General features: G+C 69.7%; 52 protein-coding genes, 1 tRNA gene, 1 other RNA gene, 1 pseudogene and 1 riboswitch (2 of these 56 running past the window's edge). Of the genes and pseudogenes, 25 read left to right on the forward strand and 30 right to left on the reverse strand.

What is annotated here, in order from left to right; genetic code table 11:
- From AU195_RS23110 to AU195_RS23120, 3 genes are all read right to left on the reverse strand, one after another.
- Positions 1-711, reverse strand: partial view of a class I SAM-dependent methyltransferase gene (locus tag AU195_RS23110; RefSeq protein ID WP_059161410.1) — the 5' portion only. 378 nt of this gene lie to the left of the window's left edge; the window shows 711 of its 1089 coding nt (coding positions 1-711); it begins with the start codon at positions 709-711; its stop codon lies off the left edge, out of view.
- Between the two features lie 137 nt (positions 712-848).
- Positions 849-1463 carry an MBL fold metallo-hydrolase gene (locus AU195_RS23115; RefSeq protein WP_172800694.1) on the reverse strand — a complete coding sequence of 205 codons (615 nt, stop codon included), beginning with the start codon at positions 1461-1463 and terminating at the stop codon, positions 849-851.
- Positions 1464-1474: 11 nt separating this feature from the next.
- Positions 1475-2563, reverse strand: coding sequence for an S-(hydroxymethyl)mycothiol dehydrogenase (locus AU195_RS23120; protein WP_059161343.1), 1089 nt, complete (start codon positions 2561-2563; stop codon positions 1475-1477).
- Positions 2564-2664: 101 nt separating this feature from the next.
- Between AU195_RS23120 and AU195_RS23125 the strand changes: the two genes are divergently transcribed.
- From AU195_RS23125 to AU195_RS23140, 4 genes are all read left to right on the forward strand, one after another.
- Positions 2665-4281, forward strand: a complete 1617-nt coding sequence (locus tag AU195_RS23125) for a LuxR C-terminal-related transcriptional regulator (protein ID WP_059161344.1) — start codon at positions 2665-2667, stop codon at positions 4279-4281.
- Positions 4282-4349: 68 nt separating this feature from the next.
- Positions 4350-5420, forward strand: a complete 1071-nt coding sequence (locus AU195_RS23130; RefSeq protein ID WP_059161345.1) for a class I SAM-dependent methyltransferase — start codon at positions 4350-4352, stop codon at positions 5418-5420.
- A 10-nt stretch (positions 5421-5430) separates the two neighbouring features.
- On the forward strand, positions 5431-6255 hold the full coding sequence (locus AU195_RS23135) for a serine hydrolase domain-containing protein (protein WP_059161346.1): 825 nt from the start codon (positions 5431-5433) through the stop codon (positions 6253-6255).
- Between the two features lie 107 nt (positions 6256-6362).
- On the forward strand, positions 6363-6875 hold the full coding sequence (locus tag AU195_RS23140) for a DUF3145 domain-containing protein (protein WP_059161347.1): 513 nt from the start codon (positions 6363-6365) through the stop codon (positions 6873-6875).
- A 73-nt stretch (positions 6876-6948) separates the two neighbouring features.
- Here the strand turns inward: AU195_RS23140 and AU195_RS23145 are convergent, their stop codons facing one another.
- Entirely contained in the window at positions 6949-7851 is a 903-nt protein-coding gene (locus AU195_RS23145; protein WP_059161348.1) for a diacylglycerol kinase, read from the reverse strand.
- A gap of 19 nt (positions 7852-7870) precedes the next feature.
- Positions 7871-9448 carry an FAD-binding oxidoreductase gene (locus AU195_RS23150; protein WP_059161349.1) on the reverse strand — a complete coding sequence of 526 codons (1578 nt, stop codon included), beginning with the start codon at positions 9446-9448 and terminating at the stop codon, positions 7871-7873.
- 59 nt (positions 9449-9507) lie between these two features.
- On the opposite strand from AU195_RS23150, the gene AU195_RS23155 reads away from it, so the two are divergent.
- Genes AU195_RS23155 through AU195_RS23170 form a run of 4 tightly spaced genes read left to right on the forward strand, consistent with a single transcriptional unit; the run spans position 9508 to position 14358 of the window.
- Positions 9508-10089 (forward strand): TetR/AcrR family transcriptional regulator, encoded by a 582-nt coding sequence (locus AU195_RS23155; RefSeq protein WP_059161350.1) that lies wholly within the window; start codon positions 9508-9510, stop codon positions 10087-10089.
- Positions 10086-11633: a glycerol-3-phosphate dehydrogenase/oxidase gene (locus AU195_RS23160; protein ID WP_059161351.1), complete on the forward strand. Its 1548-nt coding sequence runs from the start codon at positions 10086-10088 to the stop codon at positions 11631-11633. The genes AU195_RS23155 and AU195_RS23160 overlap by 4 nt, the downstream gene beginning before the upstream one ends.
- Before the next feature lie 29 nt (positions 11634-11662).
- The gene (locus AU195_RS23165) at positions 11663-13483 is read left to right on the forward strand and encodes an amino acid permease (protein ID WP_059161352.1); all 1821 of its coding nucleotides are present in this window, start codon (positions 11663-11665) and stop codon (positions 13481-13483) included.
- Positions 13480-14358: a universal stress protein gene (locus AU195_RS23170; protein WP_059161353.1), complete on the forward strand. Its 879-nt coding sequence runs from the start codon at positions 13480-13482 to the stop codon at positions 14356-14358. The genes AU195_RS23165 and AU195_RS23170 overlap by 4 nt, the downstream gene beginning before the upstream one ends.
- 13 nt (positions 14359-14371) lie before the next feature.
- Here AU195_RS23170 and AU195_RS23175 read toward each other — a convergent pair whose 3' ends face one another.
- From AU195_RS23175 to aceE, 8 genes are all read right to left on the reverse strand, one after another.
- Complete coding sequence (locus tag AU195_RS23175; RefSeq protein ID WP_286149462.1) at positions 14372-14716, reverse strand: heme-binding protein; 345 nt, start codon at positions 14714-14716, stop codon at positions 14372-14374.
- A 194-nt stretch (positions 14717-14910) separates the two neighbouring features.
- Positions 14911-16332 (reverse strand): acyl-CoA carboxylase subunit beta, encoded by a 1422-nt coding sequence (locus tag AU195_RS23180; RefSeq protein WP_059161355.1) that lies wholly within the window; start codon positions 16330-16332, stop codon positions 14911-14913.
- Between the two features lie 56 nt (positions 16333-16388).
- Entirely contained in the window at positions 16389-17642 is a 1254-nt protein-coding gene (kasB, locus tag AU195_RS23185; RefSeq protein ID WP_059161356.1) for a 3-oxoacyl-ACP synthase KasB, read from the reverse strand.
- A 37-nt stretch (positions 17643-17679) separates the two neighbouring features.
- Entirely contained in the window at positions 17680-18930 is a 1251-nt protein-coding gene (gene kasA / locus AU195_RS23190) for a 3-oxoacyl-ACP synthase KasA (RefSeq protein ID WP_059161357.1), read from the reverse strand.
- Entirely contained in the window at positions 18927-19220 is a 294-nt protein-coding gene (acpM, locus tag AU195_RS23195) for a meromycolate extension acyl carrier protein AcpM (protein WP_011560748.1), read from the reverse strand. The genes kasA and acpM overlap by 4 nt, the downstream gene beginning before the upstream one ends.
- 88 nt (positions 19221-19308) lie before the next feature.
- Entirely contained in the window at positions 19309-20244 is a 936-nt protein-coding gene (locus tag AU195_RS23200) for an ACP S-malonyltransferase (protein WP_286149464.1), read from the reverse strand.
- A gap of 147 nt (positions 20245-20391) precedes the next feature.
- Positions 20392-21678, reverse strand: a complete 1287-nt coding sequence (locus AU195_RS23205) for a PucR family transcriptional regulator (RefSeq protein ID WP_059161359.1) — start codon at positions 21676-21678, stop codon at positions 20392-20394.
- 65 nt (positions 21679-21743) lie between these two features.
- The gene (aceE, locus tag AU195_RS23210; RefSeq protein WP_059161360.1) at positions 21744-24533 is read right to left on the reverse strand and encodes a pyruvate dehydrogenase (acetyl-transferring), homodimeric type; all 2790 of its coding nucleotides are present in this window, start codon (positions 24531-24533) and stop codon (positions 21744-21746) included.
- Positions 24534-24782: 249 nt separating this feature from the next.
- Here aceE and AU195_RS23215 point away from each other — a divergent pair, with 249 nt between their 5' ends.
- The 4 genes from AU195_RS23215 (at position 24783) to AU195_RS23230 (ending at position 26410) form a co-directional block, all read left to right on the forward strand.
- Positions 24783-25283 (forward strand): Rv2240c family protein, encoded by a 501-nt coding sequence (locus AU195_RS23215; protein ID WP_059161361.1) that lies wholly within the window; start codon positions 24783-24785, stop codon positions 25281-25283.
- Between the two features lie 90 nt (positions 25284-25373).
- Positions 25374-25796, forward strand: a complete 423-nt coding sequence (locus tag AU195_RS23220) for a DUF3052 domain-containing protein (RefSeq protein WP_059161362.1) — start codon at positions 25374-25376, stop codon at positions 25794-25796.
- Entirely contained in the window at positions 25797-26267 is a 471-nt protein-coding gene (locus AU195_RS23225) for a peroxiredoxin (RefSeq protein WP_059161363.1), read from the forward strand.
- Positions 26268-26338: 71 nt separating this feature from the next.
- Positions 26339-26410 (forward strand) — tRNA-Val (locus AU195_RS23230).
- Between the two features lie 15 nt (positions 26411-26425).
- Here the strand turns inward: AU195_RS23230 and AU195_RS23235 are convergent.
- The 3 genes from AU195_RS23235 to AU195_RS23245 all read right to left on the reverse strand — a co-directional run bounded on the left by AU195_RS23235 (position 26426) and on the right by AU195_RS23245 (position 29108).
- Positions 26426-27808, reverse strand: coding sequence for an L-serine ammonia-lyase (locus AU195_RS23235; protein ID WP_059161364.1), 1383 nt, complete (start codon positions 27806-27808; stop codon positions 26426-26428).
- A 149-nt stretch (positions 27809-27957) separates the two neighbouring features.
- Positions 27958-28047: riboswitch (glycine riboswitch) on the reverse strand.
- Between the two features lie 75 nt (positions 28048-28122).
- A complete protein-coding gene (locus AU195_RS23240) occupies positions 28123-28518 on the reverse strand; it encodes a nuclear transport factor 2 family protein (RefSeq protein ID WP_059161411.1) in 396 nt (131 codons plus the stop codon).
- 191 nt (positions 28519-28709) lie between these two features.
- Positions 28710-29108, reverse strand: a complete 399-nt coding sequence (locus AU195_RS23245) for a VOC family protein (RefSeq protein ID WP_059161365.1) — start codon at positions 29106-29108, stop codon at positions 28710-28712.
- 196 nt (positions 29109-29304) lie between these two features.
- On the opposite strand from AU195_RS23245, the gene AU195_RS23250 reads away from it, so the two are divergent.
- Positions 29305-30018: a chitinase gene (locus AU195_RS23250; protein WP_082703174.1), complete on the forward strand. Its 714-nt coding sequence runs from the start codon at positions 29305-29307 to the stop codon at positions 30016-30018.
- Here the strand turns inward: AU195_RS23250 and AU195_RS23255 are convergent.
- The 5 genes and pseudogenes from AU195_RS23255 to AU195_RS23275 all read right to left on the reverse strand — a co-directional run bounded on the left by AU195_RS23255 (position 30009) and on the right by AU195_RS23275 (position 36924).
- Positions 30009-32369, reverse strand: coding sequence for a bifunctional polysaccharide deacetylase/glycosyltransferase family 2 protein (locus AU195_RS23255; RefSeq protein ID WP_059161366.1), 2361 nt, complete (start codon positions 32367-32369; stop codon positions 30009-30011). The genes AU195_RS23250 and AU195_RS23255 overlap by 10 nt on opposite strands.
- 115 nt (positions 32370-32484) lie before the next feature.
- A pseudogene (locus AU195_RS23260) lies at positions 32485-32976 on the reverse strand (NAD-dependent epimerase/dehydratase family protein); the annotation flags it as partial.
- Positions 32977-32992: 16 nt separating this feature from the next.
- Positions 32993-34777: a glutamine--fructose-6-phosphate transaminase (isomerizing) gene (gene glmS / locus AU195_RS23265; protein WP_059161368.1), complete on the reverse strand. Its 1785-nt coding sequence runs from the start codon at positions 34775-34777 to the stop codon at positions 32993-32995.
- 88 nt (positions 34778-34865) lie between these two features.
- Complete coding sequence (locus AU195_RS23270; protein WP_059161369.1) at positions 34866-35903, reverse strand: hypothetical protein; 1038 nt, start codon at positions 35901-35903, stop codon at positions 34866-34868.
- A gap of 337 nt (positions 35904-36240) precedes the next feature.
- Positions 36241-36924, reverse strand: coding sequence for a response regulator transcription factor (locus AU195_RS23275; protein WP_059161370.1), 684 nt, complete (start codon positions 36922-36924; stop codon positions 36241-36243).
- Between the two features lie 355 nt (positions 36925-37279).
- Here AU195_RS23275 and AU195_RS23280 point away from each other — a divergent pair, with 355 nt between their 5' ends.
- On the forward strand, positions 37280-38230 hold the full coding sequence (locus AU195_RS23280; RefSeq protein WP_502687375.1) for a cobalamin biosynthesis protein: 951 nt from the start codon (positions 37280-37282) through the stop codon (positions 38228-38230).
- Here the strand turns inward: AU195_RS23280 and AU195_RS23285 are convergent.
- The 3 genes from AU195_RS23285 to AU195_RS23295 are packed head-to-tail and all read right to left on the reverse strand — an operon-like array spanning position 38212 to position 40206.
- The gene (locus AU195_RS23285; protein ID WP_059161371.1) at positions 38212-39036 is read right to left on the reverse strand and encodes an SURF1 family cytochrome oxidase biogenesis protein; all 825 of its coding nucleotides are present in this window, start codon (positions 39034-39036) and stop codon (positions 38212-38214) included. The genes AU195_RS23280 and AU195_RS23285 overlap by 19 nt on opposite strands.
- Entirely contained in the window at positions 39036-39536 is a 501-nt protein-coding gene (locus tag AU195_RS23290) for a low molecular weight protein-tyrosine-phosphatase (RefSeq protein WP_059161372.1), read from the reverse strand. Before AU195_RS23290 ends, AU195_RS23285 begins: the two co-directional genes overlap by 1 nt.
- Positions 39529-40206, reverse strand: a complete 678-nt coding sequence (locus AU195_RS23295) for an HAD-IA family hydrolase (RefSeq protein ID WP_059161373.1) — start codon at positions 40204-40206, stop codon at positions 39529-39531. The genes AU195_RS23290 and AU195_RS23295 overlap by 8 nt, the downstream gene beginning before the upstream one ends.
- 82 nt (positions 40207-40288) lie before the next feature.
- Here AU195_RS23295 and cobC point away from each other — a divergent pair, with 82 nt between their 5' ends.
- The 4 genes from cobC to AU195_RS23315 are packed head-to-tail and all read left to right on the forward strand — an operon-like array spanning position 40289 to position 44263.
- Positions 40289-41311 carry an Rv2231c family histidinol phosphate aminotransferase CobC gene (gene cobC, locus AU195_RS23300; protein ID WP_059161374.1) on the forward strand — a complete coding sequence of 341 codons (1023 nt, stop codon included), beginning with the start codon at positions 40289-40291 and terminating at the stop codon, positions 41309-41311.
- Positions 41308-42435, forward strand: a complete 1128-nt coding sequence (locus AU195_RS23305) for a Nif3-like dinuclear metal center hexameric protein (RefSeq protein WP_059161375.1) — start codon at positions 41308-41310, stop codon at positions 42433-42435. Before cobC ends, AU195_RS23305 begins: the two co-directional genes overlap by 4 nt.
- On the forward strand, positions 42432-43169 hold the full coding sequence (locus AU195_RS23310; protein WP_059161376.1) for a zinc ribbon domain-containing protein: 738 nt from the start codon (positions 42432-42434) through the stop codon (positions 43167-43169). The genes AU195_RS23305 and AU195_RS23310 overlap by 4 nt, the downstream gene beginning before the upstream one ends.
- Complete coding sequence (locus tag AU195_RS23315) at positions 43166-44263, forward strand: bifunctional RNase H/acid phosphatase (RefSeq protein WP_059161377.1); 1098 nt, start codon at positions 43166-43168, stop codon at positions 44261-44263. The genes AU195_RS23310 and AU195_RS23315 overlap by 4 nt, the downstream gene beginning before the upstream one ends.
- Here AU195_RS23315 and AU195_RS23320 read toward each other — a convergent pair.
- Positions 44260-44841, reverse strand: a complete 582-nt coding sequence (locus AU195_RS23320; protein WP_059161378.1) for a helix-turn-helix domain-containing protein — start codon at positions 44839-44841, stop codon at positions 44260-44262. The genes AU195_RS23315 and AU195_RS23320 overlap by 4 nt on opposite strands.
- A gap of 47 nt (positions 44842-44888) precedes the next feature.
- Here AU195_RS23320 and AU195_RS23325 point away from each other — a divergent pair, with 47 nt between their 5' ends.
- Both AU195_RS23325 and AU195_RS23330 read left to right on the forward strand, forming a co-directional pair.
- Positions 44889-45827, forward strand: coding sequence for an NAD(P)/FAD-dependent oxidoreductase (locus AU195_RS23325; RefSeq protein ID WP_059161379.1), 939 nt, complete (start codon positions 44889-44891; stop codon positions 45825-45827).
- Positions 45820-46437, forward strand: coding sequence for a class I SAM-dependent methyltransferase (locus AU195_RS23330; RefSeq protein ID WP_059161380.1), 618 nt, complete (start codon positions 45820-45822; stop codon positions 46435-46437). The genes AU195_RS23325 and AU195_RS23330 overlap by 8 nt, the downstream gene beginning before the upstream one ends.
- Here the strand turns inward: AU195_RS23330 and AU195_RS23335 are convergent.
- The 3 genes from AU195_RS23335 to AU195_RS23345 all read right to left on the reverse strand — a co-directional run bounded on the left by AU195_RS23335 (position 46415) and on the right by AU195_RS23345 (position 48093).
- Positions 46415-47080, reverse strand: a complete 666-nt coding sequence (locus AU195_RS23335) for a dihydrofolate reductase family protein (RefSeq protein WP_172800691.1) — start codon at positions 47078-47080, stop codon at positions 46415-46417. The two genes, AU195_RS23330 and AU195_RS23335, sit on opposite strands and share 23 nt — an antisense overlap.
- A gap of 121 nt (positions 47081-47201) precedes the next feature.
- Positions 47202-47630: a VOC family protein gene (locus tag AU195_RS23340; protein WP_082703175.1), complete on the reverse strand. Its 429-nt coding sequence runs from the start codon at positions 47628-47630 to the stop codon at positions 47202-47204.
- Positions 47631-47640: 10 nt separating this feature from the next.
- Positions 47641-48093: a helix-turn-helix domain-containing protein gene (locus tag AU195_RS23345; protein ID WP_059161382.1), complete on the reverse strand. Its 453-nt coding sequence runs from the start codon at positions 48091-48093 to the stop codon at positions 47641-47643.
- Between the two features lie 29 nt (positions 48094-48122).
- On the opposite strand from AU195_RS23345, the gene rnpB reads away from it, so the two are divergent.
- Positions 48123-48512: RNase P RNA component class A (gene rnpB, locus AU195_RS23435), an RNA gene on the forward strand.
- 4 nt (positions 48513-48516) lie between these two features.
- Here the strand turns inward: rnpB and AU195_RS23350 are convergent.
- The gene (locus AU195_RS23350) at positions 48517-50013 is read right to left on the reverse strand and encodes a CYTH and CHAD domain-containing protein (protein ID WP_059161414.1); all 1497 of its coding nucleotides are present in this window, start codon (positions 50011-50013) and stop codon (positions 48517-48519) included.
- An 85-nt stretch (positions 50014-50098) separates the two neighbouring features.
- On the opposite strand from AU195_RS23350, the gene AU195_RS23355 reads away from it, so the two are divergent.
- The gene (locus AU195_RS23355; protein WP_059161415.1) at positions 50099-50878 is read left to right on the forward strand and encodes an enoyl-CoA hydratase/isomerase family protein; all 780 of its coding nucleotides are present in this window, start codon (positions 50099-50101) and stop codon (positions 50876-50878) included.
- A 4-nt stretch (positions 50879-50882) separates the two neighbouring features.
- Here AU195_RS23355 and panB read toward each other — a convergent pair whose 3' ends face one another.
- Positions 50883-51731 carry a 3-methyl-2-oxobutanoate hydroxymethyltransferase gene (gene panB, locus AU195_RS23360; RefSeq protein ID WP_059161383.1) on the reverse strand — a complete coding sequence of 283 codons (849 nt, stop codon included), beginning with the start codon at positions 51729-51731 and terminating at the stop codon, positions 50883-50885.
- A gap of 154 nt (positions 51732-51885) precedes the next feature.
- On the opposite strand from panB, the gene AU195_RS23365 reads away from it, so the two are divergent.
- From AU195_RS23365 to AU195_RS23375, 3 genes are all read left to right on the forward strand, one after another.
- A complete protein-coding gene (locus tag AU195_RS23365) occupies positions 51886-53277 on the forward strand; it encodes a WS/DGAT/MGAT family O-acyltransferase (protein ID WP_059161384.1) in 1392 nt (463 codons plus the stop codon).
- Between the two features lie 49 nt (positions 53278-53326).
- On the forward strand, positions 53327-54844 hold the full coding sequence (locus tag AU195_RS23370; RefSeq protein WP_216636408.1) for an alpha/beta hydrolase: 1518 nt from the start codon (positions 53327-53329) through the stop codon (positions 54842-54844).
- A 65-nt stretch (positions 54845-54909) separates the two neighbouring features.
- Positions 54910-56294 carry the 5' portion of an alpha/beta hydrolase gene (locus AU195_RS23375; protein ID WP_059161416.1) on the forward strand. The gene runs 142 nt beyond the window's last position, so only the first 1385 of its 1527 coding nucleotides appear in the window; it begins with the start codon at positions 54910-54912; the stop codon falls past the right edge of the window.

The following is a 56294-nucleotide window of genomic DNA, read 5'->3' on the forward strand; positions in this document are numbered from 1 at the left end:
CTCGCGGACCAACCCCGTCCCGGCCAGCTCGCTCAGCGCGTCGTTCAACGCCGCCAGCAGCGGCCGGTACCCGTACTCGCCGTCCTCGCCGATGCCCATGGTCATCACCACCAGACGCCCACCCGGACACAGTTCGCGGCCGCGAAACGCGATGAACTCGTGCCAGTCGTGGGCGGCCTGGCGCGCGTACGCGGTGCGCAGCGACTCCTCGGCCGAGTGGGCGACCTGCAGGTGGTCCGGCACCGGGGCGGGCACCCGGCTCAACCACTGGATCGCATACGAGCTCCAGCCCAGGGTCACGCTGTTGGACGGCAGGATCTGCGAGTAGAACGAGCGGCCGACCGCCGACGCGAACGACGCCGCATCCTTGAGCAGATACGAATCGGGGTCGTCGGTCAACGTCCGGAACATCGCGGTGAAGTCGTTGTCGGGCACGTCGGTGTGCGCCACCAGCACCGAATGTTCGGCGGTGGTCCTGGTGCGCAGCACCGCGATCGCCGCGCAGATCGGCAACAGGGAGTTGTGCCCCGTCGCGGCGCCGTAGTCGGCGATCGCGATGGGCTGCGGCGGTGCGGGCAGGGGCACCACCCTGGCGGCCTGCTCGAACAGGGCGATCGCCGGGCGCAGGCCGGCCGCCTGCAGCCGCGACCCGGCGGTGTAATAGGCGCTGTCCATCGGCTGCGGACGGACCACGACGCTGGACTCGGGCACGAGCGGACTTCCTTCGAACGCGGACGACACCGTCGACGGTAGTCGTCGCGCGCCGGGTTCGGTGGGTAAGTGTCCTGTCGTCCTGGTGGTCTCTGGCGACCACAGTCATCCAGTGGCCTCTGGCCACCACAGTCGGCTTAGTGGCCTCTGGCCACCCAGTCGTCGTAGTGGACGATCTCGTCGCCGACGGTGGTGGTGTCGCCGTGGCCGGTGTAGACGACGGTGTTGCCGGGCAGGGCGCCCAGCCGTCCCGAGATCGATTCCAGGATGGTCGGGAAATCCGAGAACGAGCGGCCGGTGGCGCCGGGCCCGCCCTGGAACAGGGTGTCGCCGGAGAACACCGCGCCCAGCTCCGGGGCGTACCAGCACACCGAGCCGGGGGAGTGGCCGGGGGTGTGCAGCGCGCGCACCTCGATCCCGCCCGCGCGCAGCGTCGCGCCGTCCTCGACCGAGCGGAACGTCGAGTCGGGGTGGGTCATCTGCCAGAGCATCTCGTCGGCGGGGTGCAGCAGCACCGGGGCGTCGAGGGCTTCGCCGAGTTCGGGGGCGACGGTGATGTGGTCGTTGTGGCCGTGGGTGCAGATCACCGCGACGACGTTGCGGCCGCCGACGGCCATCACGATCGGGGCGGCGTCGTCGGCGGCGTCGAAGACGATCACGTCGTTGTCGTCGCCGACGATCCAGATGTTGTTGTCGACCTCCCAGGAGCCGCCGTCGAGTTCGAAGGTGCCGTGCGTGACCACCCGGGCGATGTTGGTGTCGGTCACAGGGTCACCACCGAGCGCAGCACCTGTCCGTGGTGCATCTTGTCGAACGCGTCCTCGATGCCCTCGAGGCCGATGCGTTCGGAGACGAACTTGTCCAACGGCAACCGGCCCTGCAGATACAGCGAGATGAGGGTCGGGAAGTCGCGTTCGGGCAGACAGTCGCCGTACCAACTGGATTTCAGCGATCCGCCGCGGGAGAAGAAGTCCACCAGCGGCATCTCCAGCCGCATATCGGGGGTCGGAACCCCCACCAGCACAACGGTTCCGGCCAGGTCGCGGGCGTAGAACGCCTGACGCCAGGTCTCCGGGCGGCCGACCGCGTCGATCACCACGTCGGTGCCGAACCCATCGGTCAGATCCTGGATGGCCTCCACCACGTCGGTGACGGTGCGGGCGTTGATGGTGTGGGTGGCGCCGAACTCGCGCGCCCACTGCAGTTTCTGGTCGTCGGTGTCCACCGCGATGATGGTCTTGGCGCCCACCAGCTCGGCCTCGGCGATCGCGGCGTCCCCGACCCCGCCGCAGCCGATCACCGCGACGGTGTCGTCGCGGGTCACCGCGCCCGTGTTGATCGCCGCGCCGATCCCGGCCATCACCCCGCACCCCAACAACCCGGCCACCGCCGGATCGGCGGCCGAATCGACCTTCGTGCACTGCCCCTCGTGGACCAGGGTCTTGTCGGCGAACGCCCCGATGCCCAACGCGGGGGTCAACTCGGTCCCGTCGGTCAGCGTCATCTTCTGCGCGGCGTTGTGGGTGTCGAAACACAGATGCGGCCGGCCCCGCTTACAGGCCCGGCACTGCCCACACACCGCCCGCCAGTTCAGGATCACGAAATCTCCCGGAACGACGTTGGTGACCCCTTCGCCGACCGATTCCACCGTCCCGGCCGCCTCATGGCCCAACAGGAACGGGTACTCGTCGTTGATCCCACCCTCGCGGTAGGTCAGATCCGTATGGCACACCCCGCAGGCGATGACATCGACCACCACCTCGCCCGGACCGGGATCCGGAACCACGATGTCAACCACTTCCACGGGCTGCTGCTTGGACCGGGAGATCACCCCGCGCACTGTCTGACTCATGCCTGACAACCTAGTGCCTCGGGCGTGGGAACGAATCCTGTCGGGCTCGGCCAAACGCATGGTTGAACCGGTGTGTCCGCTCTACCGTTGAACCGAGCGAGATGAACACCACGACCACCGACCTCCACACCGAACTGGTGACCACGGCCCGCGCGGCCCATGCCCGCCGCGACTGGCACGGTTCCTACTCTGATTTCTCCCGGGCCAACGCCGTCGCGAGGCTGAGCACGGACGACCTCGACGCGTTGTCGGTTGCGGCCTGGCGCATCGGCGAGGCGAAGGAAGCGGTGCGCATCGCCGAGCGGGTCTTCGCCCAGCTGGTGCGCAGCGATCCGAACGCGGCGGCGCGCAAGGCCGTCGAGCTGGCGCTGGCGTGGCTCACCCGGGGCGACCTCAACATCGCCGCCGGCTGGATGAACCGGGCCCGCCGACTGCTCGACGGCGTTCCGGAGAGCCCGACGCACGGGTATCTCGCCTACCTCGACGCGGTGGTCGCCGTGCTCGGCGACGACTTCGAGAACCTGACCCGGTCGGTGACGGACCTGCGGGCGGTGAGCGGCCGGCTCGACGTGCCCGCGCTGACCGCGCTCGCGATGGTCGCCGAGGCGATCGATGCGGTCTACGCCGGGCGGATGGCGCACGCCGCCGGGCTTCTCGACGAGGTGATGCTGCCGCTGCTGGCCGACGACGTGCCGATCGACTGGGCCGGCGACATCTACTGCGTCGTGCTGCACATCTGCCACAAGGTCGCCGACCTGCCGCGGATGCGGGCCTGGGTGCACTCCATGGAACGGTGGTGTGCGGTGGCGGGCTCGGACACCTACGGCGGGGTGTGCGACGTGCACCGGCTGCAGGTGCGTGCCGCGACCGACGACTACGAGAGCCTCGAGACCCAGTTGGCCGGCGCCAGTCAGACGCTCGAGAGCGTCAACTCCTGGGCGGCGGGCGAGGGTTTCTATCAACTGGGGGAGGTGCGCCGGCTGCGGGGCGACGCGGACGGCGCGTTCGCCGCGTACGCGAGGGCCCGCGCCCTGGGCGTCGACCCGCAGCCGGGCGAGGCGCTGCTGCGCTGCCGGCAGGGCCAGAGTCAGGCCGCGTGGGCCGATCTGCGGGTGGCCCTGACCTCCGCGGCCCGGCTCGACCGGATGCGTCTCCTGCGGGCCGCGGTCGAGATCGCCCTGGCGCGTGGGCAATTCGAGGAGGCCGACTCGTACTGTCGCGAACTCGAGGATGGTGCGGCACAATTCGGCACCGCCGGCTTCCGCGGGTGGGCGGCCCACGCGCGCGGCGCGGTCCACGTCCAGGCCGGGCGGCACGCCGAGGCGCTCGACAGCCTGGGCGTCGCGCTGCGCGAATACCGCACCCAGCAGTCGCGTTACGAGACGGCCGAGGTGTACGAGTGGATGGCGGTGGCGCACCGCGCGCTCGGCGACCACACCACCGCGGACGCCGACGCCGCCACCGCGGAGAGCATCTACGCCCATCTCGGCGTCGAGCCGGCGGCGATCTGCGGCCGGCCGCCCGGTGGTCTCACCAAACGCGAGATCGACATCCTGCGCCGGATCGCCGCCGACGGTGCGAGTAACCGCCAGTTGGCGCAGCAGATGTTCATCAGCGAGAAGACCGTCGGCCGGCACCTGGCGAACATCTACCTCAAGCTGCAGGTGTCCTCGCGCGCGGCGGCCGTGGCGTGGGCGCACCAGCACAACATCGTGTAGTCCGGACGGGCGGAAATGCATCATTCACCCGATCCGCCCGCCCCGCCCCGGCGCCTAGCGTCTCGGATATGACCACACTCGACGACACCACCTCCTCCACCGAACAGTTCGCCGAACGCATCGTCGGCGCCATCGACAGCGCGAGCCTGGCGATCCTGCTGTCCATCGGACACCAGACCGGCCTGCTCGACACCCTGGCCGAACTGCCTCCGGCCAGCAGCACCCAGATCGCCGACGCGGCGGGACTCGACGAACGCTACGTGCGGGAATGGCTCGGCGGCGCCGTCGTCTCCCGCGTGGTGGACTACGACGCCGCGGCGCAGACCTATTCGCTGCCGCGGACGCACGCCGCCGTCCTCACCCGCGCGGCAGGCCCGGACAACCTGGCCAGGGTTGCGCAGTTCATCCCGCTGCTCGGCGAGGTCGAGCAGCAGATCATCGAATGCTTCCGCCGCGGCGGGGGACTGCCGTACAGCGCCTATCCGCGGTTCCACACCCTGATGGCCGAGGAGAGCGGCGAGGTGTTCGACGCCGCGCTCGTCGACGTGATCCTGCCGATGGCGGACGGTCTGCCTGCGCGGCTGGCCGCCGGTGTCGACGTCGCCGACATCGGCTGCGGCAGCGGCCACGCGATCAACGTGATGGCACAGGCGTTCCCGGCCAGCCGGTTCACCGGTATCGACTTCTCCGACGAGGGGCTCGGCGTCGGGCGTGCCGAGGCGCAGCGCCTCGGGCTGCAGAACGCGCAGTTCGTCGCCGCCGACGTCGCGACGCTCGACGTCGCCGAGGCCTACGACGTCATCACCGTGTTCGACGCGATCCACGACCAGGCGCAGCCCGCGCAGGTGCTGGCCAACATCCAGCGCGCCCTGCGGCCGGGCGGCGTGTTCCTGATGGTCGACATCAAGGCGTCCAGCCATCTCGAGGACAACGTCGGGGTCCCGCTGGCGTCGTACCTCTACACCGTGTCGACGATGCACTGCATGAGCGTCTCGCTCGGCCTCGACGGCGCCGGGCTCGGCACCTGCTGGGGTCGCCAGCTCGCCACGTCGATGCTCGCCGACGCCGGCTTCACCGACGTCGACGTGCGCGAGATCGACACCGATCCGTTGAACTTCTACTACATCTGCCGCAAGTAACATCTGCCCGATGGGCGTGCTGGACGTGATCGCGGACTGGCCGGTTCGCACCGCCGCCGCGGCGGTGGTGGGACCGGCCGGTGTGCTGGCCGAGTACGGCGACCTCGGGCACCGGTTCCGGCTGGCGTCGGTGACCAAACCGCTCTCGGCGCGTGCCGCGCAGGTCGCGGTCGAGGAAGGCGTCGTCGACCTCGACACCGAGGCGGGCCCGCCCGGCTCCACCGTCCGGCACCTGCTCGCCCACACCTCCGGACTGGCCATGCACTCCGACGAGACGATGGGCGAACCCGGCGACCGGCGGGTCTACTCCAACTACGGCTTCGGGGTGCTGGCCGCCATGATCGAGAAGGCCGCCGACATCGAATTCGGCCGCTACCTCGCCGAGGCGGTCTTCGAACCGCTCGGCATGTCCGACAGCACGCTCGACGGCGGGGCGGAGGCCGCCGGCTACGGCGCCTACTCCACGGTCGCCGATGTCGCGGCCTTCGCAGGCGACCTACTGCGGCCGCGGCTGGTGTCCCAACAGATGCACGACGAGGCGACCAGCGTGCAGTTCCCGGGGCTCGACGGCGTGTTGCCCGGCTTCGGCGTGCAGCGCCCGAACGACTGGGGCCTGGGCTTCGAGATTCGCGACGACAAGTCGCCGCACTGGACCGGATCGACCAACTCGAAGCGGACGTACGGCCATTTCGGCCAGTCAGGGACGTTTCTGTGGGTGGACCCGGGGGCGGACCTGGCGTTCGTCGCGTTTGCCGACCGGGACTTCGGGGACTGGGCGTACGAGCGCTGGCCGACGATCTCTGATGGAGTCCTGAGAGAATTCGGGCCACACTAGCGCAACACCCGCCTCACAAGGCACAATAAACACGCGCGACACAGTTGTAATTCGGTTTCAAGAGGCCGCTTGGGGAAGACGTCCCTCGTGGAGCCGAAGGAGCAACTATGCGTGCGTCGAACCAGTTCGCCGACGCGACGACAGGCGTGGTGTACGTGCACGCCTCACCCGCGGCGGTGTGCCCACATGTGGAGTGGGCGTTGTCGTCGACCCTGTCGGCGCGCGCCAACCTGAAGTGGACCCCACAACCCGCCATGCCCGGACAGCTGCGGGCGGTCACCAACTGGGTGGGCCCGGTCGGCACCGGGGCGCAGTTGGCCAACGCCCTGCGGTCCTGGTCGGTGCTGCGTTTCGAGGTCACCGAGGATCCGAGCCCGGGTGTCGACGGGCACCGGTGGTGCCACACCCCGCAGCTCGGTCTGTGGAGCGGTCCGATGAGCGCCAACGGCGACATCGTGGTCGGGGAGATGCGGTTGCGGGCCTTGATGGCCGCGGGCGCCGACGTGCTGGCCGCTGAACTGGACACCGTGCTCGGCACGGCCTGGGACGAGGCGTTGGAGCCCTACCGCGACGGTGGTTCGGGCGCGGAGGTCAGCTGGCTGAGCCGCGGAGTCGGGTAGCCCCCGGACCCGCGAGCGTGCGCAAAGTGCTGCCGAGCAGCGGCGTGTCGGGGTGCCGACCCGCACGCTCGCGTCAGGAGGCGGGCACCAGGATCCGCAGCGCGCCCGGCACCGCCGACACCGTGACCGGCAGCGGGCAGGCGAAATCCCCGTCGGCGTAGGCGTTGATGCCGGGGCAGTCCACCTCGATGACGCGCGCGCGGGCGGTGGTCACCTCGTCGAGGTCGACGTGCGTGCCCTTGAAGACGGTCGGGAACAGCCGGATCAACCGGGTGCGCGATGCGGAGTGCACCATCGTGACGTCGAGCAGGCCGTCGGCGTGGTCGGCGGCCGGGCAGATCAGCATGCCGCCGCCGTAGCTGCGCGTGTTGCCGAACGCGGCAAGGGTGAGCCGGACGTCCTGTACTGGTCCGCCGTCGAAGCGCAGCCGGAACGGCAGCAGCCGCAGTTTGGACAGTTCGGCGACCATCGCGACGTTGTAGCGCATCCGGCCGTGCGGCCAGCGCATCCGGTTGGTGCGGTCACTGACCAGGGAGTCGAAGCCGGCCGCCATCACGGTGCCGAACCATTTGTGCCCGCCTGCGGCGTCGTCGATCCGCCCGAGGTCCACGGTCTCGGTGTGCCCGTCGGCGATCACGTCGGCCGCCGCCTCGGGATCCCCGGTCGGCAGGCGGTATTCGCGCGCATGGTCGTTGCCGGTGCCCGCGGGCACGATGCCCAGCGGGACGTCACCGTGCGCCAGCGCCTGCAGGGCCAGGGAGATGACGCCGTCCCCGCCGACGACGACGAGCGCGTCGGTCCCGCCGGCCAGCGCCTCGTCGACCAGTCGCCTCGCGTGTGCGGCGTCGGTGCCGACGATCGCGGTCACGTCGACCCCGCGCTGCTGGAAGCGGGCCACGGCCCGCTCGGCGGCGTGCGGCGCGTTGCCGTGGCCCGACAGCGGATTCGTCAGCACCGTGACGTGGCCGATGGTCATCGTGCTCCTCGCGTGCGCGTCACGGGATCAGCTTGCCCGGGTTGAGGATTCCGGCCGGGTCGAGCGCCGTCTTGACCGCGCGCAGGATCTCGACGCCGAGGTCGCCGATCTCCTCGCGCATCCACGGGCGGTGGTCGGCGCCCACGGCGTGGTGGTGGGTGATGGTGCCGCCGGTGCGCACGATGGCCTCGGATGCGGCGGCTTTCGCCGCGCGCCACTGCTCGATCGGGTTGCCGCGCTGGGCGGCGACGACGGTGAAGTACAGCGAGGCCCCCGTCGGATAGACGTGCGAGATGTGACAGAGCACCAGCGCAGCGGTGCCGGATTCGGCGAGGGCGGCCGTCAGTGCCTCGGTCACGGCGGCCTTGAGCGACGGGATGTTCGACCATGTGGTCGCGGTTTCGAGCGTCTCGCACAGCGCGCCCGCGGACAGCAGCGAGTCACGCAGGTAGGGCGCCCCGAACCGGCCGTGCTCCCATGCCTTGGCGGGCCCCTCGCCCAGCGACGTGCCGCCGTGCTGTTCGAGGAGGGCGCGCGTCTCGGCGTGCCGGCTCTCGGCGTGGGCTGCCGTGCCCTCGAACACCGTGACGGCCAGGCATCCGCCGGTGATGGTCTGCTCGCCGATGGCCTCGGTGGTGGCGAGGTTGACGCCGGTCTCCGCCTCGTCGGACAGCCGGATCACGGTCGGCCCGCTGCCGGTCTGCGTCACTGCCCTCAAAGCCGTTGCACCGGTGTCGAAGTCGGGGAACGACCAGGCCTCATACAGCGTCGCCTCCGGGACGGGGTGCACTCGCACCCGCACCCGGGTGATGACGCCGAAGACCCCTTCGGAGCCGACCATGAGCTGCCGCAGGTCGGGTCCGGCCGCCGACCCCGGCGCGCGCCCGACGTCGAGGATGCCGGCCGGGGTGACCGCGCGCAGCCCGCGGACCATGTCGTCGAAGCGGCCGTAGCCCGCCGAATCCTGACCGGACGACCGGGTCGCGGCGAAGCCGCCGATGGTCGCGTAGCAGAAGCTCTGCGGGAAGTGGCCGAGTGAGTAGCCGCGTTCGGCGAGCAGCCGTTCGGCGTCCGGGCCGGTGACTCCCGCACCCAGTTCCGCCTCGCCCGACACCTCGTCGAGCCAGTGCAGCGCGCTGAGGCGGCGCAGGTCGAGTGACACGACGGCGGTGAAGTCGCCACGGTCCGGGTCCAACCCGCCCACGACGCTGGTGCCGCCGCCGAACGGCACGACCGCGATGCGCCGCGCGCTGCAGTGCTCGAGGATCGCCGCGATCTCCTCGTCGTCCGCGGGCAGCAGCACCGCGTCGGGTGCGTCCTGGGTTCCGCGATCGCGCCGGCGCAGCAGGTCGAGAGTGGATTTGCCGCCGGCGTGCAGCAACCGGCCCGTGTCGTCGACCAGGCAGTACGGCTCACCGACGATGCCGATCAGCGCGGCGCGATCGTCCTCGGAGAGGGCCGACGGGCTGAGGGTGACCTCCTCGGCGGTGAGAGGCGGGGTCCCCTCGGTGACGCTGAGCGCCTGTTCGAGCAGTGACCGGATGCCGTCGGACAGCGGTTTGGCGGCATCCGGATCCCCCCAGGCATCCCACTTCATCGGAGGGAGCGGGGCTGCGGAGTGCTCGGATCGGCCTGGCATGCGTTACAGTATTACACATGGTGTCAATCCGTAATGACAGCCCGCCGTCGGTGGAGCAGCGCATCCTCGACGCCGCCGCGGAGTGCGTCGTGGCCTTCGGGGTCAACCGGGTGACGTTGGCGGAGATCGCCCGCCGGGCGCGGGTGAGCCGGCCGACCATCTACCGCCGCTGGCGGGACACCGACGCGGTGCTCGCCGCGTTGCTCACCGCCCGGATCGCCGGGGTCCTCGACGCCGTCCCCGACGCGGGGGTGGGGCGCGAACCGCTGGTCGAGCGGATCGTGGCGGTGGGTGACCGGCTGCGCAACGACGAGATCGTGATCGCCGTCCTGCACAGCGCACCGGAGGTGGCGATGGTGTACATCACCGAGCGGCTCGGCACCAGCCAGCAGATCCTCATCGACGCGCTGGCCGGTGAGATCAAACTCGCCCAGGACGAGGGCAGCGTCCGTTCCGGGGAACCCCGGCAGCTCGCCGCCATGTGTCTGCTGATCACCCAGTCGACCATTCAGTCCGCGCAGATGGTGGCGCCGCTGCTCGACGCCGACGCGCTGTCGGAGGAACTGGCGCGCTCGCTGAACGGATACCTGCAGCCATGACGTCGTCGAAGAGCCCGGCCCTCAACGCGTCCCGCCGTGCCACAGAACTGGCCGCCCTCGCCGACGGCGCACCGCTCGACGTCGTGGTGATCGGCGGCGGGATCACCGGCGCCGGGATCGCGCTGGACGCAGCGACCCGCGGGCTGACGGTGGCGCTGGTGGAGAAGCACGATCTGGCGTTCGGCACCAGCCGCTGGAGCTCCAAACTCGTCCACGGCGGATTGCGCTACCTGGCCAGCGGCAATGTGGGCATCGCCCGCCGCAGCGCGGCCGAACGCGGAATCCTCATGACCCGCAACGCCCCTCACCTCGTCTCGGCGATGCCGCAGCTCGTGCCACTGCTGCCCGAGATGGGGGGTCCGGCGCGCGCGCTGGTGCGGGCGGGATTCCTTGCCGGAGACGGTCTGCGCCGGCTCGCGGGCACGCCCGCGGCGACCTTGCCGCGCTCGCGGCGGGTCAGCGCGCTGCGCGCCGCCGACCTGGTGCCCGCGGTGCGCCGTGACGGTCTGGCGGGGGCGTTCCTCGCCTACGACGGACAGTTGATCGACGACGCCCGACTGGTGACGGCGGTGGCGCGCACCGCCGCCCAGCACGGCGCCCGCATCCTCACCCGGGTCGGCGCCTCCCGCGCCACGGCGACGTCCGTCCGGCTCACCGATCAGTGCACCGGCGACTCGTTCGACGTGGCGGCGCGCGCGGTGGTCAACGCCGCGGGCGTGTGGGCCGCCGACGTCGACGAGACGCTGCGCCTTCGGCCCTCGCGCGGAACGCATCTGGTGTTCGACGCGGCGGCCTTCGGCCACCCGGTGGCCGCGCTGACCATTCCGATCCCCGGCGCGCTCAACCGGTTCGTCTTCGCGATGCCCGAACAACTCGGCCGGGTCTATCTCGGGCTCACCGACGAGGATGCGCCCGGCCCGATACCCGATGTGCCACAACCGAGCCCACAGGAGATCACCTTCCTGCTCGACACCGTCAACACCGCGCTGGCGACGAGGCTGACCGAAGCCGACGTCCGCGGCGCCTACGCGGGGCTGCGACCGCTCATCGACGCGGGCGGAGGCGCCACGGCCGATCTCTCGCGTGACCACGCGGTCACCGAATCCCCGTCCGGGGTGATCAGCGTGATCGGCGGCAAGCTCACCGAATACCGCTACATGGCCGAAGACGTCCTCGACCGCGCGATCGCCCTGCGCGGGCTGACCGCCGGCCCGTGCCGCACCCGCAACCTGCCGTTGGTCGGGGCGCCGGCCAACCCGGTGTCGACGCTGCGCGCACCGGTCGATCTGCCCGGGTCGCTGGTCGCCCGCTACGGCGCCGAGGCGCCGCGCGTGATCGCACAGGCTCGCTGCGACCGGCCCACCGCACCCGTTGCCGAAGGCATCGACGTCACCCGGGCCGAGTTCGAGTACGCGGTCACCCACGAGGGCGCGATGACCGTCGACGACATCCTCGACCGGCGCACCCGCATCGGTCTGGTCGAAGCCGACCGGGAGCGTGCCCTGACCGCGGCCAAGGAATTCGTCGACACCACCGTGGAGTGACCTGGCTCACATCTGGGTATCCGGCACGGATGACAGCAGCACCCACCCTCAAAAAGGCGCTCAACCAGCGTCAACTGCGAATGATCGCGATCGGCGGCGTGATCGGCGCCGGACTGTTCGTCGGTTCCGGTGTGGTGATCGCCGACACCGGTCCCGGCTCCTTCCTCACCTACGCGATGAGTGGCGTGCTCATCATCATGGTGATGCGGATGCTGGCCGAGATGGCGGTGGCGAACCCGTCGACCGGGTCGTTCGCCGACTACTCGCGCAACGCCCTCGGCAACTGGGCCGGCTTCTCCGTCGGCTGGCTCTACTGGTACTTCTGGGTGATCGTCGTCGGATTCGAGGCGATCGCCGGCGCCAAGATCATCCAGTACTGGATCGACGTGCCGCTGTGGGCGTCCTCGCTCGTGTTCATGGTGCTGATGACGGCCACGAACCTGTTCTCGGTGAAGTCCTACGGTGAGTTCGAGTTCTGGTTCGCCGGCATCAAGGTCGCGGCGATCCTGGCGTTCATCGCGATCGGCGCCCTGTTCGTGGTGGGGCTGTGGCCGGGCAAGGATGCCGACTTCTCGAACCTGACCGCCCACGGCGGGTTCATGCCGATGGGCTTCGGGGTGATCACCGTCGGGATCGTGACGGTGATCTTCTCGATGGTCGGCGCGGAGATCGCGACGATCGCGGCCGCCGAGTCGTCGGATCCCGAGCGGGCGGTGGCGAAGGCCGCGAACTCGGTGATCGTGCGCATCCTGCTGTTCTACGTGGGCTCCGCGCTGCTGCTCGTGACGATCCTGCCGTGGAACGACGAGGGCATCGCCGCGTCACCGTTCGTCGCGGCGTTCACCGAGATGGGCATCCCGTACGCCGACCACGTCATGAACGCCGTCGTGCTGACCGCGGTGCTGAGTTGCCTCAACTCCGGTATGTACACCGCGTCGCGGATGCTGTTCGTGCTCGCCGCCCGGCGCGAAGCGCCGCCGGCCCTGGTCCGGGTGACCCGAAGGGGTGTGCCGGCCAACGCGATCCTCGCCTCGTCGGTGATCGGGTTCCTGTGCGTGATCGCCGCCGCGGTGTCGCCCGACACCATCTTCGCGTTCCTGCTCAACTCCAGCGGCGCCATCATCCTGTTCGTCTACCTTCTGATCGCCGTCTCGCAGATCGTGTTGCGCAGGCGCACACCGGATTCCGAACTGCGGGTGAAGATGTGGCTGTTCCCGGTGCTTTCTGTGCTCACCGCGCTGGGCATCGTCGCGATCCTCGTGCAGATGTTCATCGACGATGCGCTGCGGTCCCAGCTGGTTCTGAGCCTGCTGTCCTGGGCGGTGGTACTGGTGCTGTACTTCGCCAACAAGGTCTTCCTCAAGCGGCGCCGCCCCGAAGCCGGCGTGCCCGGCACCGGCAAACCGCACCGCGTGGTGGTGCTGGCGAACCAGACCGTGAACTCCACCGAACTGCTCGACGAACTGCGCCGGATCGGCGCCGACCGGGAGACGCACTACCTGGTCGTGGTGCCGGCCAGCCCGATCGAGACCGGCATGGCCGAGACACACGGTCCGCTCGACGTCGAGGAGGCCACGCAGAAGGCCGCGTCCGAGCGCCTGGACCACACGCTGAAGGTGTTGCGCGGGCACGACTTCACCGCCGACGGCACACTCGGCGACCGCCGGCCGCTGCGGGCGCTGGCCGACGCCGTCGACGAGTTCGGGCCCGATCAGATCGTCATCTCGACACTGCCCCCGGAGGCATCGGTGTGGCACCGCTTCGACGTCGTCGACCGGGCGCGCGCACAGCACAAGGTGCCCGTCACCCACGTGATCGCGTCGAGCGCCGAGGCCACGGCCACGCCATGACGATCGTCGCCGGGTTCAGCGCCAGCCGCCAGGGCAGCGCACCGCTGCACCTCGCGGCCGAGATCGCCCGGTGCACGTCCGACCGGATCATCGCCGCAGCGATCGTCGAGCGGCCGTGGCCGCCTCGCGGCGACCCGGTCGAGCAGGAGTACCTGCGTTACGTCACCGGGGCGGCGCGCACGTCACTCGAGCGGGTGGTCGACGAGATGGGCGGCGACGTCGAGGTGTCGGTGGTCGTGCACAAGGCGACGTCGGTGCCGGAGGGTCTGACCGAACTGGCAACGCATCACCGCGCCGATGCCGTCGTCGTCGGCTCCTCCTCATCGGGTCTGCTCGGCCGGGTGGCGCTGGGCAGTGTGACCGATCGCCTCGTGCACACCGCCGCCGTCCCGGTGGTGATCGCCCCGCGCAGTTATCCGTCGAGCCGCGAGCCGATCCGGCGGCTCACGGTCGCCTACGGTGGGCACGCCGACGCTGTCCGGTTGATCGAGACCGCCGCCGAACTCGCGGTGCGGTGGTCGGCGCGTCTACGTATCGCGTCGTTCACGGTGCGGCCGGTCGCTGTGTTCAGCGGCTCGATCGAACCGTCCGCCGAAAGCCTGGTCGTCGAGCAGTGGTCCAAGCGGACCACCGACGAAATCATGGGTCAGCTCAACGACATTCGCAACCACATCGCCGCGCCGGACGTGGAGATCGTCGTCGGGGTCTCCCACGACTGGCGCGAAGCGGTCGAGGACGTCGCCTGGGAACGAGGGGATCTGCTGCTCCTCGGTTCCGGTGCGGCCGGGCCGGCCGCACACGTGTTCCTCGGTTCGGCGGCCGCGAAGATCTTGCGGCACAGCCCCGTTCCGGTGATGATCGTGCCGAGGCGTTGACCGGCAGGCGAACTCAGGACGCCATCGCGTCGTAGAGTCGCGCGATGTCGGCCGGTGCCACGTCGACCTGGCACTGCTGCCGCAAGGTGCGCAACGGCTGCGCGATCCGCTGCAGTTCGGCCCACTCCTGTGGGTGCGCGACGAAGTAGTTGCGGATGGCGGCCTCGCCCGACGCGCCCTGACCGCCGGCGTTGGTGACGGCGTCGTTCGCGCCGGGATGGCTGCTCAGGTATTGGCCGGTCTGCGCGGAGACGCTGCCCAGTGTGCTGCTCAGCGTCGCCGCCGTGCACTGCGGCTGGGCGGCGGCCGTCGGCAGGGCGATGGTGGCGGCGGCCAGTCCCGCAAGCGCGCCGGTCACTACTGTGCCGCGGACTCCACGGCGCACTGCGATGCCAGATGTGTGCATGATTCGAACCCCTCGATCAGTGATCTCCTCCCCGACACCACCAGCCACGCTACGCCCAGCGCGCGGCCACTTCGGCCAGACGGAGAAATCCCCGGCACGCCGTACGGCGGCCAGGGATCTCTTCGGGTGTTCGTGTGCTGAAAGGCCTACAGCGGGATGTTCTTGTGCCGGCCGCGGCGCGCGGGCGCCTCGGCCAGCGCCTGGGTCAGCTTGCTGCGGGTGTGCGCGGGATCGATCTTCTCGTCCACCACGCCGATCTCGATCGCGGAGTCGACACCGCCGGCGATCCGTTCGTGTTCGGCGGCGAGTTCCTCGTGCAGCGCCTCACGATCCTCGGGCGCGGCGGCGGCCAGCTTCTTCTTGTGCAGGATCCCGACGGCGGCCTTGGCGCCCATGACGGCCACCTCGGCGTCCGGCCAGGCGAAGACCTTGGTCGCGCCCAGCGAGCGCGAGTTCATCGCGATGTAGGCGCCGCCGTAGATCTTGCGGGTGACCAGCGTGACGCGCGGAACGGTGGCCTCACCGAACGCGTGCAGCAGCTTGGCGCCGCGGCGGACCACGCCGCCCCATTCCTGGTCGACGCCGGGCAGGTAGCCGGGCACGTCGACCACGACGACCAGCGGGATGCCGAAGGCGTCGCACAGCCGCACGAAACGTGCTGCCTTCTCGGCACTTTCGGAGTTCAGGCAACCGCCGAGACGCAGGGGGTTGTTGGCGAGCACGCCGACGGTGCGCCCGGCCAGCCGGCCCAGCCCGACCACCATCGACGGCGCCCACTTGGCCTGGAACTCCTCGAACGGCACGCCGTCGTCGAGCAGCGCGGTGATCAGCGGGTGCACGTCGTAGGCGCGCCGCGCCGACTCCGGCAGCAGGGCCGCCAGGTCGCTGTCCTGGGCCTCGGCCTTGGTGCGGTCGAAATGTCCCTGCTGGCTGAACAATCCGACCAGGCGGCGGCCGCGCTCGTAGGCGTCGAGTTCGTCGCTGGCGACGATGTGGCAGACACCGGACTTCTTGTGGTGGGCCTCGGGTCCGCCGAGCGACACCATGTCGACGTCCTCGCCGGTGACACTGCGCACCACGTCGGGGCCGGTCACGAAGACCTTGCTGTCGGGCGCCATGACGATCACGTCGGTCAGGGCGGGGCCGTAGGCGGCGCCGCCCGCGGCGAAGCCGACGACGACGGAGATCTGCGGGACGTACCCGGACGCGCGGATCATGGCCTCGAACACCAGACCGACGGCGTGCAGCGCCTTCACACCCTCGGCGAGGCGGGCGCCACCGGAGTGCCAGATCCCGATGATCGGGCTCTGCTCCTCGATCGCGGTGTCGTAGGCGTTGACGATGTGGCGGCAGCCCTCGGTGCCCATGGCGCCACCCATCACGGTCCCGTCGGTGCAGAACGCGATGCTGCGCACACCGTTGACGGTGCCGGCGGCGGCGAGCACACCCGAGCGGTCCCGCTCGTGCAGCAACTCGACGGTGCCGTCATCGAAGAACGTGCTCAGCCGCAGCAGCGGATCGCGCGGGTCGAGCGTCTCGCCGACCGCCTCGGGGGCCATGATCGTCATTCAAATCCTCCTAGTGCCCGTTCCGATGTCAGCTGACTGTCGGGATGTGTGCGTGGTCAGTACTTCCCGAAAGCGAGCGCGACGTTGTGCCCACCGAATCCGAACGAATTGTTGATCGCGTACTGGTAGTTACCGGGTCGCGGAGAGCCCGCGACGACGTCGAGGTCGATCTCCGGATCCAGGTTCTTCAAATTGAGGGTCGGGGGGATGACGCCGTTCTTGAGCGCCAGCACCGTCAGGATCGACTCCACCGCGCCGACGGCGCCGACCGAGTGGCCGAGCGCCCCCTTGGGCGCGTAGACCGCCGGCTTGTGGCCGCCCATCGCGTTGTTGATGGCCTTGCCCTCGGCGACGTCACCGACACTGGTGCCGGTGGCGTGCGCGTTGACGTGGTCGATATCGGTCGGTTGCAGACCGGCCAGCTGGATGGCGCGGGTCATCGCCCACCCGGCCTGTTCACCGTTGGGGTCGGGCGCCACGATGTGGTAGCCGTCCGAGGTGACGCTCGCCCCCATGATGCGGGCGAGGATGTCGGCGCCGCGGGCCTTGGCGTGCTCCTCGGTCTCGATGACCAGGAGCGCGCCGCCCTCGCCGAACACGAAGCCGTTGCGGTCCTTGTCGAACGGACGGCAGGCGCCCGCCGGATCGTCGTTGGTGGTCGACAACACGATGCGCATCTGAGCGAATCCCGCGATCGGCACGGCCTCGATGCGGGTCTCGACTCCGCCGCAGATCGCGATGTCGGCCTCGCCCAGCACGATGTTGCGCCAGGCCTGGGCGATGCCTTCCGAACCGGAGGCGCAGGCCGAGACCGGGGTGATGACCCCGGCCCGGGCCTTGCGCTCCAGACCCACCGCGGCGGCGGCCGCGTTGGGCATGTACATCTGCACGGCCAGCGGTGACACGGCCTTGAGGCCCTTGGCCCGCATCCCGTCGTAGCTGAACACGAGCTCCTCGGTGGAGCCCATGCCGGTGCCGATCGACACCATCAGCCGACGCGGGTCGACCTCGGGTGACCCGGCGTGGGCCCAGACGCGCCGGCCCAGCACCGTGGACATCTTCTGCAGGTAGGACAGCCGGCGCAGCTCGACCCGCGTCAGCTCACTGTCGAAGTCCTCCAGCAGATGCCCGCCGATGCGCACCGGCAGGTCATACTGCTCGACGAAGGGGTCCTCGAGTGTGCGGATCCCGCTCTGCCCGTCCAGAAGACGCTGCCAGGTGGTCTCCGCATCGGTAGCCAGGGCGGTCGTCATGGCAACGCCAGTGACGACCACGTTGGGGAAACCGTTCCCCGTAGCTAACCGTGCCATTCCTGCTCCGTTGATCTATCCGTTGGTCGCGCGCAACTCAGTAACGACCGAACGCCAAGGCCACATTGTGGCCGCCGAATCCGAACGAGTTGTTGATGGCGTACTGGTAGTCGCCATACCGTGGCTCGCCCGCGACGACATCGAGATCGATCTCGGGGTCCGGTGTCTCGTAGTTCAGTGTCGGCGGGATGACGCCGTCACGCAGTGCGAGCACCGTGAGGATCGACTCGAGCGCACCGACCGCACCGATGGAGTGGCCGAGCGCCGACTTCGGCGCGTACACCGCGGCGTGCTCCACACCGGCCACCCGCAGCGCGTTGGCCTCGGCCGTGTCGCCGATCGGGGTGGCGGTGGCGTGCGCGTTGACGTGGGAGATGTCCTTGGGGGACAGGCCCGCCGTCTCCATCGCCCGCTTCATCGCGTGGCCGGCCCGCTGGCCGTCCGCCGCCGGAGCCACCATGTGGAACGCGTCGCTGGTGATGCCCGCGCCCATCAGCCGGGCCAGCGGCTTGGCGCCACGGGCCAAGGCATGCTCCTCGGTCTCGATGATCATCATCGCCCCGGCCTCGCCGAACACGAAGCCGTCGCGGTTCTTGTCGAACGGCCGCGACGCCCCGGCGGGGTCGTCGTTGCGGGTCGACATGGCGCGCATCATCGAGAACGCCGCGATGGGCAGTGCCTCGATGCCGCCTTCCACGCCGCCGACAACGGCGAAGTCCGCGTCACCCATGACGATCTGACGCCAGCCGTGGGCGATCGCCTCCGACCCGGACGAGCAGGCCGACACCGGGGTGATGACCCCGGCGCGGGCGCCCAGTTCCAGACCGGCGACGGCCGCCGCACCGTTCGGCATGATCATCTGCACGGCGAGCGGCGACACCTTGCGGGGACCGCCCTCGTTCATCGCGTCGTAGGTCTCGACGATCTTCTCGCCGCCGCCCAGACCGGTGCCGATGATGACGGCGAACCGGTCCGGATCGACCTCGGGCCTACCGGCGGTCTCCCACAGGCGACCCGAGACCAGCTTCGACATGCGCTGCACGTACGACATGCGCCGCATGTCGATACGGGTCATGTGGTCGTCGACGTTGTCGACCAGATGACCGCCGATCCGCACGGGCAGGTCCCACTTGGTGACGAATTCGTCTTCGAGAATGCGGATACCGCTCTCGCCAGCCAGCAGGCCCTTCCACGTGCTCTCGATGTCCGCGGCGAGCGACGTGGTGGCCTCGACGGCAGTCACGACTACGCTGGGGAAGCCTCCGTTAGCCGTGGAAGGCCTGGTCACTGCGAGAACTTATCGCGCAGCGCGGCGGCAGCCTCGGGGTTCTCTTCCTCGAGCTTCTGGATGTAGGCGACCACGTCACCGACGGTGCGCAGACCGGCCAGGTCCTCGTCGGGGATCTTCACGCCGTACTTGTCCTCGGTCTGCACCGCGATCTCCACCATGGACAGCGAGTCGATGTCGAGATCGTCGACGAACGACTTCTCGGGGGTGACCTCCGAGGGCTCGATGCCGGTGACCTCTTCGATGATCTCGGCGAGACCGGCGATGATTTCTTCCTGAGTGGCGGGCACGATGGCTCCTTCTATATGTGTGGTGAACATGCCTCCGCGGAGCGGAGAACTCTTGAGATGACGATCGATATGTGGTTGTCCCGGCGGGCTACAGGGAGCTGAGCCCGTCCAGGTCAGCGGGGGATTTGACGGCGTGCGTCGGAACCCCCCGAAGTTCACGTTTGGCGATGCCGACGAGTGTGCCCGCGGGCGGGAATTCGACGATCGCGGCGTTCTCGGCGTTCTCGAAGCGCTGCCGCATCGTTGCGGTACAGAGATCCCAGCGCACCGGCCGGGTCAGCTGGGCGACCAGCTTGTCGATCGCGTCCGCAGCCGAGGCTACCGGCCGGCCGTCGGCATTGGACAGCAGCGCGACGGTGGGCTCGGAGGTGGCGACGCCGCGCGCGGCGGCTTCATAGCCCTCGAGCGCTGAGGCCATGTAGTGGGTGTGGAAGGCGCCCGCGGTGGCCAGCTTGCGGACGCGGGCCTTGGCCGGCGGATCCTCGGCGAGCTTGTCCAGGGCCGACACCGCACCGGCGGCCACGATCTGACCGGCCGCGTTGCGGTTGGCGGGAACCAGGTCGAGCGCCTCGAGGCGGGCGAGCACCTCGGCCTCGTCACCGCCGAGGACGGCGGCCATGCCGGTCGGCTCGAGCGCACAGGCCTTGGCCATCTCGGCGCCGCGGGTGGCGGCCAGCTTGATCGCATCGTCGGCGGTGATGACCCCGGCGATGGCGTAGGCGGCGATCTCACCGACGGAGTGGCCGGCGACGATGGTGTCGGCGCCGAACAGCCCGGTTGTTTCCCCGTCGCCCAGACGCCGGGCCGCCTCCTCGTGGGCGAGCAGCGTCGCGGCCACCACCAGCGGCTGGGTCACCGCCGTATCGGTGATCTCGTCGGCGTCGGCGGTCGTACCCAGCCGGGCGAGATCGAGGCCGCTGATCTCCGACCAGGTGGCCAGACGGTCCGCGGCGCCGGTCAGCTGCAGCCACGGCTCGAGCATCCCGGGGGTCTGCGACCCCTGGCCGGGCGCGAGCAGCGCGATCTGCGTATGCGATTCAGGCACGTCTCTAAGAGAACACTGTGAAGACGACTTTGCGCCGTGTAAGAGATTATGAACCTCGTCTTATGTTTTTGTAGATAGTCCACAAAACGGCATGTGATGCGACTCCAGCGATACCGAGTCGCGACCTCATCCGCTGCGGTAGAGGTTCGCGCTGGCCGGTCGCACGGCCGGGACCTGCACGGACGCCGTACTCGTGCGGGTGGACTGGGCCGCGTGCCGGTTCAGTCGGCCCACCGTGGAGGCGACCCGCAGAACGTACGCGTCGCGGGGCAGGGTGGGGTCGCGGCCGGTGAAGTCGGCGATCCGTTTCAGCCGGTAACGGACGGTATTTGGATGAACGAACAATTGACGGGCGCAGGCCTCGATCGCACCGCCCGCATCGAGGTAGGCGTCGAGGGTTTCGGCGAGCGCGGGACCGGCGTCGCCGAGCGGCCGCATCACCTCCGTCTCCAGCGCGGCGATGGCCGTCGCATCGCCGAGCAGGGCGCGTTCGGGCAGCAGTTCGCGCGCGGACACCGGCCGGGGCGCGCCGCTCCATCCCGCGACCGCGTTCATGCCGGCGATGGCCTCGGTGGCCGACAGGTGGGCGGCCGACAGCGTCGGCGCCGTCGGGCCGACGACGACCGGACCGTCGGCGAACACCGCGAGGATCTCCCTGAGGAAGCGGTCGGTGGGGGAGATCGGCCCGGACACGATGGCGACCAGCCAGGTGCCGTGCACATCGGACAGCGCGGCGCGGTCGTTGCGGGTCACGACGTCGCGCACGTCGTCGGAGGCGAGGTCGATGCGGTCGGGGTGGGGAAGCCCGACGATGACCGTGGCCGGTGCGGTGGCGTCCCAGTTCAGTGTGGCCGCCTGGGACTGCAGTTCCGGCCCGACGTCGCCGCGGACCACCGCGTCGACGACGTTGGCCTCCATCCGGGTGTCCCACGCACCGCGCGCCTCCGCCGCGTCCGCATAGGCCGAGGCCGCGGCGAACGCCAGGTCGCGGCTGTAACGCAAGATGCCCGCGGTCAGCGCGGTGACCTGTTCGTCGGAGCGGGCCAGCAGCGGCACCGCCTCTTCGAAGAACTCCATCGTGGTGCGCACCATCTCGACCGTCTGGCGCAACGCGATCCGACGGGTCAGATCCTGGGGAACGACCTCGAACGCCTGCGCGGTGTAGCTGACGTTGCTCTGCGGGTCGCGCATCCACTCGACGAAGTTGACCACCGCCGTCTGCACGACCAGTTGCACGCTGGCGCGCTGCGAGGCCTCCAGGCTCGCGAAGAACGGCAACCGGTCCTGCATGAAGGTCACCGCCTGGGTGGCCAGCGGCCCGGAGTACTGCTTCAACCGGCGCAGGACGGAGTCCGGCACGGTCTGCAGCACCTCGACCGTCGATGCCGGCGGCACGTACCGATTGTCGGGCATCCCTAAAAGCTACGCCAAGAATCTGGCGGGTACCTCCAAGCCGGACCCCAGGCGGGGCGGACCCGTCAGGCCACCCCCGGATCGGAGGTCTGCTCCGGCGCGGCCAGCACGTCGTCGATCTCGTAGCGCTGGGCCGCCTCGACGGCCACCGAGATGTCGATGTTGCCGTCGCGGGCCAGCCCCTCGAGCACCGCCACCACCACCGACTCGGCGTCGGTGTTGAAGTAGCGCCGCGCCGCCGGGCGGGTGTCGGAGAATCCGAAACCATCCGTACCGAGCGTGATGTAGGTGCCGGGCACCCACGGCCTGATCTGCTCGGGCACCGCACGCATCCAGTCCGAGACCGCCACGACGGGTCCGGCCGCGTCGGCCAGCGCCGTGGTGACGTACGGGGTGCCGGCCGGGCGCTCGGGATGGCGCAGCAGTTCCCTCTCGACCTGCACGCCGTCGCGGTTGAGCTCGTTCCAGCTGGTCACCGACCATACGTCGGCGGCCACGTCCCACTCCTCGGCCAGCATCTCGGCGGCCTTGAGCGCGGACGGCATGGCCACCCCGGACACCAGGATCTGCGCGGTGTTGGCCTTCTTCTCCGCCGCGGCGCGGTACCGGTAGATCCCGCGCAGCAGCCCCTCGACGTCGACGTCCTCCGGTTCGGCGGGCTGGACGTACGGCTCGTTGTAGATCGTGAGATAGAAGTAGACGTTCTCCGGGTTCTCCCCGTACATGCGGTGCAGGCCCGATTCGATGATGTGCGCGATCTCGTAGGCGAACGCCGGGTCGTAGGCCACGACCGCGGGGTTGGTCGACGCCAGCAGCAGCGAGTGGCCGTCGGCGTGCTGCAGCCCCTCGCCGACGAGGGTGGTGCGGCCTGCCGTCGCACCCAGCACGAAGCCGCGGGTCATCTGATCGGCGGCCGCCCAGAAGCTGTCGCCGGTGCGCTGGAACCCGAACATCGAATAGAAGATGTAGATCGGGATCATCGGCTCGTTGTGCGTGGCGTAGGACGTGCCCGCCGCGATGAACGTGCCGACCGAACCGGCCTCGTTGATGCCCTCGTGCAGGATCTGCCCCACCTCGCTCTCCCGGTACGCCAGCATCAGCTCGGCGTCGACGGAGGTGTAGAGCTGCCCGTTGCGGTTGTAGATCTTGAGGTTCGGGAACCACGAGTCCATGCCGAACGTGCGCGCCTCGTCGGGGATGATCGGCACGACGCGATGCCCGATGTTCTTGTCGCGCAGGATCTCCTTGAACGTGCGGACGGTCGCCATCGTGGTGGCGACCTCCTGCTTGCCCGACCCCTTCTTCAGCGCCTTGTAGGCGTCGCTGCCTGGCAGCGTGAGCGCCTTGGACTTCGTCCGGCGCTCCGGCACGAAACCGCCGAGCGCGCGTCTGCGGTCGAGCATGTAGCGGATCTCCGGCGCCTCCGGACCCGGATGGTAGTAGGGCGGCAGGTAGGGGTTCTCCTCGAGCTGGGCGTCGCTGACCGGAATGCGCTGAACGTCCCGGAAGTCCTTGAGGTCTTGGAGCGCAAGCTTTTTCATCTGGTGGGTCGCGTTGCGTCCCTCGAAGTGCTTGCCCAGCGTGTAGCCCTTGATGGTCTTGGCGAGGATGACCGTGGGCTGCCCCTTGTGCTCCATCGCCGCGCGGTAGGCGGCGTAGACCTTCCGGTAGTCGTGCCCGCCGCGCTTGAGGTTCCAGATCTCCGCGTCGGACATGTTCTCCACGAGCTGCTTGGTGCGCGGGTCGCGGCCGAAGAAGTGGTCGCGGACGTAGCCGCCGTCGTTGGCCTTGTAGGTCTGGTAGTCGCCGTCCGGGGTGGTGTTCATCAGGTTGACCAGCGCGCCGTCACGGTCGGCGTGCAGCAGCGCGTCCCACTCGCGGCCCCACACCACCTTGATGACGTTCCACCCGGCCCCGCGGAAGAACGACTCCAGTTCCTGGATGATCTTGCCGTTGCCGCGCACCGGACCGTCCAGGCGCTGCAGGTTGCAGTTGATCACGAACGTCAGGTTGTCCAGCGCCTCGAGCGCGGCGACGTGGGCCAGGCCGCGGCTCTCCGGCTCGTCCATCTCGCCGTCGCCGAGGAACGCCCACACGTGCTGATCAGAGGTGTCCTTGATGCCGCGGTCGTGCAGATAGTGGTTGAACCGGGCCTGGTAGATCGCGTTCATCGGGCCCAGGCCCATCGACACCGTGGGGAACTCCCAGAAGTCGGGCATCAGGCGCGGGTGCGGGTACGACGGGATACCGCCGCCGGGGTGGCTGTGCTCCTGGCGGAAGCCGTCGAGCTGGTCAGCGGTGAGCCGGCCCTCGAGGTAGGCGCGGGCGTAGATGCCGGGGGAGGCGTGTCCCTGGATGAACACCTGATCGCCGCCACCGGAGTGGCTCTTACCGCGGAAGAAGTGGTTGAAGCCCACCTCGTACAGCGCGGCCGAGGACGCGTACGTCGAAATATGGCCGCCCACACCGACTCCCGGACGCTGCGCGCGGTGCACCATGATCGCGGCGTTCCACCGGATCCAGGCCCGGTATCGGCGTTCGACGTCCTCGTCGCCGGGGAACCACGGCTCGAGCTCGGTCGGGATGGTGTTGACGTAATCGGTCGACGTCAACGCGGGAATGGCCACCCGCTGCTCACCGGAGCGTTCGAGCAGCCGCAACAGCATGTAGCGGGCTCGGGCCGGGCCGGAGCGTTCGAGCAGCTGGTCGAACGAATCGAGCCACTCGCCGGTCTCATCCGGGTCGATGTCGGGCAGATACGATGCAACACCCTCACGGATCACCCGGACACGGTCGTGTTCGGCTGCGGTGGAGGAGTTTTGGGCCAGATCCTGGCGCACGAACTCGGTGGTCAACTTCCGCTCCTTGTCAGGCGGTATCGGTACGCCGCGACCGTGCGGGGTTTGTGACTCCACACGTGCGCGACGACTCCATCCTTCCCCCATCGTGCCCCAACCGCACCGGTGGGGGCGGGTGGTCTCAATGAACCCGCGATCGGGCCGGTCAACCGGTAACGTCTGCAGACCGTGCTGAGCGGTGGACGGCGCCAGGGAAGGCGGCTGCAGACGGCTGCCCGGATACTCGGCAGCCTTGCCGCGGCGGCCATGGTCATCGTCGGCTGCACGTCGGTGACCTCGGGTACCGGCCAGGTCGACCGCGAGGCCGCGCCGGTGTACCGCGCCTCGGCGTCCGCTTCCGTCGAGGAGTCGATCGCGCAGTCGAGCGCCCGGGAATCCAAGCGTCAGCAGTCCCTGACCACCGCGGCCATCCACACCGCCTGCGAGGACCTGAGCAGTTCCAGCGTGAACGCGATCGGCGCCGTCAACTCCTATGTCGACGCGGTCAACGAGAACACGCCCGAGGTGGCCGCCCGGGCCCGGCCGGCGGTGGAGGCGCTCGACATCAGCGCGAACCTGGTGGCCAGCGGCATCTCCGATGTGCTCTCCCCGGCACTGCGCGACGCCCTCAACGCCTGGGTGGGCGCCGCCCGCGACGTCGCGGGCACGATCAACCGGGATGCCGGCCCCGACGAGTTCAACGCCGCGGTGACCCGGTTGAACGACTCCAGGGAGGTGGCGCTCGAACTGTGCGACGCATCATATTGACGAACCGGGGCAGCGGCCGCACGTAACCCGTGGGGCACGTGCAACGATAGGGATTCGACAACGGCAGCACCGGCAGAAGGAGGACCGAAGGTGGCGGCGGCGGACGCCCCGAACTACGCCCAACGACTGGGCATCGAAAACGATCAGGTTGTGCAGGAACTGGGCTGGGACGAGGACGTCGACGACGACATCCGGGCCGATATCGAAGACGCGTGCGGTGGCGAGTTGCTCGACGAGGACGCCGATGAGGTCATCGACGTCGTGCTGCTGTGGTGGCGCGACGACGACGGTGACCTGGTGGATGCGCTGATGGACGCCATCACCCCACTCGCCGACGACGGCGTCATCTGGGTGGTCACCCCGAAGACCGGCAAGCCGGGGCATGTGCAGCCGGCCGACATCGCCGAATCGGCGCCCACGGCGGGTCTGATGCAGACCTCCTCGGCGAATCTCGGTGACTGGATCGCCAGCAGGCTGGTGCAGCCCAAGTCGAAGGCCGCGGGGCGGCGCTAGATGGCCGCACTCGACGTCGGCGCCGAGGCGCCGGACTTCACGCTCAAGGACCAGAACGGCCAGCCGGTCACGCTCAGCGACCACCGGGGCGCCAAGAACGTGGTGCTGGTGTTCTTCCCGCTCGCGTTCACCGGCATCTGCCAGGGGGAGCTCGACGAGATCCGCGACAACCTGCCCACCTACGAGAACGACGACACGGTGACGCTGGCGATCTCGGTCGGTCCGCCGCCCACCCACAAGGTCTGGGCCACCCAGAGCGGGTTCACCTTCCCGGTGCTGTCGGACTTCTGGCCGCACGGCGCGGTCGCCCAGGCGTACGGGGTCTTCAACGCCGACGCCGGCTTCGCCAACCGGGGCACCTTCGTGGTCGACCGGTCGGGGATCATCCGGTTCTCGGAGATGAAGGGTCCCGGTGAGGCGCGCGATCAGGCGGTGTGGACGGAAGCCCTCTCCGCGCTGCGCTCGGCCTGAGCGATTCCCGCCCGTGGCGCGTTGCCGGATTTCCGCCTGCGGCGCGTCGCCGGGTAGCCTGCCCGGCAACGGGGCGTGTAGCTCAGTGGTAGAGCTCTGGTTTTACACACCAGCGGTCGGCGGTTCGATACCGTCCACGCCCACTTCGCGTTCGGTGCTCAGCACTCCACGACGTTGACGGCGACGTTGATCGCCAGCCCGCCGGTGGACGTCTCCTTGTACTTGCGGCTCATGTCCTCACCCGTGGCGCGCATGGTGTCGATGACCTCGTCGAGCGTGACGTGGTGGGAGCCGTCGCCGCGCAGCGCCATGCGGGCGGCGTTGATGGCCTTGCCCGCGGAGATGGCGTTGCGTTCGATGCAGGGGATCTGAACGAGCCCACCGATCGGGTCACAGGTGAGTCCGAGGCTGTGCTCCATGGCGATCTCCGCGGCGTTCTCCACCTGTGCGGCGGTGCCGCCGAGCACCTCGGCCAACCCGGCGGCGGCCATCGCCGCGGCCGATCCCACTTCACCCTGGCAGCCGACCTCGGCGCCCGAGATCGATGCGCGCTCCTTGAACAACGAGCCGACGGCACCTGCGGTGAGCAGGAACGTGACCGCCGTTCGGTCGGGTTCGGCCCGCCCAGCCGGGGTGTAGTGGGTGGCGTAGTGCAGCACGGCGGGCACGATCCCGGCGGCGCCGTTGGTGGGGGCGGTCACCATCCGCCCTCCCGAGGCGTTCTCCTCGTTGACCGCGAGCGCCACGAGGTCTACCCAGTCCAGTGCGAATTCCGGTGTCCTGCCGGGATCTTCGGCCTCGAGGCGTTCGTACCAGCGCTTGGCGCGCCGGCGCACACCGAGCGGCCCGGGCAGCACCCCGTCGCGGGACATCCCCCGCTCGGCGCAGTCGACCATCACGTCACGGATGTGGAGCAGTTCGTCGCGGATCTGCGCCTCGGTGTGCCGGCTCATCTCGTTGCGCAGCGCGACGTCGCTGATCGACAACGCGTGGGTCCGGCAGATCTGCAACAGGGTCTGCGACGACGAGTACGGCAACGGCGGCACGAACGCGTCGCCGTCGGCGTCCTCGTCGTCCTCGGTCACGACGAATCCGCCGCCGATCGAGAAGTACGTCGCGGCCGCAGCGGTGCTCCCGTCTCCGGCCGTGGCCGTGAAGGTCATGCCGTTGGTGTGCCGGGGGAGTACCTCGTCGGGATGAAGGGCGATGTCGTCTTCGGTCAGCGGCACCGGGGTGACGCCGCCGACGCGGGTGATCGCGCCGCGGTGGATGCGCCGCAGCGTCTCCTCCTGCTGGTCGGGGGTGATCGTCTCCGGACGCAGCCCCTCGAGTCCGAGGAGTATCGCGGACATGGTGCCGTGACCGGCTCCCGTGGCCGCGAGCGAGCCGTACAGGTCGACCCGCACGTGGCGCACGTGGTCCAGCAACGCACCGCGACGCAGCGCGTCGGCGAAATCCGATGCGGCGCGCATGGGGCCGACGGTGTGGGAACTCGACGGGCCGATACCCACCGAGAAGAGGTCGAACACGCTGACGGTCACGGCGACTCCGGTTTCATCGCGTCCGGCGGCGCCGGACGTCAACAGGGCCCTCCCCGCTCTGTCCTGAAACCTGAGAGTTTGGCGCGCAGGCGCTTTCACCTTCGGTACAGCACCGGCACGGGCAGGCCGGCGCTGTTCTCCAGAGTTGCCTCGACGCTGCGGTACTGGGCCTGAGAGATTCCCGGGGAGGACCTTGCTCCTTCGGCGCCTCCTGTCGGAGGTTCTCCCGCTGCGTGTCGTCGGCGTATGGAGTTGTGGATCGAACTGTGTCCGCCCAGTGTCGTCGAGGACTCCGGGCGCGTCAACGGATGCGCCTACTGCTGGGTGGCGGCCTGCTTCGTGCCGTAGACCTTCTCCATCAGCGCGGTGTCGGCGTGGATCTCCACGCGCACGGTCTTGCCGTCCCGCAGCGTGAAGACATCGGCGTCGGTGGTGTGGTTGCCGTCCATCACCACATCGGTCAATGCGACCACCGTGTCACCGTCGGCGAGAAACCGATTGACCCGGACCTCGAGGGGCTTGTCGGCCATCTTGGCCAGGAACGAGCCGAGTTCGCCCTTGCCGTGATAGGTGCCGCTGATCGTGCTGTTGCCGGGTTGCACCCATTCGATGTTGTCGTCGAAGAGGCTCATGACGGTCTCGACGTCGCCGGCGGAGAAGGCGTCGTAACCCCTCTTGACGTTCTCGATGTTGCGTTCCTGCTCGGACATGGCCCAGATCCTTTCGTGCCGTTCCTCCAGGGAATGGCTGTGCTGGCCGGGCCGGCTCATCAGGCGGTCAGACCAGGCGCCGCCACGTCGATTGTGGCCCCGCCACAGGCGTGGGGGAAGGCCACGGCGCACAGGTAAACGGTGTTATGAACGCATGCAATGATCTTGTGGCGCAACGGCTGACTCGACAGCTAACGCGACGGCGGCGCGAAGAACTCGAGCGCGACCCCGTCCGGGTCACGAAAGCTCAGACCGGATCCGTAATCCGCGTCGACGATCCCGCCGTGGGATATGCCGAGTTCGTCGAGCCGGCGCACCCACTGCTCGAGTTCACCGCGGTCGGCGCAACCGAAGCCGACGTGGTCGAGGCCCGGTTCGAACTCGCTGAAATCCGCGTCGCCGGCGGGCCGGTCGTGCTGGTGTATGCCGAACAGCGTGCCGTCGGCGAACGCCCACACCAGGTGCCGGAAACCGGCGTCGGTGTGTTCGTCGAGCACGGGGTCGGCGTCGAAGAGCGCGCGGTACCACGGCCCACTGGCCTCGGCGTCGCGCACTGTGACAGCGACGTGGTTGAGTCCGTTTACTGCCATGGTGTCCGCCTCCCGGTGCTCGATCGCCTTCTCGCACAGTACGCGTCCGGGAGGTGTCTCGCGTCGAGACGGCGATTTATTGCCGTCGTCAAATATATTGCGGCACATGGAGATCTGTGCGGCGAAACGGCCACCTCCGGACGGCCGGAGCCGTCAGACTCGATGACAAGGCGCTCGAGAGAGGCGGGATTCCGACATGCGCTACCTGCGAACCGCTGCGTGTCTGGCGGTGGCCGCGGTGGTCGGTTGCGGGGCCCACTCGATGCCGGCGTCGCCGCACGCCGACGCCGACCCGTCTTTCGTCGTGAGCCGCGAGGACTTCGATGCGGCCTTCCCCGGCCGAATCCCGTTCTACACGTACGAGAATCTGATCGAGGCACTGCCGTCGTTCCCGGGGTTCGCCACGACGGGCGATGACACCGTGCGCCGGCGTGAGGCCGCCGCGTTCTTCGGGAACGTCGCCCACGAGACCGGTGGGCTGGAGATCATCGAGGAGGCTCCGCATCGGCGCCGGATCTACTGCGACCCCGACCTGCCGTTCGGATGCCCGGCGGGCGAGGACGCATACTTCGGTCGCGGCCCGGGCCAGCTGAGTTGGAACTACAACTACCGCGCGGCCGGTGAGGCGCTCGGCGCCGATCTGCTCACCGACCCCGATCGCGTGGGGCGGGACGCGGTGCTGGCGTGGCGGACCGCACTCTGGTTCTGGAACACCCAGAAGGCCGCGGCCGAGGCCACCCCGCACGATGCGATGGTCGGCGGCCTCGGCTTCGGCCAGACGATCCGTGCCTTCAACGGCGTCCTCGAATGCGACGGCGGCAATCCGGCGCAGGTGCGAAGCCGGGTGGACGCGTACCTCCGGATCTGCGCGCTGCTGGGGGTGCCGCCGGGGGAGAACCTCTACTGCTGAGCACCCAGCATGGGCACCGGGTGGTGACGGTCGGCGAAGGCACTCACCGAATTCCGGCGCTCCAACTTGTCCCACGCCACGATCGTCCCCTTGAGGGCGCGATAGGCCGAGGCGTAGAGCAGGTACGTCCGTAGCGGCTCGTAGATGATCCGGTAGATGGGGACGACGAGCAGGTGCCAAGGACGTTCGTGGGCCATCGCGACGGCGGTGATCGAGATGATCATGTGGAGCGCGGCGACGAAACCGGCGTACAGCGCGATGCTCTGCCAGTTGCCCGCGGCGATGCTCATCCCCGCCGCGATGATCGTCAACGGCATGAACAGCAGCGGCACGACGAGCGACAGCGTGGCGTAGGGCAGCGCGACCATTCCCAACACGCCGTAGCGCGGCCGGAACAGCATCGCGCGGTGCTTCCACAGCGCCTGGATGTTGCCGTAGGTCCACCGCTTGCGCTGTTTGGCGAGCGCGCGGATGGTCTCGGGCGCTTCGGTGTCCGCGATCGCGTTGTTCTCCTGCAGGATGCGGTAACCGCGCCGCTGCAGGGCCAGCGTGGCATCGCAGTCCTCGGCCATGGTGTCGTCACAGAACCCGCCGATCTCCTCGAGTGCGGTGCGGCTCCACGCCGAACAGGCGCCGGGCACGATGGAGATCGCGTTGAGCAGGCGCTCGGCCATCCGGGTGACGCAGATCCCGGAGATGTACTCGAGGCTCTGCCACGCGGTCAGCACGTTGCGCCGGTTACCGACCTTGATGTGGCCCGCGACGGCGCCCACCCGCTTGCCGTGGGTGTTCCGTGCGAAGTGCCGGACCAGGTTGCGGACCGTGTCGGGGCGGAACAGGGTGTCGGCGTCCATCGTCACGATCACGGTGGATTGCGGTGCCGCATGGTTGATCCCGTTGTTGATCGCCGACGATTTACCGCTGTTCGGTTGGTCGACCACTCGCAGCCGCGGCCAGTCGCGGGCCAGATCCGTGAGGATCCGCAGGGTGTCGTCTCTGGAGCCGTCGTTGACCGCGACCACTTCGAACTTCGACCGGGGGTAGTCGCTGCGGCGAAGTTCGGCGATGGTCCTCGCGATGACCTTCTCCTCGTTGAAGGCGGCCAGCACCACACTGATGATCGGGAGTTTCTCGTCGTCGATGTCATCCCAGCACACCCTGTTCTGCTTGTACTGACAGATCAGCGCGAAGACCAGGTAGAGCAGCGACATCACCGTCAGCGAACCCATGCCCAGCCAGAACAGGAATCCGAGCAGTGTCCCCGGTGCCTCCTCTGCCAGTCTCAGGGCGCGATAGGTGGTGGTATCGGCCGGATACGGCTTCGTGTTGCTCACCGGCTGCAAGTGGTCGGGCAGCAGCGGTGCCAGGGTGGAGAAGGTGTAGCCCTCGCTCTTCGCCTCGGCGATGAACTTCTCGAGCATCCGGATGGTCGCGGAGCGGTCGCCGCCTCCGTCGTGCAGAAGCACGACGTGTCCGCGCCCGTCGAGTTGAGGAACCGCGAGCTCGTCGTCGGCGGCGACCTTCCAGTCCAGTGTGTCGATGTCCTGGTCGACCTGGACGTACCCGAGCTGCTGGGACTGCAACAGCGCCAACGTGTTGTTGTCGGGATCGCCCTTGGGGATGCGGAAGAGCCTGCTGGCATAGCCGGCGGTGGCGCGCATCACCCGGTCGGTGGCGATGATCTCCTGACGGTTCCGGAAATCGGTGTGGTCGTCGAAGTCGACGTGGAACATCGTGTGATTGCCCGCCATGTGGCCCTCGCGGACGATCCGGCGGAACACGTCGGGATGCAGGACGACCTGCGATCCGAGCACGAAGAACGTGGCGGGAACCTTTTCCCGGGACAGGATGTCGAGCACCGCGGTGGTGAACTGGACGTCGGGTCCGTCGTCGAAGGTCAGCATCAGGCTCCGCTCCGGCGGCCGCCCGTAGTGATCGATCGCGTGATCGCTGTCGCCGATCCGAGCCATGTCGTCCTCGTCCGCGACCCGATACGTCTCGTTGGTGAACGGGTCGACGAGGTTCCACCGATCCTGGCGGCGGTCGACCCGGACCACCCGGCTGAGGACTTCGTCGTCCTCGTTGCCGAGGATGGGGACCTGTCGTCCCTCCTCTGTGGAGAGGAATCGGCGGGGGAAGCCCGAATCGCCGTTGGTCGGCACCGTCCACAGCGGGTCGAACGCCATGGGGGTGACCCGGACGGGCAGGACCGCGACGATCAGCGCGATCATCGCGACGCCTGCGATGAAGTAATACAGGCGTTTCCCCGTCCGGTCGTAGAAGACGGGCCCGGTGGTGATCGTCAGCGCTTCGCGTGCGCCGCCGAGGCGTTTTCCGAGAGAGTGCCACATGGTTCGGTCACCCGGCCTCTCGCCGGTCGTAGTCGACGCCGTAACACCCGGGCACGACCGGTGTGCATCCGGCGCACACCAGGTCGTCGACGGCGTCGGCGAGCGACGACGCGTCGACGGGGGGCAGTGGCAGACAGATCGGCGTGAGACCGTACCGCTCGGCGTAGGCATGGAGATACATCTCGCCCGCCGCCCTGGCCACGGCGTTCGGGGAGCACGAGCGCGATACGCCGTCGGTGATGTAGACGATCCTCGCCACGCCTGCCCGCCGGGCGGCCTCGCAGAGATTGATCGTGCCCAGCACATTGCTCCGGGCGTCGAAACTCGGCTCAGCCCAGGATGCTTCGGCGTCAGCCTGTGCCGCGAGGTGGAAGATGACGCCCGGGTTGGTGCCGGCGATGATGTCGGTCAGTTCCGGCGCCTGCACATCTCGGCGAATGAGGGTGAAACGACGCCCGGCGCTGCCGATTCGCAGCGCGGACTCGAGATTCGCCACCGACCCCGTACTGAGGTTGTCGATGCCGACCACCTGGTGGCCGTCGGCGAGCAGGCGGTCGACGAGGGCGGAGCCGAGGAATCCGGCTGCGCCGGTGACGACGGCGCGCATGGGAGATCTCACCGTGTCACTCCACCGTCACCGATTTGGCGAGGTTACGCGGCTTGTCCACGTCGCGGCCCAGCGTGAGCGCCGAGGTCCGGGCGAAGATCTGCAACGGGATCGCACTCTGCAGCGGGCCCCACGGCGCGACCGGGTCCTCGATGACCGGCACGCTACTGCCCGGTGGGCCGATTCGCACGATGCGTCCGCCGCGAGCCTGCACTTCGGCGATGTTCGTGGCCAGCTTCGGGTCGCCGTTGTCCACGACGATCACCGGTGTGCCGTCGCTGATGAGCGCGAGCGGCCCGTGCTTGAGCTCACCGGCCGGATAGTGCTCCGCCCAGCGGTAGGTGAGTTCCTTGAGTTTGAGGGCGCCTTCGGCGGCGTAGGGCAGACCTGACCCGCGGGCGATGAAGACGTAACCCGATGCGCCGATGCACTCATCGGCCAACGGGGGGACGACGCTCTTGGCGACTGTCTCGGCCCGTGCGAGTTGATCGGGTATCCGCCGCAGTTCGTCGACGAGCGCGGCCGCGCGGGCACGGGATATCCGGTCGAACGCGACGAGTGCCGAAAGCGTCAGCGCCACACCGGCGATGACCTGACAGGTGAACGTCTTGGTGGCCGCGACACCGATCTCCGGTCCGGCCGCGCAGTGGATGACACCGTTCGCCCGACGGCCCAGGGTCGAATGCGGGCTGTTCGTCACGGCGAGTATCGAGCAGCCCTCGGCCACCCGGGTGTCGATGGCGTGCAGGACGTCGGCCGTTTCGCCGGACTGGCTGATCGCCAGGCACAGGGTGCGGGGTTCGGGTGCGTCCATGCCGGCTTCACTGGCGACGCACCGGGTGACGGGCAGCCCGGACAGGCGGTGCACCGCGTTGCCGATCACCATTCCGGCGTTCAGCGATGTGCCGCAGGCGATCACCTGTAGCCGGTCGAACGGCGCCAGGCCGAGGTCGGTCCACAGGGTGCCGTCGGCGACGCCGCCCGCGAGGTCGTCGAGCACCCGGGCGGCAGCCGCGGGTTGTTCGTCGATCTCCTTCGCCATGTGGTCGGCGTAGCCGTTGAGGTCGGCATCACCGCTGCGCCATATGCACCGCACCATGGTCGGTGGTACCCGCCCGGCGCCGGGGGAGGCCGGGTCGGTCGCGGTCAGTTCGATCACGTCGTCGTCGTCGAGCACCTGGAACTCGTCGACCCAGTCGGCGATGGCGGCGATGTCGCTGGCGGCGAAGACGCCGTGGGCGGTGCGGGCGACCAGCAGGGGTGAGCCGCTGGCCGCCACGACGATGCGGCCGGTGCCGCGTTCGAGGACCGCGAGAGCCCAGGTGCCCTCGGCCGCGGCCAAGGCGTTGTGCACCGCGGTCCGGAGATCGTCGGTGATCAGCAACTCGTCCTCGATCAGATGAGCCAGGACTTCGCTGTCGACACCCGAGGTGAAGCGATGACCCGCTTCGGTGAGGGCGGCGCGCAGCCGGTCCCCGTTCTCGATGGTTCCGTTGTGCACCAGACTGATTCGCCCCGAGCAGTCGTTGTGGGGATGCGCGTTCTCCTCGGTCACCGGGCCGTGGGTGGCCCACCGGGTGTGGCCGATGCCTGCGCCGTCGAGTTCGGATCCCGTCCACGTGCGGAGCTGGTGTTCGAGAGCGGCGATCCGTCCCGTGGTCCGCACCCGTGCGGTGTCTCCGCCGATGGTGCGCACCGCCACGCCCACCGAGTCGTACCCCCGGTACTCCAGTCGACGAAGCGCGGTGAGCAGATACTCTGCGGCCGGCCGTTGTGTCCGGCACGCGATGATGCCGCACATCAGCGGCGTCGCGATCGTGAATTCGCCGCCCCGGCGGCTCGGTTGTCGAACATGTTGTCCCCCTTGATTATTGTTGTGACAGCTCGGGTCATTCCCCGGTCGCGTCGTCCTTCGGCCCGTTGTCGGCCGGCGGTTCGTTGTCCGGTTCGGTGCGGGTGGTCCCCTGTGACGGGTCCGGGTCCGGGTCGGCGGTGGGCGTGTCGTCCACCGCGGACTCCTCGGGTTCGAGGTCGGTGATGTCCTCGACCACGTCGATCGGGTCGAGGTCGACGACGGGCTCGTTCTGCGACGTGCTCTCCGTGCCTGGATCGTCCAACGGCGTGGGGGTCGGGTCGGTCGACGTCGCCGCCACGGTTGCTGTCTGGGACACGACGACATCGGTGAACGCCGGTGCGGAGACAGCTTCGGTCTGGTGGGTCGGAGTGAAATCGGGCGTCGTCGGCGGGTCGGCGGGTGGGGGCTCGGGTGGCGGGGCCGCTGCCCGTTCGGCGCCGGGCTGTGCCATCGCAGCCGTCGTCCCCGCGGCATCGGCAGGTCCGGCCGCCGCCCCCACGAGTAGATCGAGGGATCGGAGCACCACGGGCCACACCTTGGTGACCAGCCCCGGTGAGCCGGTCACGAGAAGCGCCGGGAGCTCGCCCTCGAGGAACTCCAACAACATCAGCAGTGCGGGCAGCACGCCCTGGTCGAGACCGGGCGGTGTGCTGCCCCACCCTCCGTGGCCTCCGCCGGCGATCATCGGCATGAAGCGCGCCAACGTGTTCAGCGCCAGCATGAGATTCGGCAACCCGTAGGCGGCGGCGAAGTCGTCCAGCGTCTCGGCCGGGATCTCGGCCACCGCTGCGGCCATCGCAGGGTCGCCTTCCAGCAACGCCTCCAGGGTCGCCTGCAGCGCGACGGCGGACAGGTCGCCGTCGAGGTAGTGGTCGGCGAGTTGTACGAGGAGGGGATCCGCCGCCTGCTGTGACTGGGTGCGGTTCTCTTCGGAAGGGAACAGGTCGAGAAGACGTGAGTCGCCGGGGATCGGGTACAGCGAGGCGCTGATCGCGAGACCCACCGACACCACGGAGGCGGCGATGACCCGCTTGTTGCCACGTCGCGCCGGGGAAGCTTCTTGTTCCAGCATGGTCGTCCCTCCTCAGCGCGGTATAGGCGCGTGCTGACGCGCCGCTGTCCCGCGAGATCCACCCCGAGTTCGCTTCCGCCCCGAGCAAGAAGTTTGCTATTGGAAGCTACCGTGTATGACGGTATGCAGATACTGCTCCCTCGCCAGCGGGTAGGCAATCCTGAAATAAACCTTAGAAGTGCACTTTTCGCACGTTCATGCGTTCAGGTGACAAGGCGTTCATCCGATCGGACGACACGCTTATGGACGGTATGCACAGTTTGACGCATTTGCCGAAATTGAGGCGTGGCGTCAGTTGTGGCGAGCCGTCCCGGCGCTCGGGCGGCGCCGGGCAACATCACAGATCGTCGACGCTGAGAATGCCGTCCTGGATCGCCCTGGCGATCAGGGCGGCCTTGGTGTGGGCGGGCCGACCTATTGCTGCGTATTTCGCCCGCACCCGCTGCAGGTGTGTGCGGACCGTGGACGGTTCGATGAACAGACGTTGACCCACCACGTCCTTGTTCTCGGTCTGGAACCATGCGACGAGTACCTCGCGCTCACGTCTCGTGAGATGAGGTCGTCCGCCGGTGCGGTCGCGGAGCAGTGCCGCGGCCATCCTCGGGGCGACGTGCGGCGTGGTGCTGCGCGCCGCGTAGATCGCGTCGCGTAGATGGGTGCCGCTTTCGGATTTCGCCACGAACGTGAAGGCTCCGTGGTCCAGGCAGGTCAGGATGATCTCGTCGGTCGCCAGGTACGAGTAGACGATGACGCGGTGTCCGCCGGCGCAGATCGCGTGAAGCGAATCGAAATCCGGTGCCTGTTCGTCGTATTTGAGCGCCAACAGGACGACGTCGACGGTCGGATCCGCCTCGGGGTAGGCCGCGATGAATTCCGACGGATCCGTGAAATGGCCTACGATCTTGATCGGCGGCACGCTGCCGATCAGCCAGTGTTCGATGCCGGCGTGCACCACGGCCTGCCGATCGACGACCACGATCGACACGGCCGGCTCACCATGGCCCCCCGATGAGACCGGCATCTTCGGCCTCCTTTGCCAAAAAGCGATCTGTGTGTATCAAAGCACTTGTGTCTGACGCTGTCACTTTGTTGCCTGTTTCGTAGTCGAAGGTGCTTTTCATCGCAACTGCGGTCTGGCCTCTACCCGGTACGCTGCACTCAACAGGCATGTACATCCGTCTTGAAGCGCCTTTTACTTTCCAAATAACACGCGTGTCCCGATCGACAGAGCCAGGCGGGGAATCCGCGTGATGGAATGCCGTTAGATTTGCTATTGATCGATGTTGATGGCCGATCTCGATCAAAGTCGACTCCGGACAGAACTTTGCCGCTGACCGGTGATCGTATCGGCCGTTGTCGTGTGAGACGCTGCCCGGGTGTTCATGCCGACCACGCGTGCCCGCGCCGCGGGGATCGCCGCCGGACTGCTGGCCGACGCACTGTTGGGAGATCCGCGTCGCGGCCACCCGGTCGCCGGATTCGGTCGCGCCGCAGCGCAATGGGAACGTGTCAGTTACGCCGACTCCCGGTGGGCCGGGGCGGTGCACACCGGTGCGTTGCTGACCGCACTCGCCGCCGGCGGCCTCACCGCGCAGCGGGCGGCGCGCCCGTGCCCCCTGGCGACCGCCGCGCTCACCGCGGCCGCCACCTTCGTCGCGGTGGGTGGCACCTCGCTGTGCCGGGTGGGTGACGAACTGTCGGCGGTGCTCGACGCCGGTGACGTCGACGGCGGCCGCGGCCTGCTGCCGTCACTGTGCGGCCGTGATCCGGCGGTGCTCGACGCGCCGGGCCTGACCCGCGCTGCCGCGGAGTCGATCGCCGAGAACACTTCTGACGCCCAGGTGGCGCCGCTGCTGTGGGCGGCCGTCGCCGGCGTGCCGGGTCTGCTGGTGTACCGGGGAGCGAACACGCTGGACGCGATGATCGGCAACCGCTCTCCGCGGTATGACCGATTCGGCTGGGCCGCAGCACGACTCGACGACGTCTTGAACTACCTGCCGGCTCGGGTGACCGGGATGCTGACGGTACTGTGCGCGCCGGTGGTGGGCGGCGCTCCGGCCGCAGCGTTGCGAGCCTGGTGGCGTGACGCCCGCAGGCATCCCAGCCCGAACGCCGGCGTCGCCGAAGCGGCGTTCGCCGGTGCGCTGGGGGTGCGGCTGGGCGGACCCACGCAGTACGCCCACGAACTGGAGATCAGACCCACCCTCGGTGACGGGCGCAGCCCCGTCGTGGCCGACCTGCGGCGGGCGGTACGGCTGTCACGGGCGGTGCAGGCGGCCGCTGGGGTGCTCGCGGTGACGGTGGCGGTTCAGCGCCGCCGGCCGTAGCGGTCGGCGAGTTTGTCTTGCGGGGTGGCGGGCGCCTTGGACTTTGCGGCGGACTCCGCGGCCGCCTTGTCGCGGCGGCGCTGGCGGATCTCGGCGTAGATGAAGTAGCCCAGGCCGATCGGCGCGATGATGCCGAAGGCGATCCACTGGATCCCGTAGGACAGGAACGGGCCGGCGTCGAGGTGCGGCAGACCGATCACCCCGAGTCCACCGGGCTGATCCTCGACCAACTGCAGATAGGAGCCGGCCAGCGGAACACCGGTCAGCGCGGAGATCTGGCCGGGGTTGATCGCGTACACCTGCACGGTGCCGTTCTCCCGCAACGGTTCCTTGCCCGCCGGGACGGGTTCCGCGTCGCGCAGCCGTGCGGTGATGGTCACCGGCTCGGTGGGGGCCGGTGCGATCGGCGGCACCTCCATGCCCTGTTCGGGTTTGACGTAGCCGCGGTCGACCAGCACGGTCGGCCCGCCGTCGACGGCGAACGGCACCAGCACCTCGTAGGCCGGATCACCCTCGATCACCCGCAGGCGGGCCAGCACCTGCGCGTCGGACAGGTAGCGCCCGGTGGCGGTGACCCGTTGCCACTGTTCGTCCGGAGCGGCGGAATCCTGCCGGGGCAGCACCGATGTCAGCGGCACCGGTTGCGCGGTCACCGAGCGGGCGATCTGGTCGTTCTCCCGCGAGGTCGTGGTGTTCTTGCCCAGCTGCCAGGGCGCCAACACGGTGAAGCACAGGTAGGCGAAGGCGAGCACCACCACGTACAGCGCCAGCCACGCCGGCCGCAAGAGGAATGCCCAGCGCTTCATCAGCTCGCGATACCCCGGATGGCGAGCTGTTCGTCGACCCAGTCGTGCAGGCCGGGCAGCGACGCCTCGATCACTGTGAACACGTCCTCGAAATCGTCCTGTGTGCCGTAGTACGGATCCTCGACGTCGAGCGGATGCGCCGCCGAGCGCGGATCGAACGAGCGCAGCATGCGCAGCCGTCCGGGCGGCACCCCCAGCTCGGTCAGCATCCGGAGGTGGTTGCGGCCGAGCGCGACAACCAGATCGGCGGCGAGGTGGCGGTCGTCGACCTGGGCGGCCTCGTGGCAGCTCGGGTATCCGTGCGCGCGCAGCACGTGGACCGCCCGCCGGTCGGCGGGATCACCGGCATGCCAGCCCCCGGTGCCCGCACTGCTCACCCGGACCGCGCCGGACAGCCCGCGCTCGGAGATCTGGTGGGCGAACATCTTCTCCGCCATCGGCGAGCGGCAGATGTTGCCCGAGCAGACGAACGTGATGTGCAACGGCCCCGACTCAGACACCCAGCACCTCCCGCAGGTCGGTGACGTCGGCCACGTGCGCGAGCACCGGCACCGGGGTGGGCTCCGCGAAGTCGGCACGGCCGTAGCCCCAGCCGACCACCACGGTGTCGATGCCGTGCGCCGCGGCGCCCTCGACGTCGTGCCAACGGTCTCCGACCATCACCACCCGGTCCGGCAGCGGTTCCAGCCGGGCCAGTGCGGAGGCCACGACGTCGGCCTTGACCGCGCGGGTGCCGTCCGGGCTGGCGCCCGCGATCACCTCGAAGAACCCGTCCAGGCCGAAGTGGGCCAGGATGCGCTGCGCCGTCGGCTCGGCCTTGGACGTCGCCACGGCCAGGCGAACCCCCGCCGACTGCAGATCGGCCAGCAGTGCCGGGATGCCGTCGAACGTGCGGTTCATCGCCCAGCCCCGCGAGGTGTAGTCGGCCCGATAGGCCGCGATCGCCGCGTCAGCCCGCTCGCCGAGCCCGAGGGAGCGCAGAGTGTGATGCATCGGTGGGCCCACGATGCGGCCGGTCAGATCGCCCTCGGGAACCGGCGCCCCGACCTCGCTCAGCGCATGCCGAAAGCTCGAGACGATGCCCTCCGCCGAATCGGTCAGCGTGCCGTCCAGATCGAACAGCACGAGCTGCGGGCGGGTGGCGGTGGAACGGGCGATCGTGTCGGTCACGCCCCCATTCTCCCCGAAGTCCTCCGCGGGGTTCGCGGGGTCGTCCGGCCTGACCTCCCGCCCCGCGCACTACTGTCGTGCTGTGCCACGTCTCGCGCCGCAGGCGACCCGGTACCACGGCGACCAGGCCGTGCTGCCCGGCATGCTCGACTTCGCCGTCAACGTGCGCTCCGCCGCGCCACCGTCGTGGCTGGCCGCACGCCTCGCGGAGCGCCTGACCGACCTCGGCCGCTATCCGTCGGCCATCGACGAACACCGCGCCGTGGCCGCGGTGGCGGCCCGGCACGGCCGCGCCGAGGACGAGGTCGCGCTGCTGGCCGGCGGCGCCGAGGGCTTCGCGTTGCTCGCCCGCCTGCAGCCCCGGTCGGCCGCGCTGGTCGCGCCGTCGTTCACCGAACCGGATGCCGTGTTCGCCGAAGCGGGCGTACCCGTCACCCACGTGGTGCTCGATCCGCCGTTCCGGCTGAGCGGCGTCCGGGTTCCGGAGGAGGCCGACCTCGTGGTGGTGGGCAACCCGACCAACCCCACGGCGGTGCTGCACTCCCGGGCGGACATCCTCGCGCTGCGCCGCCCCGGCCGGATCGTGGTGGTCGACGAGGCGTTCGCCGATGCGGTGCCCGGTGAGCCGGAGTCGCTGGCCGCCGAGGTCCTGCCGGACGTGGTGGTGCTGCGCAGCCTCACCAAGACGTGGGCGCTCGCCGGGCTGCGGGTCGGGTATGCGCTCGGCGCGCCCGACGTGCTGCGGCGCCTGACCGCGCAGCGCGCGCACTGGGCGCTGGGCACCCTTCAGCTCGAGGCGCTCGCCGCATGCAACGCGCCGTCCGCGCTGCGCGAGGCGGAGGCCGGTGCACATCGGCTGGCCGCGTTGCGGGCCGAGATGGTGGCGGGACTGACCCGCATCGGCGTCGACTGCGTCGCCGGTGCCGCACCGTTCGTGCTCTTCGCGGTGCCGGATGCCGACCTGGTGCGGAAACGACTGGAAGCCAAGGGGATCGCGGTGCGACGGTGTGACACGTTCGTCGGCCTGGACGGTGAGTTCCTGCGGGCGGCGGTGCGCGAGGAATGGCCGGTGCTCGCCGCGGCGCTGACGGAGGCGATGCGATGAGCGTGCGCCTGGCCGATGTGATCGGCGTGCTCGACGAGGCCTACCCGCCGCGACTGGCCGAGCACTGGGATTCCGTCGGCCTCGTATGCGGCGACCCGGACGAACCCGTGGAATCGGTGACCGTCGCCGTCGACGCCACCGAAGCCGTCATCGCCCGTGTCCCGGAACGGGGTCTGCTGCTGGCGCACCACCCGCTTCTGCTGCGCGGGGTGGACACGGTCGCGGCGAGCACACCGAAAGGCGCGCTCGTGCACTCGCTCATCCGCACCGGGCGATCCCTGTTCACCGCGCACACCAACGCCGACTCCGCGTCGCCGGGAGTCTCCGACGCACTGGCCGCCGCGCTCGGGCTCACGGTCGAGGGGGTGCTCTCGCCGATCGCCGCCGACACGGAACTGGACAAGTGGGTGGTGTACGTGCCCGCCGAGAACGCCGATGCGGTGCGCGAGGCCATGTTCACAGCGGGCGGCGGTCAGATCGGCGACTACTCGCACTGCAGCTGGAGCACGTCGGGCACCGGACAGTTCCTGCCGCACCACGGTGCGTCGCCGGCCATCGGCGCCGTCGGCTCGGTGGAGCACGTCGACGAAGAACGCGTCGAGGTGATCGCGCCGTCGGCGCGGCGGCGGGACCTGCTCGACGCCGTGCGCAGTGCACACCCCTACGAGGAGCCCGCGTTCGACATCCTCAGCATCGCGCCGATTCCGGGAAACGTCGGGATCGGCCGTGTCGCGTCATTGCCGGAGCCGGAATCGTTGGCGAATTTCGTCTCCCGGGTCAACGCCGCGCTCCCCGCCACGTCCTGGGGGGTGCGCGCCGCGGGTGATCCGGCCACGGTGGTGTCACGGGTGGCGGTGTGCGGGGGAGCGGGGGATTCGCTGCTCGACACGGTGTCTCGGGTCGGCGTGCAGGCCTACCTGACCGCCGATCTGCGCCACCATCCCGCCGACGAGCACCTGCGGACGTCCCCGGTGGCGCTCGTCGACGTCGCGCACTGGGCGAGCGAGTTCCCCTGGTGTGAGCAGGCCGCCGGCGTGCTGCGCCGCCACTTCTCCGATGCGTTGCCGGTGCGGGTGTGTGACCTCCGCACCGATCCATGGAACCTAGGAATAGGAAACAAGTGAAAGCTGATGTGTGGCAGCAGCATTCGTTGCTGCAACTGGCCGAGGTGGACGCCGGGCTGGCGCGGGTCGAGCACCGGGTGCGCAAGATGCCCGAACAGGAGGAGCTCGACCGGGTCCGCGTCGAGCACACCGCGGCCAACGACCGGGTGGCGGCGCTCGGTATCGCGATGGAGGACCTCGACGAACAGGTGGCCAAGTTCGAGTCCGAGATCGATGCCGTCCGGCAGCGCGAGGACCGCGACCGGGCGCTGCTGCAGGGCGGCGGCGTCGGCGCCAAACAGGTCGGGGAGCTCCAGCACGAACTCGAGACGCTCGAACGCCGCCAGGCGAGCCTCGAGGACTCGCTGCTGGAGGTGATGGAGCGCCGGGAGGAGCTGGCCACACAGCGGGCGACGGAACTCGCGCGCGTCGACGAACTGCACACCACGCTGGCCGCCGCCCAGCACGCGGTCGCCGATGCGGTCGCCGAACTGGACCGGTCGCGCCACGAGCACCTCACCCGGCGCGAGGAGCTGCTGGCGTCCCTGCCGTCGGACCTCGTCGACCTCTACGAACGTCAGCGCGCCCGCGGCGGCGCGGGCGCGGGTCAGTTGCAGGGCCGCCGGTGCGGCGCCTGCCGGCTCGAGATCGACCGCGGAGAGATGTCCCGGATCTCGGCCGCGCCCGACGACGAGGTGCTGCGCTGTCCGGAGTGCAACGCGATCCTCGTGCGCGCGGAGGGATTCACGAGGTGAAGGTGTTCGTCGAGGCCGACGGCGGATCGCGCGGCAACCCCGGACCGGCGGGCTACGGCTCGGTGGTGTGGTCGGAGGACCGCTCCTCGGTCCTCGCCGAGGCCAAGCAGTCGATCGGCCGGGCCACCAACAACGTCGCCGAGTACCGCGGGTTGATCGCCGGCCTCGAGGAGGCCGCGGACGTGGGCGCCACCGAGGTCGCGGTGTCGATGGACTCCAAACTCGTCGTCGAGCAGATGGCGGGCCGGTGGCGGGTCAAGCACCCCGACCTGGTTCCCCTGTATGAGCAGGCCCGGGCGCTGGCGCAGCGGTTCGACCGCGTGACGTATCAGTGGATTCCGCGGGCCCGCAACGCGCACGCCGATCGGCTGGCCAACGAGGCGATGGATGCCGCCGCGGGTATCGAGGCCGCGCCGCGCGCACCGGATCCCGCCGCACGCACCGAGGCGCCCACGTCACCGGCGGGGTGGACGGGCGCCCGCGGCGAGCCGACACGGTTCCTGCTGCTTCGGCACGGCCAGACCGAACTGTCGGTGGAGCGCCGGTACTCCGGGCGGGGCAATCCGGCCCTGACCGAGCTGGGCCGCCGTCAGGCCGACGCCGCGGCCGCCTACCTCGCCGCCCGCGGCGGTATCGACGCCGTGGTCAGCTCACCGCTGCAGCGCGCCCACGACACCGCGACCGCGGCCGCCAAGACGCTGGGGCTCGACGTCACCGTCGACGAGGACCTCATCGAGACCGACTTCGGCGCCTGGGAGGGGCTGACGTTCGGGGAGGCGTCCCAACGGGATCCGGAGTTGCACGGCCGCTGGCTGCGCGACACCAGCGTCGACCCGCCCGGCGGGGAGAGCTTCGACACCGTCGCGCACCGGGTGCGCCGGGCGCGCAACCGCATCATCGCCGACCACGGTGCCGCGACGGTGCTGGTGGTCTCCCACGTCACGCCGATCAAGACGATGCTGCGGCTGGCGCTCAACGCCGGTGAGGGCATCCTGTACCGGCTGCACCTCGACCTCGCCTCGCTGAGCATCGCCGAGTTCTATCCCGACGGCGGGTCGTCGGTGCGGCTGGTCAACCAGACCGCCCACCTCTAGGTGTGCAGGTGGACCCGCTCACCATGCGGGCCGAAGATCACGATGGCCTCGACCGGACCGTCGACCACCCCGAACCAGTGCGGTGTCCACGTCGAGAACTCAACGGCCTCACCGGGTTCGACGATGAAGTCACGGTCGCCGAGGATCAGCCGCAGCCGTCCCGACAGCACATACATCCAGTCCTGACCCTCGTGCACCGGGAGATCCTCGGGCGGTTTGCGCCGGCGGGCACTGACCCGGACCTTGAACGCGTGCAGACCGCTCGGCGACCCCTGGCGGGTCAGCGGCCAGTACGTGACGCCGTGGCGGGTGTGTGAATCCGAGCGCACCCGCGGATCTTCCGCCTCCGGCGCGCGCAGCAACTCGTCGGTCGTGACCGCCAGCGCGGCGGCCAACCGGGGAAGGTGGTCGAGCGCCAACCGTCGCTTGCCGGATTCCAGGCGGCTCAGCGTCGACACGTCGATGGCCGATCTCGCCGCCACCTCCTCGAGGGTGAACCCGCGCTGGCGACGCAGTTCCCGCAACCGCTTTCGCACCCGCTGGTCGACGCCGTCCTCGGATGCTTCGTTTGCCTGCATGGCAAATCAGCTTGCCACTCCGACCGGGCGCGCGGCAACCTCGACGCATGGACGAGGTCTGGGATTGTGTGATCGTCGGCGGCGGTGCCGCGGGGCTGAGTGCCGCGCTGGTGCTGGGCCGGGCCCGTCGGCGCACCCTTGTGGTGGATGCCGGCGAGCCGAGTAACGCTGTGGCCCACGGGGTCGGCGGGCTGCTCGGCCACGACGGGCGGCCACCCGCCGAGTTGTACGCCGCCGGCCGACGCGAACTGGTCAGGTATCCGCAGGTGGAAGTGCGGTCAGGGACGGTGACCGACGTCCGGCGCGGCGAGGTCTTCGCCGTCGAACTGGCCGACGGCACCGTCGAGACCGCGCGGTGCATCGTGCTCGCCACCGGCATGCGGTACCGCCTGCCGGAGGTCCCCGGCCTGGCGCCGCTGTGGGGAGACGCGGTGTTCCACTGCCCGTTCTGCCACGGCTGGGAGGTGCGTGACGCCCCCGTCGGGGTGCTGGCCGACGGCGCCCGCGCGGTGCACGCCGCGTTGCTCATGCGCGGCTGGACCGACGACATCGTGCTGCTCACCGGCGATGCGGGAGACGGGCGCGCAGCGCTGGAGGCCGCGGGCATTCGGATCGACGGACGGCAGGTGGTCGAGGTGCGCGCCGCCGGAGACGGTCTGGAGGTCGTCTTCGCCGACGGCGCGGCGCTGGGCCGCCGGGCGCTGATGGTCGCCGCGTCGACGGCTCAACCCTCCGCGCTGGCCGAGCGGCTCGGGGTGCGGTTCGGTGAGCCGAATCCGCTTTCGGCCGAGGCGGTCTGGGTCGACGAGTTCGGTCGCACCTCGGTGCCCGGTGTCTTCGCCGCCGGAGACGTCACGGTGCAATTGCCCCAAGTGGCAGCGGCGGTGGCGGCCGGGTCGAAGGTGGCCGCGGCGGTGGTGCAGAGCCTGTTGAGCGATGAGTTCGGACTGCCGGTTCCGGCATGGAAGGAGGACGTGAATGTCTGAGACGGTGGAGTTCTGGGAGCAGCACTACGGCGCGAAGAACCGGGTGTGGAGCGGCCGGGTCAACGCGCGCCTCGCGGAGATCGTCGAACCGCTGCCCCCGGGGCGCGCACTCGACCTGGGCTGCGGGGAGGGCGCGGACGCGATCTGGCTGGCCCGGCGCGGATGGCAGGTGGTGGGCGTCGACGTATCGCACACCGCACTCGAGCGGGCCGCGGAGGACGCCGCGGCCGCCGGGGTCGCCGACCGCATCCGGTTCGAACAGCACGACCTCGCAGAGACCTTCCCCGAGGGCCGGTTCGACCTGGTGTCGGCGCAGTTCTTCCATTCGCCGCTCGACGTGGACCGCACCGGGGCGCTGCGCCGCGCGGCCGATGCCGTCGCGGCGGATGGCCTGCTGCTGATCGTGGACCACGGGTCGACGCCGCCGTGGGGGTGGAAGGACGGCCACGAACACCACCTCCCGTCGGCGGAGGAGGCGCTGGCCGCGCTGGCGGCGGATCCGACCGACTGGGAACGGCTCCGGGTGGAGCCCGTCGAACGGGAGGCCACGGGGCCGGACGGTCAGGTGGCGACGATCTCGGACAACGTCATCCTGCTGCGTCGCCGCTGACCGGCCGCCAGAACAGGTGGTGGGTCACCCCGCTCGGGCTCGGGACGACCTCGTGGCAGAAGCGGTCCTCCAACTCCTCCGGTGACTCCCACAGCCGCGCTCCCCGGCCGATGCGCACGTCGGACACCGCGACGTGCAGCGTGTCCACCAGCCCCGCGTCGAGGAACTGGCGGATCACGGTCGCCCCGCCGCCCAACCGGACGTCCCGGCCCCGCGCGGCCTCGCGCGCCTGGGCCAGCACCGCGGCCGGGTCGCCGCCGACGAAGTGGAAGGTGGTGTCCGACAACGTGAACGACGGCCGCGGATGGTGGGTCATGACGAACACCGGGGTGTGGAACGGCGGCTCATCGCCCCACCAGCCCTGCCATTCCAGGTCCTGCCACGGGCCGCGCTGAGGGCCGAACTTGTTGCGGCCCATGATCTCGGCGCCGATGTTGTGGGCGAAGTCGCGGGTGAAGTAATCGTCGAGGCCGCGGGTGCCGCCGGGGTCGGTGCGGTTGGGCCAGCTGGCGGTGGCACCGGCCCACGCGAACATGTCGCCCGGGTCGGCGTGGCCGAAGGGGCGGTCGAGGCTCTGGCCCTCGCCGGCGCCGAAGCCGTCGCTCGAGACGCTGAAATTCTGGACCTTGAGAAGTTGCGGCATGCGGGTAAGACCCCGTGGCCGTCCGGAACTCATCGCATCAGCGCCGAACGTGCGCTCACTGCGAGAAACCGCCCGGATCCTCGCAGTGGACGCACGCTCGGTGGCCGAAGTCCGCGCCGGCCTAGGTGACCGGCACGTCGGCGAGTTGCGTCAGCCGCACGCTGTTGCCCGACGGGTCCCGAAAGCCCGAGTCGATGCCGTACGGCATCTGATGCGGCGGCTCGGTGAACTCGACGCCGCGGGCGGACAACTCCTCGTAGGTGCGCTGGCAGTCCTCGGTGGTCAGGAACACCGTTCCGGCGAAGCCCTTCGAGGTCAGGTCGAGCACCTGCCTGCGGGTGGCGTCGTCCATCACGGGTGGACCGGGGACGGCCATCAGGACGATCGAGACATCGTCCTGTCCGGGCGGGCCCACGGTCAGCCACCGGAACACCCCGTCGGCCTCGGGCAGCGAAACATCCTGTCGCACTTCCATTCCGACCTTCGACGTCCAGAATTCGAGCGCGGCTTGCTGGTCATGAACCCACAGATGGGTGGTTGCGATCTTCATGGGACCGAACCTACGACCGGACGGGCGCCGCCGTCTTCTCCCCGTGTGCTGTCTTGACCCGGCTGTCGGCGGGCGGGCGGGTGTCGCGTTTGAGGATGCACGTCGGCACGCGGGCGTACGCGGCCGCCGGGGGGAGGCTGGCCCGGTAGGCGGCCGGGGGCAGACCGTAGATCCGGGCGAAGCTCGTGGTGAACGACCCGACGCTCTGCAGACCGACCATCGCGCACACGTCGGCCACCGAGCGGTCGGTGTAGCGCAGCAGCGCGGCGGCCCGCTCGAGCCGGCGGGTCTGCAGGTATTCGCGAGGCGACTCCCCGAAGGTGCGGGTGAACATGCGGCTGAAGTGCGCCCGGGACAGCCCCGCGGCCGCGGCGAGGTCATCGACGGTGATCGGCTCGGCGTACCGCGCGTCGACGAGGTCACGGGCGCGTTGCAGATAACGGGCCGGCGGCACCTGCGGCATGCATACAAGGGTACGGTGATCTGCGCGGACGAGTTGGCCGGGCGGCCGCGGACCGGAGACGGTTCGAGGAAAGTCCGGACTTCACAGAGCAGGGTGATTGCTAACGGCAATCCGAGGTGACTCGCGGGACAGTGCCACAGAAAACAGACCGCCACCGGCAACGGTGGTAAGGGTGAAACGGTGCGGTAAGAGCGCACCAGCATCCCGGGTGACCGGGGTGGCTCGGTAAACCCCACCCGAAGCAAGGCCAAGCAGGCCGCACCCCGTGCGGCTGCGCAGGCGCCCGAGGGCTGCTCGCCCGAGCCTGCGGGTAGGCCGCTCGAGGCACCCGGCAACGGAGTGTCCAGATGGATGGTCGCCGCCGCGCCGTCAGCGATGACGGCGCGGAACAGAATCCGGCTTACAGGCCAACTCGTCCGCCCGTCACTTCCCCTTCCGCACGGCCTTGTCGAGCTTGCGCAGCGCGTCGTCGACCTGGGAGCGCGCCTGGTCGGCGGCCTCGCACTCCAACCGGTACAGCAACCCGTAGGTGAAGGCGTCCTCGCCGGCGGCGTGGGCGGCCTCGGCCTCGTGGAGCAGATGCGTGCGGCTGACCACGCTGTCCTGGTGGTCGCCGAGCAGCGACTGAATCGCCTTCGCCCGTTCTGACACCTTGCCCTTGCCGGTGGCCGCCGCGGTGTAGCGAAGCCGTTTGGCGCCCTTGCGGATCCGGTGCAGCGCCTCGTCCCGTTCGGTGTCGACCGCCGCGGCCGCCTTCTTGGCCGCTTTGCGGACCCGTTTGTAGGCGGAGTCGATCGTGGTCTGCGGCGGCTTCTCATTGGAATCCGTGGCCGGCGGTTCGGCGGCCACCAGTCCGTCGAGCGCATCGAGTAGACGGAAGTACCGCTGCGAACGCATCGCGATCACCGACCGCCGCCACCCCGACTGGTAGCGCCGCTTGGCGCCCTCCACCAGCCGCTCCCGCACCGGTCCGCGGACCAGTTCGGGCTCCAACCCGTCGAGCGCCTCGGCGTACCGTTCGGCGAGCACCTCGGCGTCGCGGGCCACCCCGAGTACGGCGGCGAGCTGGCGCAGCTCGTCGAGCACCCACGCGTCGTCGGAGATGCCGAACACACCCTCCGCGGACTGCAGCAGGCTGCGGATCTTGCGTGTGGTCACCCGCATCTGATGCACCGAGTCCTCGACGTCGGCGCGCACCGCGCGGTCCCACTCCACCAGCTGATCGACCTGCTCGGCGACGGCCTGGTGCACCGGATCCTCGGTGCGCGTCCTCACCTCGTCGTCCGCCTGCCCGGTGTCGAGCACCCGGGCCAGCTTCGACCCGTGTCCGGCGGGTGACGCCCCGACGTCCAGCAGCCGATTCGTCAACCGGTCGAGCAGCTTCGCGTCACCCTCGCCGGTGAGCTCCAACTCCCATTCGCGCCACCGCTGCTCCTCGCCGCCCTCGGCCGTCGCCGTCACCTGGTCGTCGCAGAACTCGGCCACCGCATCGCCGGCGGGCCCGTGCAGCATGTCGACGGTTCGCCGCGTGCTGATCCGCGCGATGGGCGCGAGCGGACGGTCTCGGACGATCGCCAGCACCACATCGCGCAGGTCTTCGGGTACCTCGTTCTCGTCGCCGTCGAGCGGCGCGCGGACCTCGGTGCGCGCGTCGGGTCCGGCGGGCAGCTTGAGGTGCCAGCCGGCGTCGGTCCCACCGGTGCGGCGCCGCAAGGTGATCCGGTGCGCGGCGAGGTCACGTCCGGGTGTGTCGAAGTAGACGGCGTCGAGTTGCTGGACGGGCAGCCGCTCGACGCGCGCGACCGCGCTGAGCCCGTCGAATGACGGGGAGACGGTCGAGTCGTCCCCGCCCGAATCCACGACGTCGAACTTCCGCTCCACCTCGGTGTACCGGGAGGTCTTGGGCGTCTTGGCTGCCATGTCCACCTTCGCTCGTCTGTGGGGGACACAAGCCTGCCACACCGAGGTGAACGAGCCGTGTGACGCGGATCGCTACAGTCCTCTGGTGAGCGAATACCAGGCAATCACGTTCGAGCAGTCGGGTCCGGTGACCCGGATCGTATTGAACCGCCCGGAGGCGGCGAACGGGATGAACGACACCATGACCGCTGAACTGGCCGATGCCGCCGCCCGCTGCGACACCGCGGCGACCAAGGCGGTGGTGCTCTCCGGGGCCGGCCGGTTCTTCTGTGCCGGAGGCGATCTCAAGTCGTTCGCCGCGGCCTCGTCGAGGGGCCGTTTCATCAAGGGGGTCGCCGACGATCTGCACCGGGCGATCTCGTCGTTCGCCCGGATGGACGCCGTTCTGGTCACCGCCGTCAACGGCGCCGCGGCCGGCGCCGGGTTCAGCATCGCCGTGGCAGGCGACCTGGTGCTCGCCGCCGAGTCGGCCTCGTTCACGATGGCCTACACCAAGGTCGGACTGAGCCCGGACGGCAGTGCGTCGTACCACCTGCCGAGACTGGTCGGAGTGCGCCGCGCACAGGAACTGATGCTGACCAACCGCACGCTGTCGGCCGCCGAGGCGCTCGACTGGGGTCTGGTCACCGAGGTCGTACCCGACGCCGAACTGGGCCAGCGCGCGACCGCGTTGGCCGAACGGTTGGCCGGCGGTTCGGCGCCGTCGCACGGTGCGGTCAAGACGCTGCTGCTGGCGTCGCTGAAGAACGGCCTCGAAGAGCAGATGGAACTCGAGGGCCGGTTCATCGCGCAGCGCGCCGACTCCGCCGACGGCCGGGAAGGCGTCGACGCGTTCCTCGGTAAGCGCCGCGCGGAGTTCGGGTGAGGGCCTAGAAGCTGTGCTCCTCGGCCGGGAACGTCCCGGCCGCCACCTCGTCGGCGTATTGCGTTGCGGCGCGGCGGAGTTCGCCGCCGACGTCGCCGAACCGCTTGACGAACTTCGCGGTCCTGCCCGCGGTCAAGCCGGCCATGTCCTGCCAGACGAGCACCTGCGCATCGCAGTTGGGCCCGGCGCCGATGCCGATGGTGGGAATGGTCAGCTTGCCGGTGATCTGGGTGGCCAGTTCGGCGGGCACCATCTCCATCACCACCGAGAACGCTCCGGCCTCGGCCACCGCGATCGCATCGGCGATGGTCTGGTCGGCGGCGTCACCGCGGCCCTGGACCTTGAAGCCGCCGAGGCCGTTGACGCTCTGCGGGGTGAAACCGATGTGGGCCATGACCGGGATGCCCGCCGCGGACAGCGTCGCGATCTGTGCGGCGACGCGTTCGCCGCCTTCGAGTTTGACCGCGTGCGCGCCGGTCTCCTTGAGGAAGCGGGTGGCGGTGGAAAGAGCCTGCGTCGGGCCGGATTCGTAACTGCCGAACGGCAGGTCGGCGACCACCAGCGCGTGCGGTGCGCCCCGCACCACGCCGCGTACCAGCGGGATCAACTCGTCGATCGTGATCGGCACCGTGGTGTCGTACCCGTAGACGACGTTGGCGGCCGAGTCACCCACGAGCAGCACCGGGATCTCGGCGTCGTCGAACGCGCGGGCGGTCGAGAAGTCGTAGGCGGTGAGCATCGCCCACTTGTGGCCCTCGGCCTTCCACTTCTGCAGGTGGGTGGTGCGGACCTTGACGCGCGGCCTGGCGGTGGGCTGATCGCTCGCAGCGCCGTAGACAGTGTGCTCAGACATCGTTGTCCCTCGTGATGGTCGGGTCGATCCTCGAGGCCCGTCCGGGTCCCCGGGTTCGTCTGACGCCCCAAGTCTGCCACTCCGGCACGCGCAGGTGAACACGGTGTTAAGTGGATTTGCTCACACCGCCGCCGCCGACCCCTACGCTGGGCAGATGCAACGGCTCAGCGGGCTCGACGCCAGCTTCCTGTACCTCGAAACCGCTCAGCAGCTCCTCCACGTGTGCTCGGTTCTCGAACTGGACACCTCGACGATGCCGGGCGGTTACACGTTCGCCGCACTGCGTGACGCGCTGACCAAGCGCATCGCGTCGATGCCCCAGTTCCGCGAGAAGCTCGCCGACAGCCGGTTCAACCTCGACCACCCGGTGTGGGTGGAGGACAAGGACTTCGACATCGACCGGCACCTGCACCGCATCGGGTTGCCGGCACCGGGCGGCCGGGAGGAGCTGGCGGAGATCCTCGGCCACATCGCCTCCCAGCCGCTGGACCGGTCGCGGCCGCTGTGGGAGAAGTGGGTCGTCGAGGGCATCGACGGCACCGACGCCCGCGACGGGGGACCGCTCGTGGTGCTGACCAAGGTGCACCACGCCGCGGTCGACGGCGTCACCGGCGCCAGCCTGATGTCGCAGCTGTGCAGCACCGAACCCGACGCGCCCGACCCCGAACCGGTCGCCGGTGTCGGCGGCGGGAACCAGTTGGAGATCGCGGTCAACGGCGCGGTCAAATTCGCCACCCGGCCGCTCAAATTGGCCAACGCGCTTCCTGCGACGGTGAACACCGTGCTCGACACGGTGAAGCGGGCGCGCGCCGGATTGTCGATGGCCCCACCGTTCGTGGCGCCGCAGACGCCGTTCAACGCCAACGTCACCAGCCACCGCAACATCGCGTTCGCCCAACTCGAACTCGACGACGTCAAAGCGGTCAAGAACCACTTCGGCGTCAAGCTCAACGACGTGGTGATGGCGCTGGTCTCCGGCGTGCTGCGCAAGTTCCTGCAGGATCGGGGCCAGCTGCCCGACAGCACGCTGATCGCGGCGGTACCGGTGTCGGTGCACGACAAATCCGACCGGCCCGGCCGCAACCAGGTGTCGGCGATGTTCTCCCGTCTCGAGACCCACATCGAGGACCCGGTCGAACGGATCAAGGCCATTTCGGAAGCCAATTCCGTTGCCAAGCAACACAATACGGCGATCGGCGCCACCTTGCTGCAGGACTGGACGACGTTCGCGGCGCCTGCGGTGTTCGGGACCGCGATGCGCGTCTACGCCGCCAGCCGGTTGTCCGGCGCCCGCCCGGTGCTCAACCTGGTGGTCTCCAACGTGCCCGGCCCTCAGGTGCCGCTGTACTACCTCGGCAGCGAGGTGAAGGCGATGTACCCGATCGGGCCGGTCTTCCACGGTGCCGGGCTCAACATCACGGTGATGTCGCTCAACGGCAAACTCGACGTGGGAATCGTGTCGTGCCCGGAGTTGCTGCCCGACCTGTGGAAGCTGGCCGACGACTTCGGCCCGGCGCTCCAGGAGCTGCTCGACGCGACCCGGTGAAACCGCCGCTCGCCGGGGCCGGCGGCGGTTCATGGCAGCATGTGGTGCCATGAGGCTTCGGATCGGGGTCGCGGCGACCGTCATCGCACTGCCGCTCGTCGCGGGGTGCAGCAACCTGGTCGACGGTCGCGCGGTCGTCGCGGTCCCGCGGCCGGGGACCCCGATCCAGTGGGCGCCGTGCCAGGCCGGTGCGCCGTCGGACGAATCGCGCATCCCGGCGGGTGCGGAATGCGGTCTGCTGTCGGTGCCGGTCGACTACGCCCGGCCCGACGGCGACGTGGCGCGCCTGGCGATGATCCGCTTCAAGGCCACCGGCGACAAGATCGGCTCGATGGTGATCAACCCCGGCGGACCGGGGGAGTCGGGTGTCGAGGCGGCCGCGTCGATGCTGTCGACGGTGCCGCAGTCGGTGCGGGAGCGTTTCGACGTCGTCGGCTTCGACCCGCGCGGTGTCGCGTCGTCGACGCCGGCGGTGTGGTGCAACTCCGACGCCGACAACGACCGGATCCGCGCCGACCCCCAGGTGGACTACACCCCGGAGGGTGTGGAGCACATCGAGAGTGAGACGAAGGCGTTCATCGAGCGCTGCATCGACAAGTCCGGCAAGGACTTCCTGGCCAACATCGGCACCGTCAACGTCGCCAAGGACCTCGACGCGATCCGGGCCGCGCTCGGCGACGAGAAGCTGACCTACCTGGGCTACTCGTACGGCACCCGCATCGGCGCCGCCTACGCCGAGCAGTTCCCGCAGAACGTGCGCGCGATGATCCTCGACGGCGCCGTCGACCCCAACGCCGACCCGCTGCAGGCCGACATCCGCCAGGCCGCTGCGTTCCAGACCGCGTTCAACGACTACGCCGCCGACTGCGCGAAGCGGTCGGACTGCCCGCTGGGCACCGATCCGGCCAAGGCCGTCGAGGTCTACAAGAGCCTGGTCGACCCGCTGGTCGAGGCGCCGGCGAAGACCGACGACCCCCGCGGCCTGAGCTACAGCGACGCCATCGTCGGCACCATCCAGACGCTGTACTCGCCGAGCCTGTGGCGCTACCTCACCCAGGGGCTCACCGAGCTGGAAGCCGGGCGCGGTGACACCATGCTGGCGCTGGCCGACCTCTACATGCGCCGAGATGCGCAGGGCCACTACAACAATTCGACCGACGCCCGGGTCGCGGTCAACTGTGTCGACCGGCCGCCGGTGACCGACCGCGACAAGATCGTCGAACAGGACCGCAAGCTGCGCGAGGTCGCCCCGTTCATGAGCTACGGCGACTTCACCGGACACGCCCCGCTGAGCACCTGCGCGTTCTGGCCCGTCCCCCCGACCAGCGAGCCGCACGAACTCGACGTCGACGGGCTCCCGCCGGTGCTGGTCGTGTCCACCACCAACGATCCGGCCACCCCCTACCAGGCCGGTGTCGACCTCGCCCGCCAGCTCGGCGGCACCATGCTCACCTTCGAGGGCACCCAGCACACCGTGGTGTTCCAGGGCAACGCCTGCGTCGACGAGATCGCGGCCCGGTACCTGATCGACGTCGTCGTCCCGCCGCCGGACACCCGGTGCCGCTGACCGGCGATCACAGCCCGGTCACCGTTTGCCCGAGGGCGACGCCCGAACCCACCGGCCGTGCGACCATGATCGCCATGTGGCGGGTAGGGCGGGGCTCGATGCTGGCTGCGTTGGCGCTCGTCGTCGCGGGCGGTGTCGCGGCCCCGGCGTCGGCCACCCCGGAAGGTGACGCCACCCAGCGCTTCGGTCAGCCGCCGGTGTGGGGGACGTGCCAGCAGTGGGTGGACGTGGCGCGGATCCCCACCGCCCAGTGCGGGACCGTGTCGGTCCCGGTCAGCTACGACCGACCCGACGGTGCCCAGGCCCAGCTCGCGGTCATCCGGATACCGGCCACCGGCGATCGCCTCGGCGCGCTGATGGTCAACCCCGGCGGCCCGGGTGCCTCCGCGGTCGACACCGTCCGGGGGATGGGCGCCGCGCTCGCCGACACCGAGATCGGCAGGCGCTTCGACCTGGTGGGCTTCGACCCGCGCGGCGTCGGGCACTCCACCCCGCAGTTGCGCTGCCGCACCGACGCCGAATTCGACGCCTACCGCCGCGAACCGATGGTCGACTACAGCCCCGCGGGGGTCGCCCAGATCGAAGGGATCCACCGGCGGCTCGCCCAGCAGTGCCTGGACCGGATGGGCGCGGACTTCCTGGCCAACGTGGGCACCGCGAACGCGGCGCGCGACATGGACGTGGTGCGGGCGGCGCTGGGGGAGAACCAGCTCAACTATCTCGGCTTCTCCTATGGCACCGAACTCGGCGCCGCCTACGCCGAGCGCTTCCCCGAGCGGGTACGCGTGATGGTGCTCGACGGCGCCGTCGACCCCAGCCTCGGCCCGATCGACGAATCGGTCGCGCAGCAGGCCGGGTTCCAGCGCGCCTTCGACGGTTACGCCGCGGACTGCGCCAAGGCGGCGGGCTGCCCGCTGGGCACCGACCCCACCCAGTTCGTGGCCCGCTACCACCAGCTGGTCGATCCGCTGGTGGCTCGCCCTGCCGCCACCGCCGACCCGCGCGGGCTGAGCTACCAGGATGCGATCACCGGTACCGGCAACGCGCTGTACAGCCCGAGGTTCTGGTCGTATCTGACCAGTGGGCTGCTCGGCCTGCAGCGCGGCACCGACCCCGGTGACCTGCTGACGCTGGCCGACGAGTACCAGCGCCGGGACGCCGCAGGCCACTACGCCAACCGCCAGGATGCCTTCATGGCGATCCGCTGCGTGGACGCGCCGTATCCGACCGACCCGGCCGCATGGGTGCAGGCCGACCGGCGGTTCCGCGAGGCGGCGCCGTTCCTGTCCTACGGGCAGTTCACCGGTTACGCGCCTCGCGACGTGTGCGCGCTGTGGCCGGTGCCGGCCACGTCGGCGCCGCGACAGGCCACCAGCCCGGGCGCCGGCAAGGTCGTCGTGGTGTCCACCACCGGCGACCCGGCCACCCCGTACGAGGCCGGCGTCGCGCT

Origin of the sequence: Mycobacterium sp. IS-1496, assembly GCF_001499995.1 — a bacterium.
GTDB lineage: Bacteria > Actinomycetota > Actinomycetes > Mycobacteriales > Mycobacteriaceae > Mycobacterium.

Bases quoted from the DNA above. Each gene is read 5' to 3' on its own strand.
- AU195_RS23120 (WP_059161343.1), bottom strand. From the start codon at position 2,563: ATGAGTCAGACAGTGCGCGGGGTGATCTCCCGGTCCAAGCAGCAGCCC.
- AU195_RS23125 (WP_059161344.1), top strand. From the start codon at position 2,665: ATGAACACCACGACCACCGACCTCCACACCGAACTGGTGACCACGGCC.
- AU195_RS23130 (WP_059161345.1), top strand. From the start codon at position 4,350: ATGACCACACTCGACGACACCACCTCCTCCACCGAACAGTTCGCCGAA.
- AU195_RS23135 (WP_059161346.1), top strand. From the start codon at position 5,431: ATGGGCGTGCTGGACGTGATCGCGGACTGGCCGGTTCGCACCGCCGCC.
- AU195_RS23140 (WP_059161347.1), top strand. From the start codon at position 6,363: ATGCGTGCGTCGAACCAGTTCGCCGACGCGACGACAGGCGTGGTGTAC.
- AU195_RS23145 (WP_059161348.1), bottom strand. From the start codon at position 7,851: ATGACCATCGGCCACGTCACGGTGCTGACGAATCCGCTGTCGGGCCAC.
- AU195_RS23150 (WP_059161349.1), bottom strand. From the start codon at position 9,448: ATGAAGTGGGATGCCTGGGGGGATCCGGATGCCGCCAAACCGCTGTCC.
- AU195_RS23155 (WP_059161350.1), top strand. From the start codon at position 9,508: ATGGTGTCAATCCGTAATGACAGCCCGCCGTCGGTGGAGCAGCGCATC.
- AU195_RS23160 (WP_059161351.1), top strand. From the start codon at position 10,086: ATGACGTCGTCGAAGAGCCCGGCCCTCAACGCGTCCCGCCGTGCCACA.
- AU195_RS23165 (WP_059161352.1), top strand. From the start codon at position 11,663: ATGACAGCAGCACCCACCCTCAAAAAGGCGCTCAACCAGCGTCAACTG.
- AU195_RS23170 (WP_059161353.1), top strand. From the start codon at position 13,480: ATGACGATCGTCGCCGGGTTCAGCGCCAGCCGCCAGGGCAGCGCACCG.
- AU195_RS23180 (WP_059161355.1), bottom strand. From the start codon at position 16,332: ATGACGATCATGGCCCCCGAGGCGGTCGGCGAGACGCTCGACCCGCGC.
- kasB (WP_059161356.1), bottom strand. From the start codon at position 17,642: ATGGCACGGTTAGCTACGGGGAACGGTTTCCCCAACGTGGTCGTCACT.
- AU195_RS23205 (WP_059161359.1), bottom strand. From the start codon at position 21,678: ATGCCCGACAATCGGTACGTGCCGCCGGCATCGACGGTCGAGGTGCTG.
- AU195_RS23215 (WP_059161361.1), top strand. From the start codon at position 24,783: ATGGTCATCGTCGGCTGCACGTCGGTGACCTCGGGTACCGGCCAGGTC.
- AU195_RS23225 (WP_059161363.1), top strand. From the start codon at position 25,797: ATGGCCGCACTCGACGTCGGCGCCGAGGCGCCGGACTTCACGCTCAAG.
- AU195_RS23240 (WP_059161411.1), bottom strand. From the start codon at position 28,518: ATGTCCGAGCAGGAACGCAACATCGAGAACGTCAAGAGGGGTTACGAC.
- AU195_RS23245 (WP_059161365.1), bottom strand. From the start codon at position 29,108: ATGGCAGTAAACGGACTCAACCACGTCGCTGTCACAGTGCGCGACGCC.
- AU195_RS23250 (WP_082703174.1), top strand. From the start codon at position 29,305: ATGCGCTACCTGCGAACCGCTGCGTGTCTGGCGGTGGCCGCGGTGGTC.
- AU195_RS23255 (WP_059161366.1), bottom strand. From the start codon at position 32,369: ATGTGGCACTCTCTCGGAAAACGCCTCGGCGGCGCACGCGAAGCGCTG.
- glmS (WP_059161368.1), bottom strand. From the start codon at position 34,777: ATGTGCGGCATCATCGCGTGCCGGACACAACGGCCGGCCGCAGAGTAT.
- AU195_RS23270 (WP_059161369.1), bottom strand. From the start codon at position 35,903: ATGCTGGAACAAGAAGCTTCCCCGGCGCGACGTGGCAACAAGCGGGTC.
- AU195_RS23275 (WP_059161370.1), bottom strand. From the start codon at position 36,924: ATGCCGGTCTCATCGGGGGGCCATGGTGAGCCGGCCGTGTCGATCGTG.
- AU195_RS23285 (WP_059161371.1), bottom strand. From the start codon at position 39,036: ATGAAGCGCTGGGCATTCCTCTTGCGGCCGGCGTGGCTGGCGCTGTAC.
- AU195_RS23305 (WP_059161375.1), top strand. From the start codon at position 41,308: ATGAGCGTGCGCCTGGCCGATGTGATCGGCGTGCTCGACGAGGCCTAC.
- AU195_RS23320 (WP_059161378.1), bottom strand. From the start codon at position 44,841: ATGCAGGCAAACGAAGCATCCGAGGACGGCGTCGACCAGCGGGTGCGA.
- AU195_RS23325 (WP_059161379.1), top strand. From the start codon at position 44,889: ATGGACGAGGTCTGGGATTGTGTGATCGTCGGCGGCGGTGCCGCGGGG.
- AU195_RS23330 (WP_059161380.1), top strand. From the start codon at position 45,820: ATGTCTGAGACGGTGGAGTTCTGGGAGCAGCACTACGGCGCGAAGAAC.
- AU195_RS23335 (WP_172800691.1), bottom strand. From the start codon at position 47,080: ATGCCGCAACTTCTCAAGGTCCAGAATTTCAGCGTCTCGAGCGACGGC.
- AU195_RS23340 (WP_082703175.1), bottom strand. From the start codon at position 47,630: ATGAAGATCGCAACCACCCATCTGTGGGTTCATGACCAGCAAGCCGCG.
- AU195_RS23345 (WP_059161382.1), bottom strand. From the start codon at position 48,093: ATGCCGCAGGTGCCGCCGGCCCGTTATCTGCAACGCGCCCGTGACCTC.
- AU195_RS23350 (WP_059161414.1), bottom strand. From the start codon at position 50,013: ATGGCAGCCAAGACGCCCAAGACCTCCCGGTACACCGAGGTGGAGCGG.
- panB (WP_059161383.1), bottom strand. From the start codon at position 51,731: ATGTCTGAGCACACTGTCTACGGCGCTGCGAGCGATCAGCCCACCGCC.
- AU195_RS23365 (WP_059161384.1), top strand. From the start codon at position 51,886: ATGCAACGGCTCAGCGGGCTCGACGCCAGCTTCCTGTACCTCGAAACC.
- AU195_RS23370 (WP_216636408.1), top strand. From the start codon at position 53,327: ATGAGGCTTCGGATCGGGGTCGCGGCGACCGTCATCGCACTGCCGCTC.